Here is a 44,640-nt window from a genome sequence, read left to right as displayed (position 1 = left end):
GCTGCTCTGGGGTAGAATTCATGTCGGGCAAGGTGTGTTCGTGCTGATAGGGTAGGTTTTTAGATAACTCCCATTCTATCAATCACTTACGGCATTCTTGCCCTTTTTTGTGCAAAATTCAGGTTAGCGCCCCGTTTTCAGAGAAACACCGCCAGCGCGGCCAGCGCTGCGGGCGCCGCCAGCAGCGCCGTGTACGCGGTGGCGCGCGGCGCGTACGGCAGCAGGAACACCAGCGGCAGCGCGCCGGCCGACAGGAAGCCGAGCCAGAGCACCGTGCCGACAGTGCTGCCCCAGGTCGCTACGCACGGCAGCAGCGCCAGCGCCAGCAGGATCGCTCCTGCGCCGCGCAAGCCAAGGCGCAGCCGGGGCGAGGGTGCGCGCCGCCACGCCTGCACATGGTGGCGCTCCATCGCCAGGCACAGGAAGGCCATGCCGGCATACGCCAGCCCCGGTGCCAGCAGGCTCGCTGTCTGAACGCCGCTCATGGCTTCTCGCGTCGCCCGGGCGCGCGCACCCGCAGCGCGGCCCATGCCGCCAGGGCGCCGGCCAGCAGCGCGGCCAGTTCGACGCCGGCGCTTTCCCAGTCGCCGCGCACGCCGATTTGCGCCAGCAGATGGTCGCCGGTGCTGGCCCAGTTCAGCAGCGGCAGCAGCAGGCAGGCCAGCGCCAGGGTCCCCAGTTGTTCGCGCCAGGCCCGGGCCGGCGCGCGCAGCAGGGCGTGCGCCAGCGCCGCCAGCCAGAGGCCGAAGAACACCCGCAGTTCCCAGCCGGCGCGCTGCTCGAGCGCCAGCGGCAGCAGGCGGTTGGCCCACAGGAAGCCGACGCAGGCGATCGCCAGCCCGGCGATGGCGGCCACGTTCATGCCCTCGATCAGCCGGTACGCGCGGGCCGTGGCCGCGCCGAATTCGGCGCCATGCCTGGTGCGGCGCTTGACCATGAACAGGATGGCGCCGGTCGCCATCATCGCGCTGCCGGCCAGGCCGCACATAAAGTACAGCCAGCGCACGGTCACGCCGCCGAAGCTGGCCATGTGCAGGCTGCCCATCACCAGGCGCGTCAGCGAGGCGGCGCCGCCATCGACCTGGCCGCCCTGGCGCACGGCCAGCACCTTGCCGCTGGCGGCCGAAAAGGTGACCATGCCGCTCGTGTTGGCGATGCGGCGCAGGCTGTCGGCGTCGTTGTCCCAGCCGTAGACGCCGATGCGCATGCTGCTGTCGCCGGGGTTGTCGATGACGATGCAGCGCACCGGTTGCCTGAAGATGGCCTCGGCGCGCGCGGCGTAGTGTTCCAGGTCGGGCACGGCCAGCGCCTGGCCGTGGCGCGCCAGCCGCGCCGGCCCGCCCAGGTCGGCGAGGAACTGCTTGAGCTTGTCCCTGCCCGGGCCGTAATGGGCCAGCAGCGGCGCCGGCATCAAGGTGGTGCTGGAAATGGCCAGGCCGGTGTAGGCGATCATGAACAGGAACGGCAAGGTCAGCACCGCCACCGCGTTGTGGGCGTCGAGCCAGCTGCGCTGGCCCTTGGCCGGGCGGAAGGTGAAAAAATCCTTGAAGATGCGCTTGTGCGTGACCACGCCCGACACCAGCGCCACCAGCATCGCCATGGCGGCCACGGCCGTGATCCACAAGCCGGCCTTGCCGGCGTGTAGTTCGTAATGGAAATCGACGAAATGGTGGCCGCCCAGGGTGGGGCGCACCGGCTGCTCGGCCGCACCCGGGGCCAGTTGGGCGCCGCTGGCCGGGTCGAGCCGGGCCTCGGCGTAACCGCCCTGCGGGTCGAACCAGTAGGCCACCAGCGCATTGTTGTCGTTGCGGTTGATGGGCCAGATTTCCCACATGTCGGCGCGCGGATGGGCGCGCGCCATGAAGGACGCGCCCAGCGCCAGGCGCGGCCCGCGCTCGGCCGCGGCCACCGGCGCGGACGGCGCCGCCGCATGTTCGGCCAGCGCGTGTTCGGGCGACATCCAGTGCGTGATCGCCTCGTCGAACACGGCCAGGGTGCCGGTCAGGAAGATGGCGTACAGCAGCCATGAAAACCACAGGCCGCACCAGGTATGCAGCCAGGCCATCGCCTGGCGCCAGCCGGCCTTCATGCGCCACCGCCGCTGCGCGCGAGCAGCAAGCCGGCGCCGCCGAGGAGGGCGGTGGCCAGCGCCAGGACCGCGCATACGCGGCCCAGCGGCAGCGGTGCGAAGGCCCAGACGATGGCCGCCGTGTAGCCGGCGAAACTGACGAAGCCGCCCATCAGCACCGCCTCGGCGCGCGCCATCGGCAAGACCGCGCCGAGGAACACGGCCAGCGCGGCGGCGAAGGCGTAGCCGCCCGCCACGGCGGCGAGCAGGCGGGACCACATTTGCTGCTTGGGACTCAGTATCATGTTTTCAGTATCATGTTTACAGTGCGGGGGTGTACTTGATGCTGAACATGACGCTGCGCGGGCTGCCATAGTCATTGTTGCCATCGGCCTGGTTGAAGGCGGGAATGTAGTAGCGCTTGTCGAACAGGTTGTTGACATTCAAGGCCAGCGCAAGCTGCGGGTTCAGCTGGTAAGCCAGGCGCGCGTTCCATACGGTGTAGCCGGGTACCTTGAAGGTGCGCTCGTAGCCGATCGAATTGCTCTGGGCGCTGAAACCCGCGCCGACGCTGAGCTTGTTCCAGTCGCCCGCCAACTGGTAGCGGCTCCATGCGCGCAGCATGTGCTTGGGCGTCCACTGGCTGAAAATCTTGCCCTTGTTATCGGCGTCTTCGAGCAATTTGGTCGGGTTCCAGGTGTAGCCGGCCGCCAGTTGCAAGCCGGGCAAGACTTCTCCGCTGGCCTCCGCTTCCACGCCCTGGCTGCGCACCTTGCCGCTGGCCTTGGAGCAATACCAGCCGTCGCAGGCGAAACCGGCGGCGTAATCGGCCACGGCGCGGTTCTTGTGGTCGTAGCGGAACACGGCCAGCGAGGTGTTGACCCGGCCGTCCATCAGCTCGCCCTTGACGCCGAGTTCGACATTGCTGCCGATAATCGGTTCCAGCATCTGGCCGCTGACGCTGCGCGCGGACTGCGTTTCGAACACATCCGTGTAGCTGGCGTAGGCCGACCATTGCTTGTCGAGCGCGTAGACCAGGCCGGCGTAGGGCGTGACTTTGCCGGAGGCCGTCACCGTGTTGCGCTCATTGTCGCGCCGCACGGCGTAGAGTTCATCGTACCAGCTCACGCGCACGCCGCCGATGACGGTGAGCGCCTCGCCCACCCTGGCGCGCCAGCTGCCGTACACGCCTTTCTGGCGCACGTCGTAGCTGGCGTAGGTGCCGCCGTTGTTGCGCGCCTGCAGGATGTCGAAGTCGACCCAGGCGCGGTCATGGTCGATCTTGAAGATGTTGCCGCCCGGATTGAAGGTGCGCGCGTAGCGGTCATTCGATGTGTATTTGGAGTAATTGGCGCCCAGCATGACGTCGTGGCGCATGCCGGCCGCGTCGAAGGCCCCGTTGAGGTAAACGTCCGCGCCCAGCTTGGCCGAGTTGAAATCGGTAGCCCAATCGGCATAGGTCAAGCCGCTGCCATCGGTGGCCACAGCGCCGTGCATGCGCTGGTGGACCGAGCTGTTGCTTTCATCCATGTGGACGGCGGCGGCCTTGACCCGCCAGTTGGCGTTGAAGCGGTGGCTGAGGTCGGCGTAGACGGTGGTTTGCCCGATCTCGGCTCGGTTCCAGCCGGCCCCGACGAAGGTGGAGCGCGCCAGGCCGATGTCGGTCCCGTCCGGATAGCGCGGCAGGCCGCGCACCATCGGGCGCGAACGCTTGTCGGTCTGGCTGACGGCCAGGCCGAGCGTGGTGTCGGCGCTGATGTCGTAGTCGAGCGCGGCGTACAGGGCGCGATTGCGTTCCCACACGTAGTCGATAAAGGAATCGGCGCGGTCGAGGTCGGCCACCACGCGGGCGCGCAGGGTGCCGGCCTCGTTCAGGGGCCCGCCGGCGTCGAGTTGGGCGCCGGCGTGGTTCCAGGAACCGGCTTTGGCGCTCAGCGCGACGGTGCGCTCGGCCTGGCCGCGCTTGCGCACCAGGTTGACCGCCCCGCCCGGGCTGCCGGTGCCTTGCAGCAAGCCGGCCGCGCCGCGCAGCACTTCGATGCGGTCGAAGTAGGCCAGGCCCTCGGTGCCCCAGTTGCCCAGCACGTAAGTGTTGCGCGGGATCGGCACGCCGTCGTATTGCCAGGAATCGATCTGGAAGCCGCGCGCGTTGATCACCATTCCTTGCCCCACGCCCTTGACGCCGACCACGCCGGTGACGCTGTTGGCCGCGTCCATCAGGTCGGTCAGGCCCTGGTCGTCCATCTGTTCGCGCGTCAAGACACTGACCGACTGCGGCATGTCCTTGAGCGCCAGTTCGCCCTTGCCCAGGGTGACCCGGTTGCTGGTGTAGGAGTTGCTGCCTTCGGTGGTCGGGCCGGGCGTGGCGCGCGCGCTGACCTTGATTTCGTCCATGGTCTGGGCCGCGCCGGCCGGTGCCGGAGGGGGTGCGGAAGCAGCCGGGGCCGGCACCAGCACATAGCCGGCGGCCGACTTGCCGAGCGCGTAGCCAGTGCCGCGCAGCAGGATCGCAAACCCTTGTTCGACGCCGTGGCTGCCGGCCAGGCCTTCGCTGCGCAAGCCCCGGACCTTTTCGGCGTCGAGCACGATGGCGGCGCCGGCCAGCTGGGCGTAGCGGTTCAGGGCGTCGGCCAGCGGACCGGCGGCAATCGTGTACTGGCGTTCCTGGACCTGGGCCTGGGCGTGCAGGGCCGGGCCGGCGCTGAGCAGGGCGCCGCAGACGAGCTGGACGGCGAGGGCGGAGGCGCGCAGGCTGCGCGAAGAGGTGCTGGTGGACATGTCGATGCTTCCTTGTAGGTGGGTTTCATTGACATGACGAATGAAACCCCCCAAGCGGAACCGCCTGGCGAAAACAGTTAGTCTGTTTTTGTATCGACCAGCACCAGCCAGGGGGTGAGCGTGTACACCCGCAGTTGCGGAAAGCTCGCCTGCAGCAGTCGCAGCGCGCGGTCGGTGTCGTCCAGCGGCAGCACGGCGGACACGCGCACGCCATTGAGCCGGGCCGGGTCGTAGCGGATCTGCCCGCGCCGGTGCCGGTTCAGTTGCTCCAGCACTTCGCCCAGCGGCCGGTCGCTGACCACCAGCTGGTGCAGGCGCCAGGCGTCGTCGATGGCGGCGGGATCGATCGGCTCGGGAGCGTGGACCCCGGCCGCGTCGATGGCGACCCGCTGGCCGGCGCCGACGATGACCTCGGCCTTGACCTCGGCCTCGGCCTTGGCCTGCGTGCCGGCGGCGCTGCGCACCGCCACGCGCGACTCGAGCATGCTCAATACGGTGGCCTGCTCGCCGCGCGCGACCGTGAAGCGGGTGCCGAGCGCGCGGATGCTGCCTTGCGGCGTGTCGACCACGAAGGGGCGGCCGGGGTCCTTGGCGACCTCGACCAGAATGTCTCCCCTGACCAGTTCGAGCGTGCGGCGGCGTTCGTCGAAGTGCAGATTGACGGCGCTGGCGCCATGCAGGGTGATGCGGCTGCCGTCCGGCAAGGTCCGGCTGTGCCACTGGCCGGCGCCCGCGCGCACGTCGGCCAGCAGATACGCGGGCGGCCAGGCGTGCAGGCTCAGCCAGGCCGGCAGGGCCAGCGCGGCCAGGGCCAGCGCCACGGCGGCGCCGGCGCGTTTTGCGCGCGCACGCCTGGCCGGCATCGTTGCCAGGGCGGCGCGGGCCGGCCGGGTGCTGCCGCCGGCGTGTCCGCGCAAGGCATCGACCTGGCCGAGCAGGCGTTCCATGCCGGCGGCGGCGGCGGCGTGGCGTGGGTCGGCCGCCTTCCAGGCGGCAAAGCCGGCGTGCGCGCGGGCGCGCTCGGCGGCGTCGTCGCCGGTGAGGCGGACGATCCAGGCGGCCGCTTGGGCGGCGAGCGGGTCGGCGCGCGGGTCGGCGCGCTTCATGCGCCCATGCCCGGGCAATGCGCGCGGCAGGCCAGCAGTGCCTGCACCAGGTATTTGCGCACCATCCGGGTCGATACGCCGAGCCGCGCGGCGATGGCGGCGTGCGGCTGCTGGTCGAGGTAGTGCAGCAAGAACGCTTCGCGCGCTTTGGCGGACAGCGCTTGCAGGGCGGCGCCGATCTGGTCGAGCGCCTGCAAGGCCATCAAGGTCTCGTCGGGCGAGGGATCACAGGGCAGGACCTCGGCCAGCAAGGCCAATTCGGCCAGGTAGGCCTGCTCCAGCGCCTGGCGGCGCGCGCGGTCGACGATCAGGCGCTTGGCGGTGGTGGCCAGCCAGGCGCGCGGCTGTTCGACCCCGAGCAGGGCGTCGCGCGAGGCGATGATGCGCAAGAAGGTGTCGTGCGCCACGTCGGCCGCATTGTGGGCGCAGCCCAGTTTGTTGCGCAGCCAGCCGAACAGCCAGCGATGGTGCGCGCCATACAGTGCATGCACCGCATGAGCGTGCTGTTGCGGAATTGACTCGGCCGCCGACATGACCATCACCTAAAAGAGAATAAGAATTATTCGCATTATAGGCGGGCGGGCCGCCGAAGCGCAACCGGCGTCAGACGAAGGCCAGGTCGTGCTGCAGGATCAGGTGGTCGAGCCAGTCGTCGCTGTGGCCGAAGCGGTAGCCCAGTTGGGCGGCGCGCGCGGTGTTCATCAGGAAGGGCGCCGGGTAGTCGAAGGGACTGAGTTCACCGGCCGCCACGTCCGGCCTGGCCGGCAGGGCGCGCACCGGCACCTCGAGCAGCATGCCGATGCGCTGGACCAGGTCGAAGGCGGACAGGCCGCCGTCGCAGGCCGCATTGACCGGGCCGACAAACTCCTGGGCGCCGGCCCACAGCAAGAAGTTGCTGGTGCCCTGGGCGCTCATGAAGGAACTGGCGGCGGCCGCGTTGGCGTAGCGCAGCGGCGCGTGCTGGCGCACCAGGTCGACGTAATGGGCCAGGCGCCCGGTGAAGTCTTCGGCGCCGGCCAGCACGTGGCCGATGCGCACCGTGACCAGCGGCAGCGAGCCGTCGCGGTACAGATACGCTTCGGCCTGCAGCTTGCCGGCCACATAGCTTTCGGTGGCCAGCGTCGGGTCGTGCCACGGATAGCGGGTGTTGATCGGCTGCGCCAGCATATTGATATCGCTCTCCGCGAACGGCGCCGCCTGCTGGCCGAGCAGCTCGCGGTAGACATCGATGGTGGAGGCGACGATATAGCGTTTGACCTTGCCGGCGAAGACCTTGACGGCGATCGCCGCGTCCACCGGGCTGTAGCACATCTGGTCGTACACGATGTCGTAGCCGGGGCTGGCGGCGAAGGCGGCGCGCATGGCGTGCTCGTTGCGGCGGTCGACCTTGATGCGGGCGATGCGCGCGCCGAACGGGTCCGGGGTGTGCCCGCGCGTGGCGATCGTTACCTGGTGTCCCGCGTTGAGCAAGCGCTGCACCAGCAGCTTGCCGAAATAGCGGGTACCGCCTATCACCAATATATTCTTGCGCATTGCATTCCCTTGTTGATCTCAGTATATTTTCTGCTTAGTATGGCGATTCAACAACCGAGAAAAATTGAACCGATGAGCAAGAAAAACTTATGCATGGGATATGCATGAAGCCGCTTCGCACGCTCTCCGGCCTGGTCGACTTCGACTGCGCGGCGCGCTGGGGCAGTTTCAAGCTGGCGGCCCAGGAACTGCACAAGACCCCGGCGGCGATCAGCCAGCAGGTCAAGCAGCTCGAAGAAAACCTGGGCTTTGCCCTGTTCATCCGCCATGCGCGCCATGTGACCCTGACCGCCAAAGGACAGGAACTGGCGGTGGTGGTGGGGCGCATGCTGGCCGAACTGCGCGCCAAGGTGGGCGCGCTGCAGGGCGGCGACGAGGAGTCGGTGCTGCGCATCTCGACCACCCATTCGTTCGCCATCAAGTGGCTGGTGCCGCGCATGCACCGGTTTACCAAGCTGTATCCCGAACTCGATATCCGGCTCGATTCGAACGATGCGCCGGTCGACCTGGAAGACGACAGCAGCGACGTGGCAGTGCGCTACGGCCCGGTCAGCGATGGCGATCCGGCGCTGCTGTTCCGCGAGCGCCTGATCGCCGTCTACAGTCCCGAGCTGCTCGCGCCCGGCCAGGCCGAACTGACCCTGGCCGACCTGCCCAGTTTTCCGCTCCTGTACGAAAATTCGACCGAGTCGTGGCTGCAGCTGCTCAATGAAAACAAGGCCTTGAAGGGGAAATACGATTTCTCGCGCGGCTACAGCCACTGGGGCGTGCTGGCGCAGGCGGCGGTGGCGGGGCAGGGCATTGCGCTGGTGGCGTACGGGATCGCGTTCCAGGATATCCTGAAAGGCTCGCTCAAGCAGATCAGCTGCCGCAGCGCGCCGTTCGGCAGCGGCTACCGCTTCATGGTCAACCGCAGCAAGGAGAACATGCCCAAGGTGCAGCGTTTCCGCGCCTGGCTGGTGGCCGAGATGAACGAGATGCAGCGCGCCCTGGACCAGGGCATGTAAACGACAACGGCGGCCCGCGGGCCGCCGTTGTTCATGGCGCTGGCGTACTTACTTCACGCCGTGCATCAGCTTCTGGATCAATGGTGCGAGCAGGAACAGCAGCACGCCGCCGATCATCAGCCACATGAAACCCTGGGTGTAGCCGGACAGCGCCGACTTGATCGACATGCCCGCTTCGCCGCTGACATGGCTGGCGAAAATGCCGGACAGGTTATTGCCGATGCCGGTCGAGAGGAACCAGCCGCCCATGCCCAGGCCAACCAGGCGGGTAGGGGCGAGCTTGGTGACCATCGAGAGGCCAATCGGGGACAGGCACAGCTCACCGATCGACTGCACCCAGTAGACCGCGAACAGGGTCCAGAACGGGATCTTGCCGTAGGTCGGATCGACCAGTTCGGTCAGTGCGTACATCAGCAGGCCGAAGGCGAGGCCGTTGAAGATGATCCCGAGGCCGAATTTGCGCGGAATCGATGGGTTGACTTCAACCTTGCCCAGGGCGACCCACATCCACGCCATCAGCGGAGCGCAGGCGATGATGGCGACCGAGTTCACGCTCTGGAACCAGGCGGTCGGGAATTCTGTCATGCCGAACGGCGCGGTGACGAACGAGAGCGCGCCCTTGCGGTCGACGATGCTCTCGGCCAGGAAGGTGAACGAGCTGCCGGCCTGTTCGAAGAACATCCAGAACAGGATATTGAAGGCGAAGATGATCATCATCGCAAAGGTCTTGTCGCGCGCAACTTTGCCGTCGCGGATGCCTTCGGCGATCAGCATGCCGGCCAGGATCACGAACAGGATGGTCAGGCCGACCTGCAGCTTGTTGGCGCCGGCCTTGAGCAGGAAGAACATGACGGGAATGGCCAGCAGCGCGCCGCCGACCACCATGAGCATGCGTTTCGGGCTGTTGTCCTCCGCCGGCGGCGCGCCGATGCCCTTGAGGGCGGCGCGGCCGAAGAAGAACCAGACCAGGCTGATGACCATGCCGATACCGGAAGCGAAGAACACGACCTTGTAGGCCGGGATGTCGCCGGTGTTGAACACTTTCTGGGCCAGGATCTGGGTAAAGATCGGAGCCAGGAAAGCGCCGGCGTTGATGCCCATGTAGAAAATGGTGAAGCCGGGATCGCGGCGCGGGTCATCCAGCGTATAGAGCTTGCCGACCATGGTCGAGATGTTCGGTTTGAACAGGCCGTTGCCGACGATGATGGTGGCCAGGCCCAGCTTGAAGATATCTTCATTCGGCAAGGTGATGGCGAACAGGCCGGCGGCCATGAAGGCGGCGCCGATCAGGATCGAGCGCTGGTAGCCGATGACTTTGTCGGCCACATAGCCGCCGAAGACGGCGCCGGCATATACCAGCGCGAGGTAGGAACCATAGGTCAGGTTGGCCGCCTGCTGGCCGCTGGCGTCGCCGCCGTAGAACTGCGTGACTATATATAGCACGAGCGCCCAGCGAATACCGTAGAACGCAAAACGTTCCCAAAATTCGGTCATGAACAACATCCAGAGCGGACTCGGATGACCGAAGATCTGCTTGAATTCCGGGATTACGACTTCCTGGTTGGGTGGGGTAGCGGCACCGCTCATGCGGTTTCTCCTGAATTATGGTTATGGTTGGATAAATCATATGGCCGACCGCGGCTCGTGACCCCGGTTTTCCAATAGGGTCGCATTTTAATGTAAATCGACTATGCTCAGCGAATTTTTGCCGGATGTGCTAATTAAGGCAAGAAACCAGGCCGCGCAGGCACAGCCGCAGTTGTGTCCCCCAAGAGCGGCGAGTTGTCGTATATTGGCGTGGCAGGCTTGTTTGTTACACCGAATCGAAAAGGATTTGTACTATGGAACACGACGTTGTCGATACCCTGATTTCGCCAGAAGGCCAGCTCGAAGTGCTGTCGAAAGCCGAAGTCTTCAAACTGCTCGACACCAGCCAGGGCGGCCTGTATCAAATCTTCCGCAATTGCGCGCTGGCGGTGCTCAACTGCGGCAGCACCATCGACGATGGGAAAGAGCTGTTGGAACGATATAGATCCTTTGAAATCAGCATCGTACAGCGCGAGCGCGGCATCAAGCTGGAGATCAAGGGCGCCCCGGCGATCGCGTTCGTCGATGGCAAAATGATCAAGGGGATCCACGAGCACCTGTTCGCGGTACTGCGCGATATTATCTTCATCAGCAGTGAAGTGACCGACAATCCCAAGTTCGACATGTCGCGCACGGAAGGGATTACCGATTCGGTGTTCCATATCCTGCGCAACGCCAATGTGCTGCAACCACAGCGCAATCCGAACCTGGTGGTGTGCTGGGGCGGGCACTCGATCAACCGGATCGAATACAACTATTCGAAGGAAGTCGGCTACCAGATGGGATTGCGCGACCTCGACATCTGCACCGGCTGCGGCCCGGGCGCGATGAAAGGGCCGATGAAGGGCGCCACCATCGGGCACGCCAAGCAGCGCCTGGCGGGCGGGCGTTACCTGGGCATTTCGGAACCGGGCATTATCGCGGCCGAGTCGCCGAACCCGATCGTCAACGACCTGGTGATCATGCCCGATATCGAAAAGCGGCTGGAAGCGTTTGTCCGCACCGGGCACGGGATCATCGTGTTCCCGGGCGGCGCCGGCACCGCCGAAGAGATCTTGTACATCCTCGGCATCCTGCTCCATCCGGATAACGCCGACATGCCGTATCCGCTCATTTTCACCGGTCCGGAAACGGCGCGCGACTACTTCATCCAGATTAACCAGTTCATCGCCGATACACTGGGCGAGGAAGCGCAGAAGCGCTACAAGATCATCATCGACGATCCGGAAATGGTGGCCAAGGAGATGCAGCTGGGGATCCGCCAGGTGCGCGAATTCCGCAAGTCGCGCAGCGATGCCTATTATTTCAACTGGCTGCTCAAGATCGACGAGGAGTTCCAGCGCCCGTTCCGGCCGACGCACGAAAACATGCGCAACCTGTCGCTGCACAAGAACCAGGAAAAGCACCTGCTGGCGGCCAACCTGCGGCGCGCGTTTTCGGGCGTGGTGGCTGGTAACGTCAAGGATGAAGGCATTCGCGCGATCGAAAAATTCGGCCACTTCGAAATCCACGGCGACGCCGCCATCATGGGGCCGATGGATGCGTTGCTGGCGTCATTCGTGGCGCAGAGCCGGATGAAGTTGCCGGGCAAGGCGTACACGCCTTGCTATCGCGTCATTACGTAAGCCGCATGCTGCGCGCCGGCCGGCGCGCACCGTCGTTCCATCGTGAGCGTTAGTCGAGCTTTTTGCCAAAGCCGACAGCAATGCGGCGCGCGACGAAATGATCGAAGCCAGCCTGGCGGAAGGTGCCGGCGTCGGTGCGGTAGCTGCGCTTGCTGCCATCGAAAATATCGCTGGCGCTGACGGTCAAGCTGAGCGTTTTGCTCAACTGGCGCTTCCAGCTCAGGTGTACGCTGCTGGTCGATCCCTGCCGGCCGAGCGGGGTGATGGCGGCCGACTGGCCGTGTACGTCGAGCGCCACGTCGTCCACCCCGGCGCTGTAGGCGGCGCGCAAGTTCACATAGCCCGCGATATCGTCCTGGCGCACCGCGCCACGCAGATCGGGCGTCGACAAGGCCACGCGATAGACGCCGCCGTCCACGCCCAAGCGCAGCGTCGCATCGGGCGTCCAAGCGAGCGAGCCGGTGACGCCGGTCGAACGCGCCTGTCCACCATTCTGTTTCGACGTCACCAGCACATTGTCGGCAAAACTGCGCGCATCGGCCACCGTATCGCCGCTGGTGCGGTGGAAGGCATCGACGCTGGCGCTCCACTGCGCCGCCTCGGTGCTGGCGCCGATCTCCCATGAATTGAGGCGCTGCGGTGCGAGGCCGGGATTGCCGCGGCTGAGGTTTTGCGCATCGACGTAGGTGCTGAAGGGATTGAGGTCGCGCGGGTCGGGCCGTTGCAGGCTGCGCCGGTAATTCAACGTCAGGTCGGTCTTGTCGCTGGCCGCGTATTTGAGGTGCAGGCTGGGATTGAAGGCCTGCCAACGGCTTCGTTGCACCAGGCCCTGGGCCGGGCCGACCCGCAGCGCCATGCGCTCGAGGCGTCCGCCCAGCAGCGCTTCCCAGTTCCCCCGCCGCAGCTGGTCGGTCAGATAGATGGCGCTCAAGGTCGTCGCCACGGCATAGCCGTTGGTGGTTGCCGGATCGGGCGTCTCGGCCCCCGTCGAACGATCGACGGCGGCCTGATAGTTATCGAGGTCGTTGACCTCGTCCTGGAGATCGACGCCCATGCCCCACTGGCCGTGCGCGCTGGCGCGGGTCCAGTCGAGGGTGGCCTGGTTGAGGTGGCGCGCCGACCTGGTGGCGCCGCGACTGTAGCCGGTGGCGCGCGCCGGTTCGAGCACGACGTCGCTGTACGACTTGTCGATCAGCCCTGTTGTCGTGCTGCGCTGGAGCATGGCCTTGAGCGCGCTGCCTTTGTCCTGGCGGCTGTAACTGAGGCTGGCGCTGTCGTCGGCCTGCTCGTTGGGGCCGTAGGAGATGCGGTGATAGATGCGCTGGCCGGCGCCGTCGCGCGCCACGTTGAGCGTGTCGAGCAGGGGCCGCGAGGCGCGCTCCTTGTATGTCGCCGACAGGGCCAGGGTATCGGTGTCGCTGAGGGCGTAATCGACGCCCAGCGCCGCGCTGTGGACTTTGCGCCGCACGAAGACCTCGGACGTTTGCAGCGTCGCTCCGGTTTGGCCGCTGAGGGGATTATTCCAGTCGACTGCCGACTGCCGGAATTTTTGCGTGCCGTCGCGCCGGTACGCCAGGTTGCCGTGGACGCTGAGCTGTTTTTTGGTCAGGTCGCCCGACGTGCTCACATTCCACAAGCCATGGTCGGCGGCGCTGGCCTGCAGCTGCGCGTGTACACCCGGCTTGCGGTTTCGCTTCAAGACGATATTGAGGATCGCGCCGCCGTTGGCGTTGTAGGCGGCGGAGGGATTGGTGATCACTTCGATGCTGGCGATGTCGGCGCCGCTCATGGTCTGCAGCGCCACCGCCCGCTCATCGCCCGACATCATCGCCGTCGGCTTGCCGTCCACCAGCACCGTGACCCTGGCGTTGCCCTTGACCGAGATCTGGCCGTCGGCCGTCACCGCGATCTCGGGTGTCGACTGCAGCACGTCCTGGGCGCTGCCGTTGGCCGCCCTCGGCATGCTGGACACGTCATACACGGTCTTGTCGAGCTTTTTGACGACCGGCGCCTTCTTGCCCGTGACGGTCACCGTCGCCACCTCCGGTTCTTCGGCGCGCGCTTGCGCCGGCAGCGCGACGAACCCGAACAGGATCAGGCAGAAGGTTGTCCTGGGCAGGGAGGCTAGATCGAAATACATGACGACATTTTAACGTTTCTGCGCGGTCAACGGGGCGATGTTGGATCGCATCGTCATAGTTCGCTGGCGTAGCGGCCCGACGGCGGCTCGCGCAAGCAGGCGGCAACCGCGTCCCATCCGCCGGAGGCGGTCAGGGTCCCGATGTGCGCCTTGTGGGCCTGTTCGCTGTCCCATTGCTCGACCAGCGTGAACACGGCTTGGTCGTCGCTGGCGCAAAAGATGTGTACGCCACGGCAGCCGGCAACGCTGGGCAGGTCGCGCTTGACGCCGTTGAGGATCGCGCGCAAGTCCGACGCCGCCTCGGGCCGGGTGCTGAAGGTGATGATAAAGGTGGTGCCGGTCATGGTTGCGTCGCTTTGCATAGTGGGGGGTGCGGCCGCAGTCCGGCCGTGTGCATACGATAGGCGCTCGCGCGCCGCGCTGTCGAAGCCTGTCAGGGCGGCCACTTCGCCGGCACGCCTGCCGCCGGCCAGCAGCAGCAGCGCGCGCCGCGTCGAGGCGCGTGTTGCGCAAAAAATGCATCGGCGCCAGCCCGGCCACCTCGCGGAAGGTGTGGGCGAAGTGCGAGGGGCTCATCGCTACCGCGCCGGCCAGTTCGGCAATGTCCAGCGGACGGCGGAAGTGCTGTTGTATCAACTGCATCGCCTGGTGGATGCGGGCGGCCGAACGCTTGATGGCGGCGTCGCGGATGGCGCTTGCCGCCACGGACCTGAGCAGGCGCACGATGATTTCTTCGACGATGAGCGGGGCGATGGTGGCGCGGTCGATGGCGTGGTCGGTCGCCGGCAGCAGCCGCGTGAACGCGTCGAGCACGCGCTCGCCGACTGGCGCGACGTAGTTCGGGCTCGCCTGCGGGTGCGGGGCGGGAGCGGCGTCGGCCAGCGCGACGAAGGTCTTGACCAGCAGGTCCGGCGCCAGGTCCATGTGGATCGCGAGGTAGGGCCGGCCGGCGCTGGCCTCGACCACGGTGCCTTCGCAGCGTGTTTCGGCGCCCAGCACGAGGCAGCTCGTTGAAACGGCCTCGGTATTCACGCTGCGCGCACCAGTTTGTCGGGATTGCGCACCACGTAGATGGCGCCGATTTTGCCGTCGTCCATCTCGAACGACATGGTCGAATCGAGCTTGCCGTCGACCAGGCGCAGCAGGCCAGGCTGGCCATTGATGGTGGCATGCTCGAACGTTGTCGTGGCGCCGTACTTGCGCGCCATGCTTTCGTAGAAGCGGGCGATCTTGTCGGCCCCGCGCACCACGTTGATGGTGGCCGAGACCTTGCCGCCGCCGTCGGCGCGGAAGGTGGCGTCCGGCGCGAACAGCTGCGCCAGTTGCGCGCGCTCGCCGCCTTGCGCGGCCCTGACGAAGCGTTCCAGCAAGGCCATATGCGTTTCGGCGCTGACCGAAAACCGCGGCTTGTCGGCGCGCACCCGCTCGCGCGCGCGGTGCAGCAACTGGCGGCAGGCCGCTTCGGTCTTGCCCACGGCGCTGGCGATGCCGGCGTAGTCGCAGTCGAATACCTCGTGCAGCAGGAACACCGCGCGTTCTTCGGGGCCGAGGCGTTCGAGCATGAGCATGAAGGCCATCGAGATGTCGCCGGCCAGTTCCAGGCGCGACTCGGGCAGGTCGGCGGCGCGGGTGACGATCGGTTCGGCCAGCCACGGGCCGATGTAGGCTTCGCGATCGAGCATGGCGCTGCGCAGGCGGTCGATGCACAGGCGCGTGACGACGGTGACCAGCCAGGCGTCGCTGCTGGCCAGGGTGGCGCGGATGTCGCTGGCGTTCCAGCGCAGCCACGCGTCCTGCACGGCGTCGTCGGCGTCGGCGCGCGAGCCGAGCATGCGGTAGGCGATGCCGAACAGGCGTGGACGGACCTGGTGAAACTGGGTGGTGAAGATGTCGTTCATTCTTTTTTGGGGCAGGCTGTCACAAACGTTGCGACAGGTTCGTCTAATGATTGTAAGGCCGGACAATCAATCTCACCAAAAAGGAATCAGCATGGAACGCATCAATTTTATGACCGCCTCGCCGAACGCCGTCAAGGCCTGGAGGGCGCTTGAGCAGTATATCGCCACCTCGCGCATCGACAAGCCGCTGGCCGAACTGGTGCGCCTGCGCAGTTCGCAGATCAACGGCTGCGCGTTTTGCGTGGACATGCACGCGACCGATGCGGCCAAGGGCGGCGACACCGCACGGCGCCTGCATGCGGTGTCGGTATGGCGCGAGACGCCGTTCTTTACGGCGCGCGAACGGGCCGCGCTGGCATGGACCGAAACCATGACGCGCCTGGCGCAGCAACCCGACACCGGCGAGAGTTACGCAGAACTGGCGGCGCAGTTCAGCGCCGAAGAGATGGTCGACCTGACCTTGCTCATTTCAACCATCAACGGCTGGAACCGGCTGGCGGTGGGGTTCGGCAAGATGCCGGAATAGGGCAATCCGTGCGCCGCCATCGGAGCGCGTGGCAAGGCATGCTTACCGAGGTGGCGCCGCACAGATAGTGCGGGCCTGCATATCGCTGCGCACGCTGCGCAAGGCTTTACCCATCTCTTCTGCCGCATCGATTGCGTCATAGGTAGCGTTCCTGAAGTTGGCGATCGGAAGCAGCAAGGGCTTGAGGGCATCGAGCGCATTGGCTGTCGCAGCGAAACTGGCCGTAATTTCTTCCAATTTGGCTTTTTCCAAACGCGACGCCGGTACGATCCCGGCGATCTTGGAGCCGTTTTCCAGGTCCTGTATGGCGGACAGGATTTTCGCCTTGTCCGTGTCGATGACGAAAGCGACTACCGGATCGATGATGTCGTCGTGGGCATAGCGGGCTGCATAGCCGGCCAGGCGTTCGCTTTTGTACAGCAAGCGGGCGCTGCCCAACATCCTGAGATCGCGCGCGCCCGATTCGGCTTGAAGTAGATTGAGCTGCAGCAGTAGTTCGTTCAAACGCGGCGCCCCACCGGTGATTGCCTTGGTCGCGGCGCGCATGCGCATGAGGCTCTCCTGATTGCCGAGCAACGTGTCTGTGGCCGCCGCCAGGGCCGGCAATTTCGCGGCGACGGCAGCCAGTTTCCGGGCCGTTTCCGGGTCCGGCACATGGCTTGCGCAGTGTTCGAACCTGGTTTGCGCCAGCGCTGCCATGGCAGTGGTCAAGGCTGTCCGGTTTTCGCGCAATTGCGCAAATCCGTCGGAATATCCACGTGCAACCATCAGGCTCAACTTGGCGGTGCGTTCGAGCTGCAGCTGGGCTTCGGGAAATGCGTCGTCCTGGGACGCGCCCGCCATGCCACAGCAGAACAGGGAGCCCAGCACAAGCAGACGGCTCAGGCCGGCGGACGGCTGAGGGAAGAAACGGACAGAGAACTGATTGGCGTAGGCTGACATTGTGGCTTTCATGAAGATCAAGGACAGGTTCTTGCTCCACAGCATACAGTTTTCAGGCGGAAATGCCACTACCTTGGGGCGTTGGGCCATATCGATGGCCGGGTCAGTCTTCGGCTGGCCCCATCATCTCGCCGAGATAATCGACAAAGGCCCTGACCCTGGGCGAGAGATGACGGCTCGATGGCCATACAGCCCAGAATTGTCCTCCCGCGACGATGAAATCATCCAGGAGCGTCAGGAGCGTGCGATGTTTGATCGCCTCGGCCGCGAGAAAATCCGGCATGTAAGCGATGCCATATCCGCTGAGCACTGCGGCATGCACCGCTTCCATGTTGTTGCAAATCAGCCTGTTCGGTACGCCGATGTCCAGCTTGACCCCATCTCTGCTCAAGGACCATTCTTCTACTTTCCCGGTTGTCGGGTAACGGAAGCGAATGCACTGGTGGCGCTCCAAATCCTCCGGCGATTGCGGCACGCCGTTTTCCGCAAGATAAGCTGGGGCGGCGCACAGCACGAAGCGAAACGGGCCAAGCTGACGGGATATCAAACGGGAATCCGGCAATTCTCCACTGCGAATCACGACATCAAATCCCTTTTCGATGATATCGACGAGCCGGTCGCTGAAATCGAGCTCAATCTCGATGTCAGGATAGCGAAGCGAAAACGCCGGCAGGAATGGCATCAGGAAGCGGTACCCGATCGTTGGAAGGCTTGCACGCAGTTTGCCGCGCGGCGTCTGCGCGGCGTGCGACAGCATGTCCTTGGCATCGTGCAAGTCATCCAGGATTCGACGGCAGCGCTCGTAGAAAAGAGTGCCCTCAACAGTCAGCTTGACTACACGCGTACTTCGATGCAACAGGCGCACGCCCAACGCTTGCTCGAGCGCCGCGACGTTTTTGCCGACCGCCGACGCCGACACCCCCAGCGCTCGCCCGGCGGCGACAAAGCTCAAGGTTTCTGCCGTTCGTACGAAGGAGATGATGCCGGTTAAACTTTCCATCTTGCTATATTAGAGCGTTTTTCTCCCTTATAAAAGGAATTCCAGCCTGTTTATCAGTAATCTGTTCCGCAGTGCAGTCATCGATCTTGGACCGAGTCCGGAGGTCGACACTTCCGCGTCGGTCTTCACTTCGACTAAGGATGATGATGAGTAAGACGAGCACAAACTGCGCGGGGGACCGGAGCGTGATTCTGGCGGCCGTTTGCCTGGCGGCGCTGACTCTGCCGCTGAGCTTTTCCGGCGGCGCAGTCGCGACCCCCGCCATCGGCCGCGACCTGGGCGGCGATCCGGTTGCGCTGAACTCGATTACGAACGCCTTCATGCTGCCCTTCGGTGGCTTGCAAATGGCCTCGGGCGCACTGGCTGACGAATATGGCCGAAAGAGGGTGTTTACCATTGGCGTGGGGCTGTTGACCGTGGTGTCGCTGGCCCTGAGTTTCGCCCCTGATGTCCTGGTCCTGGACCTGCTACGGGCCTTGCAGGGTGTCGCTGCCGCCACCATGGCTGGCGGTGCGGCATCGCTTGCCCAGGAATTCGAAGGTCATGCGCGAACCCGCGCCTACAGCATGCTGGGAACGACGTTCGGTATTGGCTTGGCGTTTGGCCCGCTCATGGCCGGCTACCTGACCGACACCTTCGGCTGGCGCTCCATCTTCGTGGCTACCGCAATGACCGCTTTATTGGCGCTGGTGTTCGGTGTCCCTCGCATGCGCGAGTCCCGCGATCCGAACTCGGCCGGTCTGGACTGGCCGGGCACGCTGACATTCACCGGCGCTCTCAGTCTATTTACTTTTGGCATTATTCAAGCGCCTGAAAGCGGCTGGTCGAGTCCTCTGGTGAGCGGATTGCTCTCTGGCGCGGCCACGCTGCTCATTGCCTTTGTCGTGATCGAAACCCGTATCGCGCGTCCGATGTTGGACCTATCCCTGTTCCGCTGTTCGCGTTTTGTGGGGGTTCAGGTCTTGCCCATCGCAAGCTGTTACTGCTATGTCGTCTTGCTCATACTGCTACCGCTTCGTTTCATCGGCATTGAAGGGTTCAATGAAATCGATGCGGGCGTGCTGATGCTGGCTCTCTCAAGTCCCATGCTCGTCGTCCCGGCTTTGGCCGCATGGCTGGTGCGCCGGGTATCGGCGGGGATCGTCTCGGGTGTGGGCCTCCTGATCGCGGCAGCGGGACTGCTCATGTTCAGCCGCGTCGGCCTTGGTGCGTCGAGCTACGCCTTGGTGATGCCGATGCTGCTGATCGGTTTCGGAACCGGGCTGCCTTGGGGGCTCATGGATGGACTTTCCATCAGTCTCGTGCCGAAAGAGCGCGCCGGCATGGCAGCGGGCATCTTCAACACGACGCGCGTGGCGGGCGAAGGGATTGCCCTTGCCATCGTCGGCGCAATCCTGAGCGCCCTGTCGCAAGCGGCACTCCATGGTGTTCTTCCCGACGCAAACGAGCAGGTATCGGCGCGCATCATGGCAAGTGCGGCGCGCCTGGCCACTGGCGATCTTGGCGCTGCCGCGAAGGTGCTCCCTGAAATCAGCAGGGCTGCACTGAGCCAGGGCTACGCCCAGGCTTTTCAGAACCTTCTCTACATCCTGATCGCGATCACCATTCTCGCGGCGCTGGCGGTGTTCTGCTTGCTCGGCCGCGAACCGGCAGCGGTGGCAGGCAAGGATGTCCCCGGCCCCCGCTTTGATGAACATCGCGGCCGGTCGCGCCTGGAGTAACCGGGCCAAAGCGCTGCGACAGTCATCGAGCCAGACTGACGTCGCAGTGAAGTACAAGCGGCAGCCGATGCGATGAGCTACCGGCCGCCAGACGCTTACGCCGGATCGCGTCCTTCGCCCGCCAGCCAGCGCAGCGCCGTCAGGCTCGGCATGAACAGGTATTCCCCGCCGCGCACCGTGCAAAAGGTCTGGATGCCGTGGATGCGCTGGCGCACCGGGCGTTTCTGGATGGTGAAGGTGCCGTCCTCGTCCTGCTGGCCGAGGATCGGATCGCGCTCCTTGCCCAGGTCCATGAAGTTCCCGTGGTCGACCCACTCGGCCTGCATGAACTCCACCGTCTCCGGCGCCTTGGCGCTGATCCCGATGAAGAACAGGCCGCGTTCCTGGCCGTCGTCTTCCAGCAGGTCCGCGCGCCAGGGCGCACCGAAGGTGGTGCTGCGGCGGATGATGCGGTGGATGTTCACGTCGGTCAGCACCGCCAGCTTGCTGTCGCGCGGGTTCATGCGGCGCATGTGGCAACCGTGCGGCGCCTGCAGGCCGGCCTGGTCATCCTTGTAGGTGAAGTCGTTGTTGCGCTTCGGGTCGGCGCCCAGCGCCGCATCGTCTTTTTCCGGCGCCAGCGTGAGCGGCGCACCGCTGCGCCAGCGGCCCACCAGCTTGGCCGCCAGCAGTTCCTGGCCGGCTTCGTCGTCGGCGTTATCGCGCAAAAAGCGGTTGAACGCGGCGGCGTCGGCCTGGTACTTGCGGATCACCACAAAGCTGCCGTTGCGTCCCAAGGCGTCGGGCTGCGGCATCGCCATCGGCACGCCCGATTCGCCCGGATAGCCGAGAATCAGCTCGCCCGCCTTGATGGCGTCGCCCTGGCCCGGCAGCAGGTCTTCAATGCCGCCGTCGATGGCCGGGTTGCTGATGTTGTCGCGGTAGCCAAAGGGATTGAGGCTGTCCGGCTGCGCGCCGAAGTCGTGCATGCCGAGCAGCGTGACGCCCTGGACATTCTCGAATTCGTTCTTGGCGGTGGCCAGCGCGTGCTTCCACGATGCTTCGTCCGGCGCGAAGATCGACACCGTCACATGCACGTCGCCGCTGCCGTAAGGCGCTTCCCAGTTGGCCGGGGCGCTGGCGCCGATGTCTTGCAGGCGGTCGGCGCGCGCCGCCATGCCGGCGCGGAAGGCGGCCGGAAAACTGGCCAGCGAATCTTCGGGGATGTCCAGCGCCACCAGGCCGGCGTGACTCAAGGCCACGGCGATCCAGGCGGTGGTGTTGGTGCGCGCATCGGCGGCGCTGCGCACATGCGGGGCCAGGCGCGAAAGCAGTGCGCGGCCGCCCGCCGCCTCGTCGATCTTGAGCAGCACGTGGGTGCCGTAGTACGGGTCGGGACGCTTGAACAGGATGGTGGCCTGGATGTCGTCCAGTTCCAGCGTTGGCGAGGAATGGACCAGGTTCTTGAGGGTGTCGATAATCGTCATGGGAACCTCAAGCAATCTTGTCCAGGAATTCCTGGAGCGCGTCGTTCTGTTTTTGCAGGCGGCGCGTTTCGACCACCGACAGATTCGGATTGGCGACGTACCAGCCGTCGGCGGTGATCTGTTTGCCGGCGATGAAGTCTTTCACGCCCGGATCGGTGATGCCGGGCCAGCCTTCGACCGATGAAAACAGCAAATCCATCAGATCGGGAATCTTGGTCGCGAAGTCTTCGATGTAGGTGTCCCAGTCGCCGTCATAGGTGGTGGCGAACAGGATCTTGGTATCGTTTTCGAAAAAGACGAAGCGCATGTCGTGCAGGGTCGAGACCTTTTGCGCGCCGTTGAAGTTACCGTTGACCAGCTTGAAGATGCGGCGCAGGCGCTCGGCGCCGCCCGGCTTGAGGTCGGCCATGGCGGTCAGTTCGGAGATCTTGCCGGACTGGCGGCCGATGCGGCCGGCCGATCCCGCGTGGCCTTCGGTGTTGGGGTCCTGCTCGCGCAACATGTTCTCGAGCGCGAGTTTGAGCAGGTCGGGGGCGTCTCCCAGGACCTCCTGGACTTTGCGCTTGATGTCCGCGAGGTCGGTAGAGGATTTGTTTTGTGGGGTGGTGTCGCTCATGATTGCTCCTTGGGTCTTGAAAAAAGGGTAATGCTGACTACGGGACTACGGGACTACGGGACTACGGACTACTTAAGCTGGTACCTGGCCGATGCTGTCGATCTCGATGCGCGGCTGCGCGTTCATCTCGTGCCGGAACCTGGAGGACGCTTCATACGCCTTGATACGGGCGCGCATGATGGAGCCCATCGGGCGGTGCGCCTCGATGCAGTGCCACGGGTTGAACGACAACACGTCGTCGGCGTACACGCGGCGCGCCGGGCTGTATGCCTGCTGCGGCGGGATGGTGAGCTTGGCCACCGGCTGGTATGGCGAGTCTTCCTGCGGCCACTCGACCGAGGCGTCTTCGACCGGCATTTTTTCGATGTCGGTGAGGAGCTGCGCGCGCAGTTCGTACTCGGCGCCCTGGCCGTTGAAGAAGTCGACCACCAGGTTGCGCAGGGCCGAGTCGTCGGCGTCGTCGCCGAGCGGCTGGCCGGTGAGGGCGCGCACATTATCGGACAGGGGCGCGGCGCACAGCTTGGCCACGTAGTCGCCGTAGCGCACCGCGGCCATGCTGAAGAAGGTCTCGCCGAGGATATGGTTGTTCGGTGCGCCGAGCGTGTCGACCACGGGATTGTCGATGCCGAGTGCGTGCAGGGCCTTGCTGCCGCCGCGCGCGAGGGCGGCCACGATGCGCCGCACCATGTCCGGGTCGTCCGCGTGCTTCTCCAGCAGCTTCTGGGTCTTGAGGTAGGCGGCGGCGTGGCCGAAGGCGATCACGGGGTGGTTCACCAGCAGCAGGTCTTGCGTCCTGGCGTCCTGGCGCTTGGGCAGGAACTGCGGGCCGTCGACGCCGAGCAGCTTGATCGCCATGCCGCGCGGGGACGGCAGCTTGTCGCTGTGGATGTCGCCGGGAGCGGTGGACAGGCGGATCACGACCGGGTAGGTGGCGGGACGTGCGAAAATGCCCTGGGCCAGGTGCGCGGGCAGCTTGTCGTAGACGGTCACGTGGCCGACCAGCACGCCGTGGCACTTGGCGTGCGCATCGCGCTTGGCGTGGCGGTGCTTGTCGAAGACGCGGGTGTTCACGCGCATCATCGATTCAACCACGCTGTCGATGATCTGGTCTTCGTTTTCCTGCTTTTGTTCCAGGTTGTCGTTGTAAGGGACGTAGGTAATGGCGGACATGGGGGTTCCTCGCTCTTTTGTAATATTGCAATGGAACCGGGAAGTGTACCGATAGTGCGGGGGCGTTCGATAGAATGTTTGTTCGAACGGTGGGGTATGGTGGTGGCGGCCAGGCGAAGCCAGAAGCTCTTGGCGTATTATTGCAATAGGACATGGATTAAACCATGTCCATGTTTTCGGAAACACAAGGAGAATGAATTGAATATTGTCGCTTTGTTAGCGAAAAAGACGCTGGTACCATTATTTGCCGGATTCTTACTGATGCAAGGATGTGCGGCCGCGGACAATAACGTGCTGACATACGCTTCTCACGACCTGGGCCTGCTTTGTTTTGGCGGAGTCAGTAACGTACGGCTGACATACGGCGGCGCCCCCCACAAATTGTACGATCGTAAAGGCGATGCCGCACCTGAAAAATCGCCTGCGGATGCCACCCGCACGCCGGGCGCCCTGTACGGTACGTACGACACCTTCGCAGGGCCGATGGACATGCAGTGGCGCTCACGCGACGGCACTGAGCTGACCCACGTCATCGACCTGAATAAGGAAGTTACTGGTCGCCAGATTCCTTACGACCATCCCGAGCGTGTCTACGCCAAGAAACCGTTCGTCGGAAAACCCGTTATCATTGTCGAGTTTAATGATCGTACCGTGAATGTCTACCTTGCCGCGACATTGCAGGTAACGCCACTCGACGCGGCCAAGCCAACCCTCGACGATGTGAAGACCCGGACGCTGGTGTATTCCAGGACCTTGTGATGGCGACCTCGGTCCATTAAAAAAGCGGGCATTGCGCCCGCTTTTGTTGTTTACTCTTCGTTGTTTACTCTTCGTTGTTTACTCTTCGCGGCGCAAGTGCGGGAACAGGATCACGTCACGGATGTTCGGCGAATCGGTGATCAGCATGATCAGGCGATCGATGCCGATGCCGCAGCCACCGGCCGGCGGCATGCCGTATTCCAGGGCGCGGATGTAGTCGGCGTCGTAGAACATCGCCTCGTCGTCGCCGGCATCCTTGGCCTCGACCTGCGCCAGGAAACGCGCCGCCTGGTCTTCGGAGTCGTTCAACTCCGAGAACCCGTTGGCCAGCTCGCGCCCGACGATGAACAGCTCGAAACGCTCGGTGATGCCCGCTACCGTGTCCGACGCGCGCGCCAGTGGCGATACTTCGGCCGGGTAGTCGACGATGAAGGTCGGCTCCCACAGCTGCGCTTCGGCGGTTTCTTCGAACAGCGCCAGTTGCAGCGCGCCGAGGCCAGCGGTCGAAAACGGCTTGACGCCGAATTTCAACAGTTCGGCCTTGATGAATTGCGCATCCTGCAACTGCTCCGCGGTGTAATGCGGCGCGTAGGCGTTGATCGCGCCGACGATGGTCATGCGGCGGAACGGCTTGGACAGGTCGAGCGGCTTGCCGCCGTAGGTCAGTTCGGCGGTGCCGTGGGCGTCGATGGCGGCCTGGCGGATCACCGCTTCGGTAAAGTCCATGATCCACTGGTAATCGGTGTAGGCCGCGTAGAATTCCATCATCGTGAATTCAGGATTGTGACGCGGCGAGACGCCTTCGTTGCGGAAGTTGCGGTTCACTTCGAACACGCGATCGAATCCGCCGACCACGAGGCGCTTCAAGTACAGTTCCGGCGCGATGCGCAGGAACATTTCCATGTCGAGCGCGTTGTGGTGGGTGACGAACGGCTTGGCGGCGGCGCCACCGGGAATCGCATGCAGCATCGGCGTTTCGACTTCCATGAAGTCGTTCTTTTCCATGAAGCGGCGGATCGACGACATGGCGGCGGTGCGCGCCTTGAAGGTGCGACGCGCCTGGTCGTTGGTGATCAGGTCCACATAGCGCTGGCGGTATTTGGTTTCCTGGTCCGACAGGCCGTGGAATTTGTCGGGCAAAGGGCGCAGCGACTTGGTGATCAGGCGCAGGGTCGTTACCTTGACCGTCAGTTCATCGGTCTTGGTCTTGAACAGGGTGCCTTCGATGCCGAGGATGTCGCCCAGGTCGTAGTGGCTCAACGCTTCCATGGCCGCTTCGCCGGTCTTGTCGAGCGTGACGTAGATCTGGATGCGGCCGTCGGCGTGCGGGCCGGACGAATCCTGCAGGGTCGCGAACACGGCTTTTTTGCCGGCTTCGCGCTTGAGCATCATGCGCCCGGCCAGGACCACGTGTACCTCGGTCGCTTCGAGTTCTTCGCGCGTCTTCGATGCGTACTCTTCGACCAGCTTCGCCGCCTTGTGCTGCGGACGGAAATCGTTAGGGAAGGCGATGCCGCCTTCGCGCAGCGTGGCCAGCTTGGCGCGGCGTTCGGCAATCAGCCTGTTTTCGTCTGCCGGGGCGGGTGCTTGGTCTTGGGTATCCGTAGTCATGGTAGGTATCGCTATAGAGGTTGTTGCAGGTGTGGGATCAGCTGTTTATTGAGACGGAGACAATCAGGACGAAAACAGTTCGTCGATCGTCAGGTCCGAAAAGTCGTTGGCGATGTGGATCACGTTGTCGAATTCGGCAAAGGCGCCGGCGGGCAGGGTGGTGGTGAGCACCACGGCGCGCATGCCGGCGCGGCGCGCCGCTTCCACGCCTAGCGGCGCGTCTTCGAACACGATGCAGTGCTCGGGCGCGACGCCGCAGCGCTCGGCCGCCAGCAAAAACACGTCCGGATGCGGCTTGCCGCGCGCAACATCGGCCGCGCCGACCACGGTGTCGAAATGGCGGCGCAGGTCCAGGCCGTCGAGCGTGAACGCGATGTTGGCGTTGGGCGCGGCGGTGGCCACGGCCAGCGCCACGTCATGCTCCTTGGCCAGCGCGATCAGCCCGTCGAAGCCGCTCACCGTTTTGCGGTGCGGCTCGTACAGTTCGCGGTAGACCAGTTCCTTTTCGTCGTTCAGGACCCGCACCTCGTCGTCATCGAGGTGCTCGCCCATTTGGGCGCGGATGATTTCCTTGCCCTGGCGGCCGGCCGTGGTGCGGAAAAACTCGTCGGCGTCGATGTCCTTGCCGCGCCGCTGGAAAAATGCGATCCAGGAGTCGGTGTGAAAGGACATGTTGTCGACGATCGTACCGTCCATGTCGAAGATGAAAGCGCGTCGGGTAGCGGTCATGGATTACACGCCTTGCTTGAGTGAGGCCGAAATGAAGTCGTCCAGGTCGCCGTCCAGCACGCCCTTGGTGTTGCCGGTTTCAAAGTTGGTCCGCAAGTCCTTGATGCGCGACTGATCGAGCACGTAGGAACGGATCTGGTGTCCCCAGCCCACGTCGGTCTTCGAATCTTCGAGCTTTTGCTGTTCGCTCATGCGCTTGCGCAGTTCGTGCTCGTACAGCTTCGCCTTGAGCATTTCCATCGCTTCGGCGCGGTTGCGGTGCTGGCTGCGGTCGTTCTGGCACTGGACCACGATGCCGGTCGGGCCGTGCGTCATGCGGACCGCGGAGTCGGTTTTGTTAATGTGCTGACCACCGGCGCCGGACGCGCGGTAGGTATCGACGCGAATGTCGGCCGGGTTGACGTCGATCTCGATCGAGTCATCGACTTCCGGGTACACGAACAGGCTGGTAAACGACGTATGGCGGCCGTTGGCCGAGTCGAACGGCGACTTGCGCACCAGGCGATGCACGCCCGTTTCGGTGCGCAGGTGGCCGTAGGCGTATTCGCCTTCGACCTTGAGGGTGGCGGTCTTGATGCCGGCCACCTCGCCGTCGGACTGCTCCAGGATGTCGACCTTGAAGCCCTTGCGTTCGCAATAGCGCAGGTACTGGCGCAGCAGCATCGAGGCCCAGTCCTGGGCTTCGGTGCCGCCGGCGCCGGCCTGGATGTCGATGAAGCAGTTGTTGGCGTCCATCGGATTGCCGAACATGCGGCGGAACTCCATGGCTTCGACCACGGCCTTGATGGCGTCGGTGTCGACGATGACCGCTTCGAGCGTGTCGTCGTCGCTTTCTTCGCGCGCCATGGCAAACAGGTCGTTCGCGTCTTTCAGGTCGGCGTCCGCCTTGATCAGCGTATGGACGACGCCTTCGAGCTCCTTCTTCTCTTTACCGAGAGCCTGGGCGCGTTTCGGATCGTTCCAGACGGTAGGATCTTCTAGTTCTTCGTTGACTTGTTCGAGCTTCTCTGACTTTTTATCGAAGTCAAAGATACCTCCGAAGTTCGGCTTCACGATCCGTCAGGTCGTTGAGCAGGGCGGAGAGGGCGTTAATGCGTTCGGCTTCCATGGCGTTTCCGGTCTATGAATTGGTTAAATCGAACCTTCGATTATACCCCAGCGCGCCACATTTCCGGTCGCCGCCGCGCACCCTGCTTGATCGGCGCGGCGTCGCTGCGTATTATGCTGCGCATATTCCCCCTCCACTCGCCCGAAAGCGCCCGCTATGCGTTATCAAATCTGCATTTCCGCCCTGCCCCTGATGTTCTGCGCCGTCGCGGGCGCCGCCACGCCGACCAAGGGTTCCACGGCGCTCGTCGGCGTGATGGAAACGACCGACCTGCATTCGAACGTGCTGGGATACGATTACTTCAAGCTCGCGCCCGAGCCGTCGCTGGGCCTGGACCGCACGGCCGCCCTGATTGCGCAGGCGCGCCAGCAGTTCCCGAACAATCTGCTGTTCGATAACGGCGACGCCATCCAGGGCAGCGCGCTGGCCGACTACCAGGCGCTGGCCCATCCGCTCAAGTGCGACCAGACGCTGGCGATCTACAAGGTCATGAACAAGCTCGGTTATGACGGCGGCGGGATCGGCAACCACGAATTCAATTATGGCCTCGCTTACCTGAGCCAGGTGACCGGCAACCGCTTCGAGGTCGACGGTGTCGATGCGTCCAGGCCGCGCTGCGCCGGGCCGGCCTTTCCGCAGGTGCTGGCCAACGTCTACAGCCTCAAGACGCGCCAGCCGCTGTTTGCGCCTTACCGCATCATCGACAAGCAGATCACCGCGCAGGACGCCGATGGCAAGCCGCTGACGGTGACGCTGAAGGTCGGCATCATCGGCTTTGCGCCGCCGACCATCCTGTCGTGGGACAAGCGGTCGCTCGAAGGGAAGGTCTACACCGAAGGACTGCGCGAAACCGCCTCCAGGTTCATTCCCGAGATGCGTGCGCAAGGGGCGGACCTGGTGGTGGCCATTTCGCACGGCGGTCTGGACGACAGCGCCTACCAGCCGTCGATGGAAAACGGGAACTGGCATTTGTCCAAAGTGCCGGGCATCGACGCCATGCTGATCGGGCACTCGCACTTGCCGTTTCCGAACGCGTCCAGCACCATCCCGCAATTTAACCTGCCGGGCGTGGACAAGGTCAAGGGCCTGGTCAACGGCGTGCCGACCGTGATGGCCAACCTGTGGGGCAAGCACCTTGGCGTGATCGGCCTGCACCTGTCGCACGACGGCCAGCGCTGGATAGTCGACCGTAGCCAGACCACGGTGGAGGCGCGCGCCGCGCAGCAGGCCGGCAAATCGTTCATTGCGCCCGATCCGGCCATTGCGGCGCTGGTCGCGGGTGAACATGAAGCCACCATCGGCTACGTCAAGACGCCGGTCGGCGCGACCGACTTCCGCATGTCGACCTACTTTGCCGATGTGGGCGATGTGACGGCCATTGCGGTGGTCAACCTGGCGCAGGCCGATTACGTGAGCAAGTACGTCAAGGCCAACCTGCCGCAATACGCGGCCTTGCCGGTGCTGTCGATGGCCTCGCCGTTCAAGGGCGGCAGCGCCGGCGTGAGCGATTACACCGACGTCAAGGCCGGCAGCCTGGCGCTCAACAATGCGGCCGACTTGTACCTGTATCCGAATTCACTGTATGCGGTCAAGGTCAATGGCGGGGAGCTCAAGGCGTGGCTGGAACACGCGGCAGGGCGCTTCAACACCATCGACCCGGAGCTGACGACGCCGCAGGAACTGGTCAACACCGCGTTCCCGACCTATAACTTCGACGCCATGACGAGCAAGGAAATCAGTTACGAGATCGATGTGAGCAAAGTGCCGGGCCAGCGCATCAAGAACCTGCGCTTCCGCGACAAGGCGGTGACTGCCTCGAACGAGTTTTTGGTCGCGACGAATAACTACCGCGCCAGCGGCGGTGGCGGTTTTCCGGGCCTGGACGGCAGCAAGACCGCCGTGGCCGCGCCGGACGCCAACCGCGATGTGCTGATCGGGTACATCAAGGAGGTCAAGAACCTGACGCGCGCGGAGAGCGGCCAGCAGCGCAGCTGGCGCTTTGCCAGGGTGCGCACCGCCGGCCCGGTGGTGTTCCATTCCGCGCCGGGACTGCTGCCGCTGGCCCGGCAGGCCGGGCTTGCCAATGTGTCGCAACTGCGCGCCGACGATGGCCTGGGCAAGGGCTTTGCCCTGTACGCGGTCGATCTGTCGAAATGATACGGCGCCTGGTTTTGGCGGCCCTGCTTTGCGGCGGCGCGGCGCACGCCCAGCCGCTCGACGCGGCCGGCCTGGCGCGCTTGCGGCAAGCGGCCGCGCAGGACCCGCAGGCCGCGTATGACCTGGGGCGCATGGTGCGCAACGGTATTGGCGTCGCGCGCGCGCCGTTGCGCGCGTTTGCGCTGATCGAGTCGAGCGCGCGGCGCGGCCATGCGCCGGCCATGTTCACCGTGTCGGCCATGCTGGCGGCGGGGGAGGGCTGCGCGCAAGACCTGGCGGCCTCGCGGCGCTGGCTGGAAGCGGCTGCTGCACTGGAGCACCCGGAAGCGCTCCAGCAGATGGCCATGTATGTGCAGGAAGGCGCGCTGGGCTACCCGCGCGACCCGGAGCGCGCCGCCCAGCTGCTGCGCGAAGCGGCGCACGCGATGACGCACCGCGCGCACGCGCACTAGTCAGAGAACGCGCCGGCCGGCTGGCGTGCCGATGTGCGCGCGCAGCCAGGGCCGTGCGCCGGCGTCGATCGGCACCACCGTCACCGGCGCGTGCATGCCGATGGCGTCGAGCAGCGCGCGCACGCGTTGCGGCTGCGGATGAAACAGTTCCAGCGTGTCCAGCGACAGGCCAAGATCGGGCATGCCGGCCGCAGGGTGCGGCCCCGCCTCCCATTCAATCAGCGCCGGTCCGACGCCCTCCAGCGGCAGGCCGCCATCGTCGGGAATCGTGATCAGCCAGTTGCGCGCACCCCGGCTCATGGGCGTGACGGCGCCGAGCGCGCCGACCGGCGCGGCCGCGTCGGCGGCGCGCGCGATGTCGCTGGTGCGCGCGACCCAGGTCGACAGCGCTGGCTGCGCATCCGCACACAGCTTATCGAGCGCAAACCAGCGTGCGCGGGCCGGTGGCGGCGCATCGGGATCGATTGCGATGATTTCCAAAAACAGGGCGTCGCCGAGGCGCAGCAGCAGGTTATGCGTACCCATGCCGGGGTGCTTGCCGCCCGGTGCGGGGCTGACGCCAAGCTTGTCCTCGATCCAGGCGGCGCCTTGGGCGAGGGTGGGTGCGGTGATGGTGATGTGGTCGAGCTGGCAGGCGGGCATGGGCGTCACTTTCCGGCGTGGTTGGCGATGAACGACGCACGATGGTAGCACCGCGAGCAGCCAGGACGCTGCATCGAAGCAGGTCGCTCCGCAGAAAATGCATAAGCAAAGCGCTATTTAGCATGAAAGCGATTTCAAGGATATGAAACTTTTTCAGCGTCAGTTTTTCGCCACGGGTGTTTGGCAGATAAAAACGCTGTTCAGTTGCCGGCGGCAGGTATGCACGCCAAGGAATTTAACATTTCTTTTTCGCAGGTGATCTTGAACACCAAGCATCATTATTTTGTGTGGTTTTTCGACCGTTTTTCTATGAAAGCCGTGAAAGCCCTGCTGTTGAGGGCGATACTTGTTCTTTTTTCTGGAAACGGTTCCTTAAAGCTCCACAATCGACACAGCTGTTTTCATCCAGCAATTGCTATATGTACATTGCAAAAAACCTCATTTTTGCGTTCTTGACATTTAACCTTTGCAAGCGATACATTGCGTCCATACCTAGGCGACAAGCTACTTTTTGTTACCCCAGGGTGTGCCTTGGCCCGGACACGTCCGTCGCCACGGTGATTCGACAAAGAGCGGTCACTTGATCGTTTTTTTTGAAAAAGAGTTGAAAACGTTTTCAAGCCTGCGTAGCGCGAGGCCGGCATGGCCGGCCTCACCGAGCAGGCCCTGTGGGCGTCGCAGCCTTGCTCTGGGCAGTGGAAGGTGCGGCGCGTGCAGACAGCGAAGGCATCCACCTGTCTTCGGGCGCACGTTGTTGCCTGCTCCGGCAGGCGGCGGCTGGCGCAACGTGAACCGCGCCGTGGCCGCCCGCCACGGACCGGAACGCGGGAAACACAATGAAACAAGCGTCATCCGCGCCGGTGCATCCGGAACGATGGCGACCACCATGCCGGCGAACGTGATTCACGCACGCCATAAAGTACGACAATTGCGAGGAGACTCCTGAATGAATTCGATGTCCAAGATTAAACTGAACGCCGTCACCGACGCCCTGCGCAACTGCGGCAGCGGCCGGAGCCTGGCGCGCAGCGCGATGCGCGGCCTGCTGGCCCTGTCCATCACGGCGGCCAGCGCCGCGGCGATCAGCCTGCCGATGATGGCAACGGCCCACGCCGCCGCCGATGCGCAATACACGCAGCGCTTCCTGACCCAGTACAAGAAGATGAAGGATCCTGCGAACGGTTACTTCAGCAAGGAAGGCGTGCCGTACCACTCGATCGAAACGCTGATGGTCGAAGCACCGGACCACGGCCACGAAACCACCTCGGAAGCGTACAGCTACTGGCTGTGGATGGAAGCGCAGTACGGCCGCGCCACCGGCGACTGGGGTCCGCTGAACGCGGCCTGGGCCAATATGGAAAAGTACATCATTCCATCGCAGTCGGACCAGCCGACCAACAGCTTCTACAACCCAGGCAAACCGGCGACCTACGCCGCCGAGTACGACCTGCCGAAGCAGTACCCTGCGCCGCTGAACGGCGGCGTGCCGGTCGGCCAGGATCCGATCGCCAACGAACTCAAGTCGACCTACGGCACCAGCAATATCTACGGCATGCACTGGCTGCTGGACGTGGATAACTGGTACGGCTACGGCAAATGCGGCGACGGCACCACGCGTCCGTCGTACATCAACACCTTCCAGCGCGGTTCCCAGGAATCGGTCTGGGAAACCGTGCCGCACCCATCGTGCGAAACCTTTAAATGGGGCAAAAACGGCGGCGGCGAAGGCTTCCTCGGCCTGTTCATCGGCGACAACAACCGCGCCAAGCAGTTCCGCTACACCAATGCACCTGACGCCGATGCGCGCGCCGTGCAAGCCGTGTACTGGGCCTCGGTCTGGGCAAAGCAGCAAGGCAAGAGCGCACAAGTGGCCGACCTGGTCACCAAAGCGGCCAAGATGGGCGACTTCCTGCGCTACGCCATGTTCGACAAGTACTTCAAGAAAATCGGCAATTGCACCAATGCGAACGCTTGCCCAGGCGGCAATGGCCAGCCGGATGCAAACGGCGAACGCGACAATCAGCATTACCTGATGAGCTGGTACTACGCATGGGGCGGCGCAACCGACGCCAACGCCGGCTGGGCATGGCGCATCGGTTCGAGCCACAACCACTTCGGTTACCAGAATCCGCTGGCCGCGTGGGCGCTGTCGACCCAGGCCGACTTCAAGCCGCAGTCGCCAACCGCGGCTGGCGACTGGGGCAAGAGCCTGACCCGCCAGATGGAATTCTACCGCTGGCTGCAATCGGCTGACGGCGCCATCGCCGGCGGCGCGACCAACAGCTGGGGCGGCGATTACCTGACCCCGCCGGCAGGCACCCCGACCTTCCACGGCATGTTCTACGATGAAAAACCGGTCTACCACGATCCGGCCTCGAACACCTGGTTCGGCTTCCAGGCCTGGTCGATGCAGCGTGTGGCCGAGTACTACTACGCCAGCGGCGACGTGCGCGCCAAGGCGGTGCTGGACAAATGGGTCGCCTGGGCATCGGCCAACACGGTCCTGAAAGCGGACGGCACCTACACCATCCCGAACACCCTGGCATGGTCCGGCGCGCCTGACACCTGGAACGCGGCCACCCCTGGCGCGAATGCCGGCCTGCGCGTGAAAATCGTCGACAGCACCAACGACGTCGGTATCGCAGCGGCCCTGGCCCGCACCCTGATCTACTACGGCGCCAAAGCCAACAACGAGCCTGCCAAAGCGCTGGCCAAGCAGCTGCTGGACCGCATGTGGGCCAAGCACCAGGATTCGGTTGGCCTGGTGGTCGACGAAACCCGCGCCGACTACAAGCGCTTCACCCAGCCTTACGATCCGGCCACCGGTTCGGGCGTGTACATTCCACAGGGCTGGACCGGCACCAACGCCCAGGGCGCAACGATCGATTCGAGCGCGACGTTCCTGAGCATCCGTCCGAAATACAAGGACGATCCACAGTGGCCCAAGCTGAAAGCCTACCTGGACGGCGGCCCGGCACCAACCTGGCGCTACCACCGCTTCTGGGCCCAGGCTGATATCGCCAATGCGCTGGCCGATTACGCCAACATCATCGGCGGCACCGATACGCCGTCGATCGTGGCCAGCACCAGCGCCATCAACGTGCCTGAAGGCGGTTCCGGCAGCGTGGGCATCACCCTGTCGAAAGCGCCTGCCGCCAACGTCACGGTGGCCGTCGCCAAGGCAGCCGGCGGCGACGTCGACCTGAGCGCACCACAGGCCAGCCTGCTGTTCACGCCGGCCAACTACAACGTGCAGCAAGCCGTGGCGATCAGCGCCGCGGTGGACGCCGATGCGCTCAACGGCAGCGCCAACTTCACCTTCACGGCGCCTGGTTACCTGAGCGCCACGACGGTGGCGACCGAGGCCGACCGCGATGTGGTCATTCCTGTGTCGCTGCTGGTGACCGGTGCGCCGCTGTCGGTTCCGGAAGGCGCATCGCGCACCTTCCAGGTCCGCCTGGCAGCCGCGCCAAAAGCCAACGTGACGGTGAGCGTTGCCCGCCTGAGCGGTGACACCGACCTCGCGGTCGCCGGTGGCGCAACCCTGACCTTCACGCCAGCAAACTGGAACGTGACCCAGGCCGTGACGATCGCCGCCGCAATCGATGCGGACACCGTCAACGGCAGCGCCACTTTCGCTGTCAGCGCGCCGACGGCCCCAACGGTCAACGCGGTAGCGACCGAAGCGGACAAGGATGTGCAGACCGGCGGTTGCGCGGTCGACTTCGACACCACCAACGACTGGGGTTCGGGCCAGGTTCCACGGGTCACGCTGCGTAACACCGGCACCGCGCCGATTACCGGCTGGGCACTGAACTGGACCGCGTCGAACGACGTAACCCTGAGCAACTCGTGGGGCGCCACCGTGACCCAGAGCGGCCGTGCGTTCAACGCCGTGCCGGCAGCCTGGAACGCGACCATCGCCGCCGGCGGCAATGTCGAGATCGGCATGCAACTGGCCTACAGCGGCGCCAAAGTGCTGCCAACCGGCCTGAGCTGGGCTGGTCGTAGCTGCACCATTGTTGTGAAGTAATTGTCAGTCGTCCGCGCGGGCCTTGTTGGCCCGCGCGGATTTTTTGCATGTGAATGTTGTATTCCCAAACAGAGGAGGACGACCATGACGATTCGTTCAAGCCACGCTGCCATCGCCGTGCTCGCGGTGGTGCTCGCCGCAGCCGGCGTCGGCGGTACCATCAGTTACGGCAAGCTCAGCGAAGCGCGGGCCGGCGGCGCCCAGGCCTGGCACGACCTGACCCAGATCCACGCGGCGCGTGCGCGCCTGGGCAGCACGGCGCTGGAAGGCGCGGCGCGCGCCGGCGGACTCGATCCGGCCTTTATCGACCAGGCCCGTACCAGCCTGGTACGGGCAACGGCCTTGTCCACCAACAGCGGCGTGCTGAACAACCCGGAAGCGGTCGACAACTACAAGCGCTACCAGGGAGAACTGACCGGCGTGCTGTACCGCCTGGCGGGCACCCGTGGCGCGCCCGAGCTGGAGACCGTGTCTTCGCTCAAGGAACTACGCGGCAAATTGCCGCAAGACGAGCTTGCGCTGGCCGATGCCCGCAGCCGTTACGGAAAATCGGCCGAGGGCTACAACGCCCTGGTCGGCACCTTCCCCGGTGCCGCGGTCGCAGCGGTGACCGGTTACCGGCCGCTACCAGCCGGGCTTTGACCGGTTCGCTTCAAGTCCTCTCACTTATTGGAGATGCTTCATGATTACCCCGAAATTTGCAAGCAAACTGGCGTTGTCGCTGGCCCTGGCCTTCGCGGCCAGCGCCGGCCACGCCTTTACCGTATCCGGCAACAAGATCCTCGACGATGCCAATCGCCCGGTCACGCTCAAGGGCGTGAACTGGTTCGGCTTCGAAACCTTCGACGGTTCGGTGCATGGCCTGTGGACGCGCAACTGGAAGAGCATGCTCGACCAGGTGCAGGCGGAGGGCTTCAACGCCCTGCGCATTCCGGTGTGCCCGGCTACCTTCCGCGAATCATCGGTCAAGCCGAATATCGACGCCTTGGCCAATCCGGACCTGGTCGGCCTGAACTCGCGCCAGTGGCTCGACGTGTTCCTGAAAGAAGTCGACCGCCGCGGCATCTACATCCTGCTCGATCATCACCGTCCGGATTGCCAGGCGATTTCGGAACTGTGGACAACGCCGCAGTACACCGAAGAACAGTGGCTGACCGACCTGGAATACCTGGCCCAGCACTATTCCGGCCTGCGCAACCTGGTTGGCCTGGACATCAAGAACGAGCCGCACGGCCAGGCGACCTGGGGCACGGGCAATGTGCGTACCGACTGGAACCTGGCGGCCGAGCGCGCGTCGAAGCGCATTCTGGCGGTCAATCCGAACCTGTTGATCTTTGTCGAAGGCATCGCCAGTAATGCGGGCGGCTGCCAGGGCCAGTATGGTCACTTCTGGGGCGGCAACCTGGAGCCGCTGAACTGCAAGGCGCTCGATATTCCGCGCAACAAGCTGGTGCTGTCGCCGCACGTCTACGGTCCTGACGTGTTCGAGATGGAATACTTCAAGGCCGCCAACTTCCCGGCCAACATGCCGGCGATCTGGGACCAGCAGTGGGGCAAGTTCGCCAAGGATTATCCGGTGGTGCTGGGCGAGTGGGGCGGCAAGTACGGTCATGGCGGCGGCAATCCGAAAGACAAGGTCTGGCAGGATGCGCTGGTGAAATACCTGAAAGAACGCGGCATGATCAGCTCGTTCTACTGGACGCTCAACCCGAACAGCGGCGACACCGGCGGTATTTTGCAGGATGACTGGAAAACGGTGTGGCCGGACAAGATGGCTTTGATGAAAAACCTGTGGGCGGGTGCGACGCCGACGCCGACGCCGACGCCTACGCCTACGCCGACGCCGACCCCGACCCCAACCCCAACCCCGACCCCAACCCCAACCCCGACGCCAGCGGTCACGGCAGTGGTCAAGATCACGTCCGACTGGTCGGCTGGATATTGCGCTGACGTTGCGGTAAACAACACCGGTACGACGCCGGTAGTGTGGAAGATCAACGTGCCGGTACAGGGCAAGATCAACAACCTGTGGAACGCGGTGTACACCCAGACTGGCGCCACGTTGACGGCGTCGGGCCAGCCGTACAACGCCACTGTGCAGCCGAAAGCGACCCAATCGTTCGGCTTCTGCGCCGTCCGCTAAACTGGCGTAACGACCGTCGCCCCCGCGCAGGCGGGGGCCCAAGTTCGGTCTCAGTCTTCGGCGGTGCAAATGACTTGGCCCCCCGCCTTCGCGGGGGCGACGGATCAGCGTCAATCGCTACCGACATTCAACAAGCACTTGCATTAGCGAAAAAAATCGCCTACTATCGCATTCCCAAGCAGGCCAACCATGTTAGAAAAGGAGATCGATCATGCAAAAATTGAACATAAACGCTCTTTTTCTGGGTCTGGCTGGCTAATCTCCTGCACTGAACCGACGGCATTCGCCCGTCTGTCGCATCGTTTTAGCCCTCACTTGACGAGTTCCTCGTCAGCTCCGCCAGCGCCCAATCCCCTCTCGTATTTTTTTGGATTGGCATCACATGGGCAATTTTGTTCAGCATATTTCTGATCGTATTTCGATCATCGCGTCCGACCGTCTGTGGCTCGAAGACGCTGCAATACAACAAACCAAAACCACGGCCGCACTGGCCGGCATGCAACGCGTGGTCGGCTTGCCCGACCTGCATCCGGGGCGCGGCTATCCCGTCGGGGCTGCGTTCTTTTCCACCGGGCGCCTGTATCCTGCGCTGGTGGGCAACGATATCGGCTGCGGCATGGCGCTGTGGCAAACCGACATCCTCGCGGGCAAGGCCAAGCTCGACAAGATCGACAAGCAGATCGGCAATCTCGACGATGTGATCGACGAGGAAGAATGGGCCGATCTGAAACGCCTCGATCCTTCCTTGCCGGGGCGCATCGAGGCGCTGTCGGCCGCGCTGGCAGCGGCCGGGCTCGACCTGGCGCCGCTGCGCTCGCTCGGCACCATCGGCCGTGGCAACCACTTTGCGGAACTTCAGGTGATCGACGCGGTCGAAGATGAAGATGTGATCGGACGCACGACGCTGGCGCGCAAGTGCCTGCAATTGCTGGTGCATAGCGGCTCGCGCGGCTTGGGCCAGGTCATTCTGCGCGCGCATGTCGATGCGCACAGTCACGCCGGCCTGGTCGATGGCAGCCCGGAGGCGGTGGCCTATCTGCGTGCGCATGACGCGGCTTTACAATACGCGGAAGTGAACCGCTCGCTGATCGGGGCGCGCATTTTCCATCGCCTGCGTTGCGAGGCCGTGCGCGTGCTCGACGTTCACCACAACACGGTGACGCCGGCGCAGATTGACGGCCACGCTGGCTGGCTGCACCGCAAGGGCGCCACGCCGAGCGACCAGGGCCTGGTCATGTTGCCCGGTTCGCGTGACGACTATAGTTACCTGATCGAGCCGGTGCTGTCCGCCGGTGAGCTGAGTTTGCATTCGCTGGCGCACGGGGCAGGGCGCAAGTGGCAGCGCACCGATTGCAAGGGCCGCCTCGACAAACTGGCGACGCCGGCGCAATTGAGCCGCACGTCGATGGGTGGGCGCGTGATCTGCAATGACCGCGCGTTGATTTATGAAGAAGCGCCGCAGGCGTACAAGAATGTCGACAGCGTGCTCGGCTCGCTTGTGGGCGCGGGACTGGTCAAGGTGGTATCCAGAAGCAAGCCAGTGCTGACCTACAAAACGCGTGGGGAGTGCTGCTGATGATCTGCTTACAAATTACAGCCAATACCGGGCCGGCTGAATGCTGCCTGGCAGTCACAAAAGCGCTCGCGCACCTGGGCCGCGAGGCGCACAAGGCGGGAGTGACGGTGAGCGTGGTGGAGCAACTGGACGGGCCGGTTGGTGGTACCCTGCGCTCGGTGCTGCTGGAGCTGGACGGTCCCGCCGAAGCTGAACGGGAACTGGCTGCGCGCTGGTGCGGGAGCATCCAGTGGATTTGCGAAAGTCCTTACCGCAAGCTGCACAAGCGCAAGAACTGGTTCCTCAATGGCGCGGCGTTTGCCCCGCCGGCCGTGTCGACCGAGTTCGGCGAGATCCGCTACGAGGCGACCCGCGCATCGGGTCCCGGCGGGCAGCATGTCAACAAGACCGATAGCGCAATCCGGGCCACGCATGTGGCGTCGGGCTTGTCGGTGAAGGTGCAGACCGAGCGCAGCCAGCATGCCAACAAGCGGCTGGCCGCGCAGCTATTGTTGAGCAAGCTGGGGGAATTGGCAAAGTCGGAGGAGGGCAAGAACAAGTCCGACCGCCGCATGCATCATGTCCAGGCCGAACGCGGCAATGCGGGACGCGTGTTCGTGGGCATGGGTTTCGTGGAAAAGGTGATCTGATCGATTGATCGTCAGCCTCATGCCGGCACCGTCTTGAGGCTGGCATGGGGCGCCCGATGATGGCTTCACTCCGCTAAAAAGCGGAGTGATTTTTCGCATGGTTTGTCAGGATAGCGACAGTCCCCCGCGATCGGGCTACAAGCGCGCTGCCAGTGTTGGCTTCAGGTCCGGCCACTCCTCGCTGATGATACTGAAAAATGCCGTGTCCCTGGCATTGCCGCCCGGTTCAATTTTGTCCTTCCTGAGAATGCCCTCGAAGGTCGCGCCGATTTTCTCGAGGGCGCGTCGCGATCTCGCATTGTCCGACTTTGCCCTGAATTGGACGCGGTTCGCTTTCAAGGTGTCAAAGCAATATTCAAGAAGAAGATACTTGCACTCGGCATTCGCCCCGGTGCCCCAATACTGGCTTGCCAGCCATGTCACCCCAATTTCCAGCTTGCGGTCTTCCGGGCATATTTCCAGAAACCGCGTCGTTCCGATAATCTCCGAACTGCCCGCCAGGCAAATCAGAAATGGGTAGGTCTTGCCAGTTTCCCGGCCCTTGAGCGCGGCCGTAAAGTTGGGATAGAAATTTTCCCGGACCGAGTAGTCGACCGAGGTCAGGCGCCAGATGTTGGCATCTTGCGAGACGGCGAACAAGGCGTCGAGCATGTCGAACTGAAGCGGGCGAAGCTCAATATTCTTTCCTTGAAGCAGAAGATTGGGCTTGATCCAAGGTATTTCCACAAATGTCCTCGTCGGGTTTAACGGTGTCAGGAAGCAGTGACTGTGTTGATGGCCGGATGGCGATTATTTCCAGATGCGTTCAACCAGATCGCCGGTTTCCAGCGGCACTCCCGCCGCTTTGGCTGCCGCAGTCCACTCGGGCGGTGACGGCATCGGCTGCGATGGCGCACTGCCGCCGGCGACGCCATATTTCATCGCAACGACGATGGTGCCTTTCACCGTCGGTACGCGCACGGCTTGCGCGCCGGCAAGCAGCTCCTTGACTAGCGCGGGCGGCAAGGGCGGATGAAAATCGAGCCAGAATCTGGATTGTTCTCCCGGGCGCATCGCCACCACCAAAAATCCACCCGAGGGCGGCACGCTGTTGGCTGCATTGAATGCCCGCGTGGCGGCAGTGTCAATCTGTTTGAGATAGGGCGCAAGCTTGTCGGCGCTCGTGCGCGATCCGATCACCTGTTCAGGTTGGAGCAGGACCACGCCGCCCGCAGTCACGCCGCTGGCTGCTTGGGCGCTACTGGCGCATAGCCATGCCGCACAGAGAAAAACAATCGAACGCATGCAGGACTCCCTCGAAAATAGCGCGCGGCACGTCACCGCGACGTCTATTGGACCACATTTGGAACATTGCCGTGTAACCAGTACCAATCGGTGCCGATGGCATGCGGTACTATTGATTTCCTGACGCACCGAGGAGATTGACGCCATGTCCACGCCGCTGCCGATTGCGAAAAGCAATGCATCCCAGCCAGCATCGGCGCCATCCAGCGCGGCCTGGTGGCGGTGGAACAGCAGGGCGGCGACCGCTTTTTCGGCGAGCCGATGCTCAATATCGATGACTTGCTGCAAACCGATGCGCAGGGCAGGGGCGTGCTCAATATCCTCGCGGCCGACAAGCTGATGAATGCGCCGCGCCTGTATGCGGTTTTCCTGCTGTGGCTGCTGTCGGAATTGTTCGAAAACCTGCCCGAGGTAGGCGACCTGGACAAGCCGAAGCTGGTGTTCTTTTTCGACGAGGCGCATTTGCTGTTCAGCGAAGCGCCCAAGCCCTTGCTGCAAAAGATCGAGCAGGTGGTGCGGCTGATCAGGTCGAAAGGCGTGGGCGTGTTTTTCATCACCCAGAATCCGCTCGACATTCCCGATACCGTGCTCGGCCAACTCGGCAATCGCGTCCAGCACGCTTTGCGCGCCTACACGCCGCGCGACCAGAAAGCCGTCAAGGCGGCCGCCGACACCTTCCGGCCCAATCCCGCGCTCGATACCGCCCAGGTGATCACCGCACTGGAACTGGGCGAAGCGCTGGTGTCCTTGCTCGACGAGAAAGGACGGCCGAGCATGGTCGAGCGCGCCTACGTCTTGCCGCCGGCATCGCAGATCGGCCCGATCGACGCCGCCAAACGCCACCGCGCCATGGCGCAGTCGGTGCTGGCCGGTGTATATGAGCAAGGTATCGATCGCGAATCGGCGCACGAGCGCCTTGCCGCCCGTGCCGAGGCGGCGGCGGAAAAAGCGGACGCGCCCGCGCCACGCACCAGGACGCCAGCCGGCGCCGGGCGCGGTCGTGTGCGCGACACTGCGCCCGACACCTCGCTCGGCGGCATGCTCGGTGGCTTGTTCGGCGGTGGCGGCAAGCGTCAGTCGCCGGTCGAAGCGATGCTGAAGTCGGCCGCGCGCAGCATCGGCTCGCAGGTCGGGCGCGAAATTATCCGTGGCGTGCTGGGCTCGATCATGAAGCGGCGCTAGTCAGTACGCCTTATCCGGCTGCACCAGGGTGCAGGGGAGGGCAGCGCGCTGCCGACCATCCCGCGCCGTATCCGAATTGCTCAGATGGCGTTGGCAATTGCTGGCGTTGCCCGCTTTGCACGGCGGCGCATCGCACCAATAGCCAGCAAGCCGACACCGAGCATCAGGTAGCTGTGCGGTTCGGGCACCGCGGTGATCGCGAATGTGGTGTCGGGTGTCATTGTATAGATGGTGTAAGAGCCCTCGCCAAGATCAACGTAATGGCCCCAGGAGCTGTATCCTGATGTCACGGAAATTCTCCCGGTAATGTGACCGCCATCGAACGGCGGAGCGCCATTTCCGCCGGTGCTGACGCTGGCGTCCCACCAGCCCCCGAACTCGCCCCCGATGTAGCTGAATTCGTAAGCCTGCTCTGCGGCTTGGCTGTTCAGTGCGCTAAGTGCGAGCAGAATCATCCCCTCAATTTGTAAAATTGACATTATCGTCAGCGCAGTAAGGATGACTAAATGACATTACAAATTGTTCAAGTTTTCGTCTGTTTTGAGCGAAGCGCTCGCCGGGTCAGTGCAGCGCGCCTTTGTCCGGCTGCACCAGGATGAAGGGATGGACCACCGAGGTCCACAGCACGGCATCGGCCTCGGTCCAGGCTTGCGCCTGCGCATCCGAGACTTTGCCGAGCTTGCCGTCGCCCATCCATGTGGCGATGCTGTCCTTGTCGTCGTGCGAGATGCGCACCGCCACATCGACCAGGTCGAGCTCGGCGCTGACGAACACCACAGTGCCCTGGGCAAAGTGACGCTGCAATTCGGCCCAGGGCAGGCGCGCGGTTTCGAGGTTGATTTTGGCGCGCAGTTCGGTATCGTTTTCAGGCTTGGTTTGCATACAAATACTCAATAGTTCAGGTGATATGAAGCGTGCAGGACGATCGTTCAGACGACGTCGATGACGGGAGTGGGCGAGCCCGACCAGGTGAGGCGATACACTTGCCCCTTGCGCACATTGCCCACCAGCGCAGGCCGGAAGCAGGCCAGGCAGGTGCCGGCGGGGCGCCGCACGCTGGGGTAGATCACGCCCATCGATCCACTGTCGAGCAACTGAGTGGCCAGGGTTTGCGATGCGATGTAACTGGTCGGATCGAGATAGTTTACAAAGGCATCGACACCGCGAATATCGTGGAACGTGCTGGTAAAGTCGGCGATCAGGGCTTGGTACGTCACGCTGTCGTCGAAGCGGCCGATTTCCTGGTACTCCACGGTTTTGTGAAAGGTGATTTCGGCCAGGGCCGTTTCGGCCTCGAAAGCGCAGTACCACGCGCCGCGTTCGCCATCGTTGAAGCGGCTGCCTTCCGGGCGCGGATAGGTGTAGGCGGCGTTGATGATGCGAAAATTCGGCACGCCGAACACCAGTTCGTCGACACCGATGCCGGGCAGGCTGCCGTACTCGCCGCGCAAGCGTTCGTTGGTGGCGTTGTCGATATCGAACAGGTCGCGCAAGACATCCGCATCCTCGGCCAACGGGCCGAGCACGGAATCTTCCACGTCAGCAAAGCGCGACGGGATCAGGCGGCAGGTATCGAACTGCCGCAGGGTGGTGAGCTTGGGAATGACCGTCAAGTCACAGGCCTCCGCGGCGCGCGTCGAGCAGCTTGCGCACCGTTTGCATCGACAACAGGCCGCCCGCCAGCATTTGCGACAGCGGCGTGCGTCCGGCGAAGATGGGATTGCTGTTGGGGAGGGTGATCCATTCGTCGGCGAGCTTGTCGCCGTAAAGAATATGCAGGGCTTTGTAGATGCCGAGCAGGTAAGAAATGCGGGTGATGCGGTCGACTTCAAGAATGCGGTCGGGGTTCTTTTTCCACTCGTAATAGGTGGAGGATGACATGCCGCCGAGCAGTTCGCGGGCGTCTTCGTCGCGCAGCTTCCAGGCGTTCATGAGGGCGAAAAACCCCTTGAGCGCGGACTTGGACAAGCGTTCCCGCTCCGCGCGTGCGTTCAGGTCGACGAGCACCGCCGGCTCGAAACGACTTTTGGGATAGGCGAAGGCAAGATTCATAGTGGGCTCCGGTTATGGAGTATTTATACTCTATTTTCATATCGTGTGCAAGCCAATCGCCATCAAAGCGATGCTGAGCCCGCGCAAACAATCGACCTGGACAGTTTGCGATGCGACGCCTTGATCGGTTGCGCGGCAAATCTCGCCCTTCAGGGCGGGGGCAAGAGCGCCGACGGCGCAGCCGTCCGGTTTGGTGCGTCTAGTGCGGCGTCTGCTGCTGTTCGATGTACTGCCGGATAACGGCGATAGGCGCACCGCCGCAGCTACCGGCAAAGTAGGAAGGCGACCATAGCGCGCCGCCCCAAAGCTTCTTGCGGATGCTCGGATAGTTCTTCTTCCGAATCATGCGGCTGGAAACGCCTTTCAGGCTGTTGACCAGATTGGAAACGGAAACCTTGGGCGGGTAGTTCACCAGCAAGTGTACATGGTCGTCCTCGCCGTCGAACTCCACCAGTTCCGCTTCAAAGTCCGTGCAGACGCTGGAGCATATCGGCCGCAGGTCGTCAAGAATCTCTTTTGTGAAGACTTCACGGCGGTATTTTGTTGCGAAGACCAAATGTAGGTGCATGAGGAAAACACAGTGTCTTCCGTGGCGAATTTCATTGTAGTGACTCATAGACCAAACTATAATCGAAGCATGCAACGACTACAAGCCTATCAATACGAACTGATGCCAGATGGCGAGCAAGAGCGCACTATGCGCCGCTTCGCTGGCGCGTGCCGATTCGTCTACAACAAGGCGTTGGCGATGCAAAAAGAGAATCATGAGGCCGGTAACAAGTTCATCGGCTACGTCGCCATGGCGAAGCAATTGACCGGGTGGCGCAATGGTCCTGACACACCTTGGCTGAAGGACGCGCCGTGTCATCCGCTGCAACATGCATTGAAGCACTTGGAGAGGGCGTACAAGAACTTCTTCGAGAAACGGGCCGATTTCCCCAGCTTCAAGCGCAAGGGTTGCGGCGACACTTTCCGCTACCCGGACCCGAAGCAGATCAAGCTTGACGAGGCCAACAGCCGCATCTTCCTGCCCAAACTTGGCTGGCTGCGTTACCGCAACAGTCGGGACGTTCTTGGCGAGCTGCGCAACGTCACAGTGA

At 63.7% G+C, this 44,640-nt stretch carries 41 protein-coding genes and 2 pseudogenes; 15 read left to right on the top strand and 28 right to left on the bottom strand.

The window, feature by feature from the left end:
* Positions 1 to 137: 137 nt before the first annotated feature.
* The 7 genes from F1735_RS20060 to F1735_RS20030 all read right to left on the bottom strand — a co-directional run bounded on the left by F1735_RS20060 (position 138) and on the right by F1735_RS20030 (position 7,485).
* Entirely contained in the window at positions 138 to 485 is a 348-nt protein-coding gene (locus F1735_RS20060; protein WP_167238586.1) for a DUF3325 domain-containing protein, read from the bottom strand.
* Positions 482 to 2,089 (bottom strand): PepSY-associated TM helix domain-containing protein, encoded by a 1,608-nt coding sequence (locus F1735_RS20055; protein WP_229505870.1) that lies wholly within the window; start codon positions 2,087 to 2,089, stop codon positions 482 to 484. Before F1735_RS20055 ends, F1735_RS20060 begins: the two co-directional genes overlap by 4 nt.
* Positions 2,086 to 2,373 (bottom strand): hypothetical protein, encoded by a 288-nt coding sequence (locus tag F1735_RS20050; RefSeq protein WP_167238585.1) that lies wholly within the window; start codon positions 2,371 to 2,373, stop codon positions 2,086 to 2,088. Before F1735_RS20050 ends, F1735_RS20055 begins: the two co-directional genes overlap by 4 nt.
* A gap of 16 nt (positions 2,374 to 2,389) precedes the next feature.
* Positions 2,390 to 4,846: a TonB-dependent siderophore receptor gene (locus F1735_RS20045; RefSeq protein WP_167238584.1), complete on the bottom strand. Its 2,457-nt coding sequence runs from the start codon at positions 4,844 to 4,846 to the stop codon at positions 2,390 to 2,392.
* 77 nt (positions 4,847 to 4,923) lie between these two features.
* Entirely contained in the window at positions 4,924 to 5,952 is a 1,029-nt protein-coding gene (locus F1735_RS20040) for a FecR family protein (RefSeq protein ID WP_167238583.1), read from the bottom strand.
* Positions 5,949 to 6,485, bottom strand: a complete 537-nt coding sequence (locus F1735_RS20035) for a sigma-70 family RNA polymerase sigma factor (RefSeq protein ID WP_167238582.1) — start codon at positions 6,483 to 6,485, stop codon at positions 5,949 to 5,951. Before F1735_RS20035 ends, F1735_RS20040 begins: the two co-directional genes overlap by 4 nt.
* 70 nt (positions 6,486 to 6,555) lie before the next feature.
* Positions 6,556 to 7,485 (bottom strand): NAD-dependent epimerase/dehydratase family protein, encoded by a 930-nt coding sequence (locus F1735_RS20030; protein WP_167238581.1) that lies wholly within the window; start codon positions 7,483 to 7,485, stop codon positions 6,556 to 6,558.
* Between the two features lie 104 nt (positions 7,486 to 7,589).
* Here F1735_RS20030 and F1735_RS20025 point away from each other — a divergent pair, with 104 nt between their 5' ends.
* Positions 7,590 to 8,492: a LysR substrate-binding domain-containing protein gene (locus F1735_RS20025; RefSeq protein ID WP_167238580.1), complete on the top strand. Its 903-nt coding sequence runs from the start codon at positions 7,590 to 7,592 to the stop codon at positions 8,490 to 8,492.
* Positions 8,493 to 8,540: 48 nt separating this feature from the next.
* On the opposite strand, the gene F1735_RS20020 is transcribed toward F1735_RS20025, so the two are convergent.
* Positions 8,541 to 10,079 (bottom strand): peptide MFS transporter, encoded by a 1,539-nt coding sequence (locus tag F1735_RS20020; protein ID WP_167238579.1) that lies wholly within the window; start codon positions 10,077 to 10,079, stop codon positions 8,541 to 8,543.
* A gap of 254 nt (positions 10,080 to 10,333) precedes the next feature.
* On the opposite strand from F1735_RS20020, the gene ppnN reads away from it, so the two are divergent.
* Entirely contained in the window at positions 10,334 to 11,704 is a 1,371-nt protein-coding gene (gene ppnN, locus F1735_RS20015) for a nucleotide 5'-monophosphate nucleosidase PpnN (RefSeq protein WP_167238578.1), read from the top strand.
* Positions 11,705 to 11,753: 49 nt separating this feature from the next.
* Here ppnN and F1735_RS20010 read toward each other — a convergent pair whose 3' ends face one another.
* The 4 genes and pseudogenes from F1735_RS20010 to sigJ form a co-directional block, all read right to left on the bottom strand.
* On the bottom strand, positions 11,754 to 13,844 hold the full coding sequence (locus F1735_RS20010) for a TonB-dependent receptor (RefSeq protein WP_167238577.1): 2,091 nt from the start codon (positions 13,842 to 13,844) through the stop codon (positions 11,754 to 11,756).
* Positions 13,845 to 13,897: 53 nt separating this feature from the next.
* On the bottom strand, positions 13,898 to 14,206 hold the full coding sequence (locus tag F1735_RS20005; RefSeq protein WP_229505869.1) for a putative quinol monooxygenase: 309 nt from the start codon (positions 14,204 to 14,206) through the stop codon (positions 13,898 to 13,900).
* Between the two features lie 400 nt (positions 14,207 to 14,606).
* Positions 14,607 to 14,810, bottom strand: a pseudogene (locus tag F1735_RS38270) (AraC family transcriptional regulator N-terminal domain-containing protein); the annotation flags it as partial.
* 62 nt (positions 14,811 to 14,872) lie between these two features.
* Positions 14,873 to 15,742 (bottom strand): RNA polymerase sigma factor SigJ, encoded by an 870-nt coding sequence (gene sigJ, locus F1735_RS19995; protein WP_167238576.1) that lies wholly within the window; start codon positions 15,740 to 15,742, stop codon positions 14,873 to 14,875.
* Positions 15,743 to 15,833: 91 nt separating this feature from the next.
* On the opposite strand from sigJ, the gene F1735_RS19990 reads away from it, so the two are divergent.
* Positions 15,834 to 16,268, top strand: a complete 435-nt coding sequence (locus tag F1735_RS19990; RefSeq protein ID WP_167238575.1) for a carboxymuconolactone decarboxylase family protein — start codon at positions 15,834 to 15,836, stop codon at positions 16,266 to 16,268.
* Positions 16,269 to 16,310: 42 nt separating this feature from the next.
* On the opposite strand, the gene F1735_RS19985 is transcribed toward F1735_RS19990, so the two are convergent.
* Together F1735_RS19985 and F1735_RS19980 are read right to left on the bottom strand one after the other, a co-directional pair.
* Positions 16,311 to 17,300 (bottom strand): hypothetical protein, encoded by a 990-nt coding sequence (locus tag F1735_RS19985; protein WP_167238574.1) that lies wholly within the window; start codon positions 17,298 to 17,300, stop codon positions 16,311 to 16,313.
* A 13-nt stretch (positions 17,301 to 17,313) separates the two neighbouring features.
* Positions 17,314 to 18,210 carry a LysR family transcriptional regulator gene (locus F1735_RS19980; RefSeq protein WP_167238573.1) on the bottom strand — a complete coding sequence of 299 codons (897 nt, stop codon included), beginning with the start codon at positions 18,208 to 18,210 and terminating at the stop codon, positions 17,314 to 17,316.
* Between the two features lie 143 nt (positions 18,211 to 18,353).
* Between F1735_RS19980 and F1735_RS19975 the strand changes: the two genes are divergently transcribed.
* Positions 18,354 to 19,931: an MFS transporter gene (locus F1735_RS19975; RefSeq protein WP_373888554.1), complete on the top strand. Its 1,578-nt coding sequence runs from the start codon at positions 18,354 to 18,356 to the stop codon at positions 19,929 to 19,931.
* Positions 19,932 to 20,026: 95 nt separating this feature from the next.
* On the opposite strand, the gene F1735_RS19970 is transcribed toward F1735_RS19975, so the two are convergent.
* From F1735_RS19970 to F1735_RS19960, 3 genes are all read right to left on the bottom strand, one after another.
* Positions 20,027 to 21,397 carry a Dyp-type peroxidase gene (locus tag F1735_RS19970; RefSeq protein WP_167238571.1) on the bottom strand — a complete coding sequence of 457 codons (1,371 nt, stop codon included), beginning with the start codon at positions 21,395 to 21,397 and terminating at the stop codon, positions 20,027 to 20,029.
* 7 nt (positions 21,398 to 21,404) lie between these two features.
* Complete coding sequence (locus F1735_RS19965; protein WP_167221449.1) at positions 21,405 to 22,013, bottom strand: hypothetical protein; 609 nt, start codon at positions 22,011 to 22,013, stop codon at positions 21,405 to 21,407.
* A gap of 72 nt (positions 22,014 to 22,085) precedes the next feature.
* Positions 22,086 to 23,183: a catalase family protein gene (locus F1735_RS19960; protein ID WP_187364302.1), complete on the bottom strand. Its 1,098-nt coding sequence runs from the start codon at positions 23,181 to 23,183 to the stop codon at positions 22,086 to 22,088.
* Between the two features lie 198 nt (positions 23,184 to 23,381).
* On the opposite strand from F1735_RS19960, the gene F1735_RS19955 reads away from it, so the two are divergent.
* Entirely contained in the window at positions 23,382 to 23,942 is a 561-nt protein-coding gene (locus F1735_RS19955) for a hypothetical protein (RefSeq protein WP_167238570.1), read from the top strand.
* Between the two features lie 78 nt (positions 23,943 to 24,020).
* On the opposite strand, the gene lysS is transcribed toward F1735_RS19955, so the two are convergent.
* From lysS to prfB, 3 genes are all read right to left on the bottom strand, one after another.
* A complete protein-coding gene (lysS, locus tag F1735_RS19950) occupies positions 24,021 to 25,553 on the bottom strand; it encodes a lysine--tRNA ligase (RefSeq protein WP_167238569.1) in 1,533 nt (510 codons plus the stop codon).
* Between the two features lie 63 nt (positions 25,554 to 25,616).
* Positions 25,617 to 26,282 carry an HAD family hydrolase gene (locus F1735_RS19945; RefSeq protein ID WP_167238568.1) on the bottom strand — a complete coding sequence of 222 codons (666 nt, stop codon included), beginning with the start codon at positions 26,280 to 26,282 and terminating at the stop codon, positions 25,617 to 25,619.
* A gap of 3 nt (positions 26,283 to 26,285) precedes the next feature.
* Positions 26,286 to 27,390 (bottom strand): peptide chain release factor 2 gene (prfB, locus tag F1735_RS19940; protein ID WP_166885111.1). Its coding sequence is split into 2 segments (ribosomal slippage): positions 26,286 to 27,308 and positions 27,310 to 27,390, totalling 1,104 coding nucleotides; the frame shifts between segments, so codons are not numbered across the junction.
* Positions 27,391 to 27,546: 156 nt separating this feature from the next.
* Here prfB and F1735_RS19935 point away from each other — a divergent pair.
* Entirely contained in the window at positions 27,547 to 29,547 is a 2,001-nt protein-coding gene (locus F1735_RS19935) for a bifunctional 2',3'-cyclic-nucleotide 2'-phosphodiesterase/3'-nucleotidase (RefSeq protein WP_167238567.1), read from the top strand.
* Between the two features lie 14 nt (positions 29,548 to 29,561).
* On the top strand, positions 29,562 to 29,999 hold the full coding sequence (locus F1735_RS19930) for a tetratricopeptide repeat protein (RefSeq protein ID WP_167238566.1): 438 nt from the start codon (positions 29,562 to 29,564) through the stop codon (positions 29,997 to 29,999).
* On the opposite strand, the gene F1735_RS19925 is transcribed toward F1735_RS19930, so the two are convergent.
* Positions 30,000 to 30,641, bottom strand: a complete 642-nt coding sequence (locus F1735_RS19925) for a VOC family protein (protein WP_167238565.1) — start codon at positions 30,639 to 30,641, stop codon at positions 30,000 to 30,002.
* 180 nt (positions 30,642 to 30,821) lie between these two features.
* Between F1735_RS19925 and F1735_RS19920 the strand changes: the two genes are divergently transcribed.
* The 6 genes from F1735_RS19920 to prfH all read left to right on the top strand — a co-directional run bounded on the left by F1735_RS19920 (position 30,822) and on the right by prfH (position 39,022).
* Positions 30,822 to 31,097 carry a hypothetical protein gene (locus F1735_RS19920; protein WP_167238564.1) on the top strand — a complete coding sequence of 92 codons (276 nt, stop codon included), beginning with the start codon at positions 30,822 to 30,824 and terminating at the stop codon, positions 31,095 to 31,097.
* Between the two features lie 499 nt (positions 31,098 to 31,596).
* Positions 31,597 to 34,674, top strand: a complete 3,078-nt coding sequence (locus F1735_RS19910; RefSeq protein WP_222853036.1) for a glycoside hydrolase family 48 protein — start codon at positions 31,597 to 31,599, stop codon at positions 34,672 to 34,674.
* 84 nt (positions 34,675 to 34,758) lie between these two features.
* A complete protein-coding gene (locus F1735_RS19905) occupies positions 34,759 to 35,316 on the top strand; it encodes a LemA family protein (protein WP_167238561.1) in 558 nt (185 codons plus the stop codon).
* Positions 35,317 to 35,356: 40 nt separating this feature from the next.
* Entirely contained in the window at positions 35,357 to 36,817 is a 1,461-nt protein-coding gene (locus F1735_RS19900; protein ID WP_167238560.1) for a glycoside hydrolase family 5 protein, read from the top strand.
* A 382-nt stretch (positions 36,818 to 37,199) separates the two neighbouring features.
* Positions 37,200 to 38,393 carry an RNA ligase RtcB family protein gene (locus tag F1735_RS19895; protein ID WP_167238559.1) on the top strand — a complete coding sequence of 398 codons (1,194 nt, stop codon included), beginning with the start codon at positions 37,200 to 37,202 and terminating at the stop codon, positions 38,391 to 38,393.
* Positions 38,393 to 39,022, top strand: a complete 630-nt coding sequence (gene prfH, locus F1735_RS19890) for a peptide chain release factor H (RefSeq protein ID WP_167238558.1) — start codon at positions 38,393 to 38,395, stop codon at positions 39,020 to 39,022. Before F1735_RS19895 ends, prfH begins: the two co-directional genes overlap by 1 nt.
* 135 nt (positions 39,023 to 39,157) lie before the next feature.
* Here the strand turns inward: prfH and F1735_RS19885 are convergent, their stop codons facing one another.
* Positions 39,158 to 39,748: a GNAT family N-acetyltransferase gene (locus F1735_RS19885; protein WP_222853035.1), complete on the bottom strand. Its 591-nt coding sequence runs from the start codon at positions 39,746 to 39,748 to the stop codon at positions 39,158 to 39,160.
* Positions 39,749 to 39,811: 63 nt separating this feature from the next.
* The gene (locus F1735_RS19880) at positions 39,812 to 40,594 is read right to left on the bottom strand and encodes a hypothetical protein (protein ID WP_167238557.1); all 783 of its coding nucleotides are present in this window, start codon (positions 40,592 to 40,594) and stop codon (positions 39,812 to 39,814) included.
* Here F1735_RS19880 and F1735_RS19875 point away from each other — a divergent pair.
* Positions 40,493 to 41,488, top strand: a pseudogene (locus tag F1735_RS19875) (helicase HerA-like domain-containing protein); the annotation flags it as partial. The gene F1735_RS19880 and the pseudogene F1735_RS19875 sit on opposite strands and share 102 nt — an antisense overlap.
* A gap of 80 nt (positions 41,489 to 41,568) precedes the next feature.
* Here F1735_RS19875 and F1735_RS19870 read toward each other — a convergent pair.
* From F1735_RS19870 to tnpA, 5 genes are all read right to left on the bottom strand, one after another.
* Positions 41,569 to 41,967 carry a PEP-CTERM sorting domain-containing protein gene (locus F1735_RS19870; protein WP_167238556.1) on the bottom strand — a complete coding sequence of 133 codons (399 nt, stop codon included), beginning with the start codon at positions 41,965 to 41,967 and terminating at the stop codon, positions 41,569 to 41,571.
* 82 nt (positions 41,968 to 42,049) lie between these two features.
* Complete coding sequence (locus F1735_RS19865) at positions 42,050 to 42,370, bottom strand: DUF2288 domain-containing protein (protein ID WP_167238555.1); 321 nt, start codon at positions 42,368 to 42,370, stop codon at positions 42,050 to 42,052.
* A 47-nt stretch (positions 42,371 to 42,417) separates the two neighbouring features.
* A complete protein-coding gene (locus F1735_RS19860; RefSeq protein ID WP_167238554.1) occupies positions 42,418 to 43,101 on the bottom strand; it encodes an RES family NAD+ phosphorylase in 684 nt (227 codons plus the stop codon).
* A gap of 1 nt (position 43,102) precedes the next feature.
* Complete coding sequence (locus tag F1735_RS19855) at positions 43,103 to 43,540, bottom strand: MbcA/ParS/Xre antitoxin family protein (RefSeq protein WP_167238553.1); 438 nt, start codon at positions 43,538 to 43,540, stop codon at positions 43,103 to 43,105.
* A 199-nt stretch (positions 43,541 to 43,739) separates the two neighbouring features.
* Complete coding sequence (gene tnpA, locus F1735_RS19850; RefSeq protein WP_167238552.1) at positions 43,740 to 44,156, bottom strand: IS200/IS605 family transposase; 417 nt, start codon at positions 44,154 to 44,156, stop codon at positions 43,740 to 43,742.
* Between the two features lie 21 nt (positions 44,157 to 44,177).
* Between tnpA and F1735_RS19845 the strand changes: the two genes are divergently transcribed.
* Positions 44,178 to 44,640: RNA-guided endonuclease InsQ/TnpB family protein (locus tag F1735_RS19845; RefSeq protein WP_167238551.1), on the top strand; the 463-nt coding region annotated here is incomplete at its 3' end.

It is taken from the genome of Massilia genomosp. 1, assembly GCF_011682185.1.
Taxonomy (GTDB): domain Bacteria; phylum Pseudomonadota; class Gammaproteobacteria; order Burkholderiales; family Burkholderiaceae_D; genus Telluria_A; species Telluria_A rubra.
Note: the sequence above shows the minus strand (reverse complement) of the source record. Positions and strands in the feature narration are given on the sequence as shown.

Coding starts and splice junctions, on each gene's coding strand:
- F1735_RS19960 (WP_187364302.1), bottom strand. CDS start 23,183: ATGTCCGCCATTACCTACGTCCCTTACAACGACAACCTGGAACAAAAG.
- F1735_RS19905 (WP_167238561.1), top strand. CDS start 34,759: ATGACGATTCGTTCAAGCCACGCTGCCATCGCCGTGCTCGCGGTGGTG.
- F1735_RS19975 (WP_373888554.1), top strand. CDS start 18,354: ATGATGAGTAAGACGAGCACAAACTGCGCGGGGGACCGGAGCGTGATT.
- lysS (WP_167238569.1), bottom strand. CDS start 25,553: ATGACTACGGATACCCAAGACCAAGCACCCGCCCCGGCAGACGAAAAC.
- prfH (WP_167238558.1), top strand. CDS start 38,393: ATGATCTGCTTACAAATTACAGCCAATACCGGGCCGGCTGAATGCTGC.
- ppnN (WP_167238578.1), top strand. CDS start 10,334: ATGGAACACGACGTTGTCGATACCCTGATTTCGCCAGAAGGCCAGCTC.
- F1735_RS20020 (WP_167238579.1), bottom strand. CDS start 10,079: ATGAGCGGTGCCGCTACCCCACCCAACCAGGAAGTCGTAATCCCGGAA.
- F1735_RS20060 (WP_167238586.1), bottom strand. CDS start 485: ATGAGCGGCGTTCAGACAGCGAGCCTGCTGGCACCGGGGCTGGCGTAT.
- F1735_RS20055 (WP_229505870.1), bottom strand. CDS start 2,089: ATGAAGGCCGGCTGGCGCCAGGCGATGGCCTGGCTGCATACCTGGTGC.
- tnpA (WP_167238552.1), bottom strand. CDS start 44,156: ATGAGTCACTACAATGAAATTCGCCACGGAAGACACTGTGTTTTCCTC.
- F1735_RS19935 (WP_167238567.1), top strand. CDS start 27,547: ATGCGTTATCAAATCTGCATTTCCGCCCTGCCCCTGATGTTCTGCGCC.
- F1735_RS19910 (WP_222853036.1), top strand. CDS start 31,597: ATGTCCAAGATTAAACTGAACGCCGTCACCGACGCCCTGCGCAACTGC.
- F1735_RS19970 (WP_167238571.1), bottom strand. CDS start 21,397: ATGACGATTATCGACACCCTCAAGAACCTGGTCCATTCCTCGCCAACG.
- F1735_RS20025 (WP_167238580.1), top strand. CDS start 7,590: ATGAAGCCGCTTCGCACGCTCTCCGGCCTGGTCGACTTCGACTGCGCG.
- F1735_RS20030 (WP_167238581.1), bottom strand. CDS start 7,485: ATGCGCAAGAATATATTGGTGATAGGCGGTACCCGCTATTTCGGCAAG.
- F1735_RS20040 (WP_167238583.1), bottom strand. CDS start 5,952: ATGAAGCGCGCCGACCCGCGCGCCGACCCGCTCGCCGCCCAAGCGGCC.
- F1735_RS19990 (WP_167238575.1), top strand. CDS start 15,834: ATGGAACGCATCAATTTTATGACCGCCTCGCCGAACGCCGTCAAGGCC.
- F1735_RS20005 (WP_229505869.1), bottom strand. CDS start 14,206: ATGCAAAGCGACGCAACCATGACCGGCACCACCTTTATCATCACCTTC.
- F1735_RS19980 (WP_167238573.1), bottom strand. CDS start 18,210: ATGGAAAGTTTAACCGGCATCATCTCCTTCGTACGAACGGCAGAAACC.
- F1735_RS20010 (WP_167238577.1), bottom strand. CDS start 13,844: ATGTATTTCGATCTAGCCTCCCTGCCCAGGACAACCTTCTGCCTGATC.
- F1735_RS19900 (WP_167238560.1), top strand. CDS start 35,357: ATGATTACCCCGAAATTTGCAAGCAAACTGGCGTTGTCGCTGGCCCTG.
- F1735_RS19965 (WP_167221449.1), bottom strand. CDS start 22,013: ATGAGCGACACCACCCCACAAAACAAATCCTCTACCGACCTCGCGGAC.
- F1735_RS20035 (WP_167238582.1), bottom strand. CDS start 6,485: ATGTCGGCGGCCGAGTCAATTCCGCAACAGCACGCTCATGCGGTGCAT.
- sigJ (WP_167238576.1), bottom strand. CDS start 15,742: ATGAACGACATCTTCACCACCCAGTTTCACCAGGTCCGTCCACGCCTG.
- F1735_RS20045 (WP_167238584.1), bottom strand. CDS start 4,846: ATGTCCACCAGCACCTCTTCGCGCAGCCTGCGCGCCTCCGCCCTCGCC.
- F1735_RS19870 (WP_167238556.1), bottom strand. CDS start 41,967: ATGTCAATTTTACAAATTGAGGGGATGATTCTGCTCGCACTTAGCGCA.
- F1735_RS19855 (WP_167238553.1), bottom strand. CDS start 43,540: ATGAATCTTGCCTTCGCCTATCCCAAAAGTCGTTTCGAGCCGGCGGTG.
- F1735_RS19895 (WP_167238559.1), top strand. CDS start 37,200: ATGGGCAATTTTGTTCAGCATATTTCTGATCGTATTTCGATCATCGCG.
- F1735_RS19865 (WP_167238555.1), bottom strand. CDS start 42,370: ATGCAAACCAAGCCTGAAAACGATACCGAACTGCGCGCCAAAATCAAC.
- F1735_RS20050 (WP_167238585.1), bottom strand. CDS start 2,373: ATGATACTGAGTCCCAAGCAGCAAATGTGGTCCCGCCTGCTCGCCGCC.
- F1735_RS19985 (WP_167238574.1), bottom strand. CDS start 17,300: ATGGCCCAACGCCCCAAGGTAGTGGCATTTCCGCCTGAAAACTGTATG.
- F1735_RS19925 (WP_167238565.1), bottom strand. CDS start 30,641: ATGCCCGCCTGCCAGCTCGACCACATCACCATCACCGCACCCACCCTC.
- F1735_RS19945 (WP_167238568.1), bottom strand. CDS start 26,282: ATGACCGCTACCCGACGCGCTTTCATCTTCGACATGGACGGTACGATC.